Below are 57,671 nucleotides of genomic sequence, written 5' to 3'. Positions count from 1 at the left end.
CGCCGCCTCGCGCTCACCGTACACGGCATCCCCGCGCGCCAGCCCGATCTTAGGGAAGAGCGCCGCGGTCCGCGCGTCGGCGGACCGGAGGCTGCGATCCAGGGATTCTTGAAGGCCACGGGCCTTGCCTCGCTGAGCGAGGCAAAGATCCAGAGCGACAAGAAGGGCGATTTCTACATCGCGCTGATCGAGAAACCGGGCCGTGCGGCGATCGACGTGATCGCCGAGATCCTCCCGGTGATCATCCGCACCTTCCCCTGGCCCAAATCGATGCGCTGGGGCGCGCGCTCGGCCAGGTCAGGCTCGCTCAACTGGGTGCGTCCGTTGCATGCGATCACCGCGACCTTCGGGCTCGAGACCGAACAGCCTGACGTCGTGAATTTTTCCGTCGACGGCATCGAGACCGGCCAGACCACCTTCGGCCATCGCTTCCTGGCACCAGGGGCGATCAACGTGCGCCGCTTCGAGGATTACGAGGCAAAACTGCTCGACGCCAAGGTCGTGCTCGATCCGGAGCGTCGCAAGGATTCGATCCTGACCGACGCCAAGCAGCTCGCCTTTGCGCAAGGCTTCGAGCTGCTCGAAGACCAGAACCTGCTCGACGAGGTCGCGGGGCTCGTCGAATGGCCGGTCGTGCTGATGGGCTCGTTCGACCAGGAATTCTTGTCGATCCCGCCGGAAGTGATCCGCGCCACCATCCGCAACAACCAGAAGTGCTTCGTGATCAGCGATCCCAAAACGGGCAAGCTCGCCAGCAAGTTCATCCTGGTTGCGAATATCGAGGCGACCGACGGCGGCAAGGCGATCGTCTCCGGCAACGAGCGCGTGATCCGCGCGCGGCTGTCGGATGCGAAGTTCTTCTACGAGACCGACCTGAAGACGAAGCTCGAAGACCGGCTGCCGAAATTCGAGCAGATCGTGTTCCACGAGAAGCTCGGCACGCAAGGAGAGCGCATCAAGCGCATCGAGCGCCTGGCGGCGGAGATCGCGCCACTGGTCGGGGCGGATGTCGCCAAGGCCACGCGCGCCGCGCTTCTGGCGAAGGCGGATCTGCTGACGGAAGTCGTCGGCGAATTCCCGGAAGTGCAGGGCCTGATGGGCAAGTACTACGCGCTGGCCCAGGGCGAGGATGCCTCCGTCGCCGCGGCCTGCGAGGAGCACTACAAGCCGCAAGGGCCAGCGGATCGCGTGCCGACCGATCCGGTGAGCGTCGCCGTCGCGCTCGCCGACAAGATCGATACGCTCGTCGGCTTCTGGGCCATCGACGAGAAGCCGACGGGAAGCAAGGACCCCTATGCGCTGCGCCGCGCGGCGTTGGGTGTGATCCGGTTGCTTGTTGAGAACGGCATTCGGCTCAACCTCGCAAAGCTCTTTGACCAACACTACGATACGGTGCTTGAATCGATCGCGCAGCGTCTGCGCAGTGCCGGTGGAACATTTGGCATAGGAAAGGGAGCTATTGATCTTCTTCCCTTCTTCGCCGACCGCCTCAAAGTCCAGCTCCGTGAGCAGGGCGCGCGTCATGATCTCGTCGACGCCGTGTTCGCCCTCGGCGGCCAGGACGATCTCCTGATGATCGTGCGCCGCGTCGAGGCGCTCGGCAAATTCCTCGACAGTGACGACGGCAAGAACCTGCTCGCCGGCACGAAGCGCGCCGGCAACATCCTCAGCATCGAGGAGAAGAAGGACAAGCGCACGTTCGACGGCGCGCCCGATCCTGCGCTCTACAGCCTGGCTGAAGAGAAAGCGCTGGCGAAGGCGATCGGTGAGGTGAAGGCGGAAGCAAGCGCAGCCGTCGCGAAGGAGGATTTCGCCGCCGCCATGAGCGCAATGGCAAAGCTGCGTCCGCCGGTCGATGCCTTCTTCGACAAGGTCCGCGTCAACGACGAGGACCCGAAGGTGCGCGAGAATCGCTTGAAGCTCTTGAACGAAATCCGCAGCGCCACGCGTGCTGTCGCGGACTTCTCGAAGATCCAGGATTGATCGCTCTCGTGCCCCGGATGCTGCGCAGCGCGCCGCCCCTTTGCGGCGTGATGCGCTGCTGATCCGGGGCCCATGCCGCTGCGTCGCTCGGCTTCTGGGTCCCGGGTCTGCGCTTCGCTTGCCCGGGACACGAGAGTGCAAAAAAGCCCTGCCCGGCGGGGGGAGGACCGGGCAGGGCCTGATGTCCGTGAACTCTACGCGCGCCAAGCCTTGTTGTTGGCCTTGTGGGGCGCGCCGGACATCTAGTCGAGAACTTCGACGATGCGTCGCGAGCGCGGCTCGACCAGCACGGTCTCGCCGTTCACGACCGTGTAGCGATAGGTCGTCGGACCGAAGCGCTGCGGCACGTCGTAATAGGTGATGCCGGTTTCCGGCAGCACGGTGCCGACCACGATGCGGTCCGGCACGCTGAAGGCCGGCACGCGCTGCTCGACGACATAGTCGCGAAACGCCGGACGTTGTTCGACGGCGATGCCAGGGCTGCGCTCGGTCACGACGGGGGCGCGGCCGATCGTGACATCGGCTTGCGCCTGCGCTGCGACCGGCGCTCCGAGCGCGGCGCCAAGCGCTGCAAGAGCAAGAATTCTGTTCCGCATAGGCAACTCCTTCTCAAGATGGTTTTGCCGAAGATGGTCTTGCCGAAGGTGATTTCGACATGCGCCCAACGGCGCGGTCGGTTGCCAATGCTGCGGCGCGCGCAATGTTCCGGAAAATCGAGTGCCGCATCCGCGGCAATTTCAGGCAGTTTTCGTGAGTGGGGGAACTCAACCATGATCTCGTGCGTCTCTACTCGCGGAACCGGTCCCGGTATGATCCGGCCGCGATTCGCATCACCCCCAGGCCTCGAGAAAGATATTTCATGCACCTCACCGTCGCCCACCTCTCGCCGATCATGTCGCTGATCGCGGGCGTGCTCATCCTGATCATGCCGCGGCTCCTGAACCTGATCGTCGCGATCTTCCTGATCCTGAACGGCGCGATCGGGCTCGGCCTTTTGAAGTGGCTGCATCTCTAATCTTCCCATCAATCTTCCCATCCCCCATCCGTCCGACTTGCGCGAGCCCGCCCAAAATGGTGTAAGGCCCGCGATTTCCCGTTCCTCTCGCAGGTTGTGTGCAAGCTATGGCCAAAGCCGCCTCGAAGCCTAAGAAAATCCCAGCGAAATCAAAGCCCTCTGCCAAGGCGAAAGCCGCGCCGGCAGCCCGCAAGGCGCTGCCCAAAAGCGCGGTGAAGAGCGCCGTGAAGACGGCTGCGAAGCCCGCCCCCAAGCCTGTGAGCAAGCCGGTGGCGCCCAAGGTCGCTGCGAAGCCGGCGCCAGGCGCCGCCAAGGCGGGCAAGTGGGTCTACACCTTCGGCGACGGCAAGGCCGAGGGCAAATCCGAAATGCGCGATCTGCTCGGTGGCAAGGGCGCCAACCTCGCCGAGATGGCCAATCTCGGCCTCCCCGTGCCTCCCGGCTTCACCATCCCGACCTCGGTCTGCACCTATTTCTACGCCCACGAGAAGACCTATCCGAAGGAATTGAACGCGCAGGTCGAGAAGGCGCTCGACTATGTCGGCAAGCTGACCGGCAAGGCGTTCGGCGATGCCAAGAACCCGCTGCTCGTCTCGGTGCGCTCCGGCGCGCGCGCCTCGATGCCGGGCATGATGGACACCGTGCTCAATCTCGGCCTCAACGACGAGACCGTGGAAGCGCTGTCGGAATTGTCGGGCGACCGCCGCTTTGCCTATGACAGCTATCGCCGCTTCATCACCATGTATTCCGACGTGGTGCTCGGCTTCGAGCATCATCACTTCGAGGAAATCCTCGACACCTTCAAGGACAGCCAGGGCTATTCGCTCGACACCGACCTCACCGCCGAGGACTGGGTCGATCTGGTCGGCAAGTACAAGGATGCGGTGGCGCACGAGACCGGCAAGGAGTTTCCGCAGGATGCGCACGACCAGCTCTGGGGCGCGATCGGCGCCGTGTTCTCATCCTGGATGAACGCGCGCGCGGTGACCTACCGCAAGCTGCACGACATACCGGAATCCTGGGGCACCGCGGTCAACGTACAGGCCATGGTGTTCGGCAACATGGGCGAGACGTCGGCGACCGGCGTCGCCTTCACCCGCAATCCCTCCACCGGCGACAGCAAGCTCTACGGCGAGTTCCTGATCAACGCACAGGGCGAGGACGTGGTGGCGGGCATCCGCACGCCGCAGGACATCACCGAGGAAGCGCGGAAAGAGTCCGGCTCCGACAAGCCGTCGATGGAAACGGCGATGCCGGAGGCGTTCAAGGAGCTGACGCGCATCTACACGCAGCTCGAAAAGCACTACCGCGACATGCAGGACATGGAGTTCACCGTCGAGCGCGGCAAGCTCTGGATGCTCCAGACCCGTGGCGGCAAGCGCACCGCGAAGGCGGCGCTGCGCATCGCGGTCGAGCTCGCCAATGAGGGCCTGATCTCCAAGAAGGAAGCGGTGACGCGCATCGATCCGGCTTCGCTCGATCAGCTCCTGCATCCGACCATCGATCCCAACGCCAAGCGCGACGTGATCGCGACCGGGCTGCCGGCTTCGCCTGGTGCTGCCTCCGGCGAGATCGTGTTCTCCTCGGATGAAGCCGCCAAGCTCCAGGCCGACGGGCGCAAGGTCATCCTGGTCCGCATCGAGACCAGCCCCGAAGACATTCACGGCATGCACGCGGCCGAGGGCATTCTCACCACGCGCGGCGGCATGACCTCGCACGCGGCGGTGGTCGCGCGCGGCATGGGCAAGCCCTGCGTCTCCGGCTGCGGCACGATCCGCGTCGATTACGGCCGCGGCACCATGAGCATCGGCTCGCGCACCTTCAAGACCGGCGACGTCATCACCATCGACGGCTCGCTCGGCCAGGTGCTTGCCGGCCGCATGCCGATGATCGAGCCGGAGCTGTCCGGCGAGTTCGGCACGCTGATGAACTGGGCCGACCAGGTCCGCAAGATCGGCGTGCGCGTCAACGCTGATACGCCGGACGATGCGCGCACCGCGCTCAAGTTCGGCGCGGAAGGCATCGGCCTGTGCCGCACCGAGCACATGTTCTTCGAGGAGACGCGCATCCGCACGGTGCGCGAGATGATCCTCTCCGAGGACGAGCAGTCGCGCCGTGCGGCTCTGGCGAAGCTCCTGCCGATGCAGCGCGCCGACTTCGTCGAGCTGTTCGAGATCATGAAAGGACTGCCCGTCACGATCCGGCTTTTGGATCCTCCGCTCCATGAATTCCTGCCGCACACCCACGCCGAGGTCGAGGAAGTGGCGCGCGCCATGAACACCGACCCGCGCCGCCTGGCCGACCGCGCGCGCGAGCTCTCCGAGTTCAACCCGATGCTCGGATTCCGCGGCTGCCGCATCGCGATCGCGTATCCCGAGATCGCCGAGATGCAGGCGCGTGCGATCTTCGAGGCCGCAGTCGAGGCGCAGCGGCGCACCGGCAAGGCCGTTGGCCTGGAGGTGATGGTGCCGCTGATTGCGACCAAGGCCGAGCTCGACCTCGTCAAGGCACGCATCGATGCCACCGCCCAGGCGGTGATGCGCGCCACCAACACCAAGCTCGCCTATCAGGTCGGCACCATGATCGAGCTGCCGCGCGCCTGCCTGCTCGCGGCCGAGATCGCGCAGTCGGCCGAGTTCTTCTCCTTCGGCACCAACGACCTGACGCAGACCACCTACGGCATCAGCCGCGACGACGCGGCGAGCTTCCTCGGGCCTTACGTCGCGAAGGGCATCATGCAAATCGATCCCTTCATCGCGCTCGATCAGGAAGGCGTCGGCGAGCTCGTCAAGATCGGCGTCGCGCGCGGCCGCAAGACGCGCTCTTCGCTCAAGGTCGGCATCTGCGGCGAGCACGGCGGCGATCCCGCCTCGGTGGCGTTCTGCCACGCGATCGGCCTCGACTACGTCTCCTGCTCGCCCTATCGCGTGCCGATTGCACGCCTCGCGGCAGCCCAGGCCGCGCTCGGCAAGGCGATCGCAAGCCAAGCGTGAAATTGATCAAGATCTGAGAATGAGAGAGGCGGGGCCAAGGCTCCGCCTCTTTCGTTTTGATCTCCGCTCTATCCACACCGTCATTGCGAGCGCAGCGAAACAATCCAGTATCCTTCCGCGGAAAGACGCCGTATCGCTTCGTCGCTGCGCTCCTCGCAATGAACTTGTGGCAGGTGCGTCCCACACTCTCGTCGTCATCGCCCGACTTGACCGGGCGATCCAGTACTCCGAGACGGTCGTGCCTGAATCGATAAGCTGCGGCGTACCCCGGTCAAGCCGGGCGATGACAGTGGTTGTGTGGAAATACGTTGCGCAATAACGCGGTTCGTTGACGCACGTCCCGTAATGACACGCCGTCAAGAGTTCCTTCACCATATCCGTTGACGAGGTGTTCACCTTTTTGCGTGAGGTCGCATTTACCTACGCGTCCGGTCGCGCGGTGAAAACACCTGCGATCGCTTGAGTGTGGTGTGCGCGCAACGCCGATTAACTCCCCGGCAACCTAAATTAGATACCAACAAAAAGGATCGAATTGCACGGACGCACTGCGTTCGATCTTCTCTACCGTAAGCGTTGCGTGAGCGTATCGATGTTTGTGTTGCGTAACCATCCGAAGGGCGCGCGGTTCGCGTCCTTCGGCATCGGTCTCTGCATCTTCGCATTGATGCCGAGAGAGACCGGATATCAGGACATTGCTTCGCTGTTGGCGCGCCAACCCGGCATTGCCGAGCGCTGGCAGAGGCAGGTATTTTCCGCGGCGTCCTCGATCCAGCTCGCCACCTACAGCTTTGCCCGTCCGATCGGAACCTCGGCTCCGCAGAGCGCGAGCTATCGCCTCGCGAGGCTGGACGATCGCGACATCACGGGCAGCATCTCGCGCAATCCGGCGCTCCAGACGCCACCGCGCTATCAGGCCGCCGATTTTCCGCGCGTGGATCGCACACTGAAGGGCGACCGTCTCGCGACCGTTCCGCCCGCGCCGGCTGAGCCGGACGCGCCATCCGCAGCGCCCGCCGCACAGGATCCCGCGACATCGAACAGCTCGGTCTTTGGCGCCAAGACGGCCGCGTTGTCGCAGGCGATGTCGCCGGAGTCCGCGGCCGCGCTTGATCCCGAACTCGAGGAGGCGCTGCGCGCGCCGCCGCTGCCGCAATATTCCACCGCGCCCGCAAGCGACAGCGCGCTGTCGCTTGCGGCCCAGACGCTCAACGAGTTGAAGCGGGCCCCGGCCGCGCCAGCCCGCGATCCCTTCAGCGTCAAGACGTCGAACCTGTTCTTCGGAAGCTCGTCGCTCGGCGGCAGCCTCGAGAGCATGGAGAGCTGGCAGCCCGGCGCGGAACCGCTGATCGTGATGCCGGACCCCGACATGAAGGTGATGGCCTCGCTGCCGCCGCCATCGGAGGAGGTCGCAAGGGCCACCGAGAACGGCGAGAGCGTCGCGCCCAAGGGCGAGGTCAATGCCGACGATCAGCGCGTCAGGTCGCCGGCCGAACGCCTCGCCCTTGACGAGAAGTCGCGCGCCAAAGCAGAGAAATGCCTCGCCGAGGCCGTCTATTTCGAATCGCGGGGCGAAGCCGTGCGCGGCCAGATCGCGGTTGCCCAGGTGGTGATGAACCGCGTGTTCTCCGGCAAATATCCGGACACTGTGTGCGGCGTGGTCTATCAGAACAAGTATCGCCACTTCGCCTGCCAGTTCACCTTCGCCTGCGACAACAATCCCGACGTGATCCGCGAGCCCGACATGTGGGAGCGCGCCAGGAAGATCGCGAAAGCGATGCTCGACGGCCAGATCTGGCTGCCTGAGGTCGGCAAGTCGACGCACTACCATGCCTATTGGGTGCGGCCGTCCTGGGTCGCCGAGATGAAGAAGACCTACAAGTTCGGCGTCCACACCTTCTACCGGCCGCGCGCCTGGGGTGACGGCAGCGAGGTGCCGAGCTGGGGCACGCCGGCGCAGACCGCCGCGCTGTCAGCAGAGCTCGCGCAGGAAGCCAAGAGCTCAGCCGAGCTGGGTGCGACCGAGCGGCGGTAGCGCGCTCAGATCGGGATCAAATGCGGCCGCACTGAAGATGCGCTCCCTCTCCCGCTTGCGGGAGAGGGTTGGGGAGAGGGTGTCGCCATAATCGAGACTCCCAATATGGAGAAAGCCCCCACCCGGCGCTTCGCCATAGCCGAGGCTTCGCCTCGGCGTCCCTTAGGAGGACGGCCGCCAAAGGCGGCGGCCTATGCCTCCCCGGCTTGCGGGAGAGGTGCAGCGTGCCTAGGACTAAGATCAATCCAGAAGGCGTTTGCGCATCAAGCCTCGATGTCCAGCGCGCAGTCGAAATTCGGCGCCGAATGCGTCAGCGCGCCTGACGAGACGTAGTCGACGCCCGTCGCCGCGATCTGTGCAATCGACTCAAGCGTGACACCACCGGACGCTTCCAGCGCGACGCGGCCGGCCGCGAGCTTCACCGCTTCGCGCAACGTGGCGATATCCATGTTGTCGAGCAGCACGGCATCGGCAAGGCCGGTGTCCAGCACCTCGCGCAATTGCGCCAGCGTATCGACCTCGATCTCGATCTTCACGAGATGGCCGGCATGGCTGCGGGCGCGCTCCAGCACGGCGCGGATGCCGCCGGCGACCGCGATGTGGTTGTCCTTGATCAGGATCGCGTCATCCAAACCAAAACGATGGTTGAAACCGCCGCCGCAGCGCACGGCGTATTTCTCCAGCGCGCGCAGCCCCGGCGTGGTCTTTCGCGTACAGCAGATCCGCATCTTGCTGCCTTCGGTCTGGCGGACGTACTCGGCCGTCAGCGTCGCAATGCCGGAGAGCCGGCCGACGAAGTTCAGCGCGGTGCGCTCGGCCGTGAGAATGGCTCGAGCAGGGCCTGATATCGTCAGCACACGCTGTCCGGCCTTCACGCGCGCGCCGTCGCGGATGTGCGCCTGCAGCTCGATCGCATCGGAAAGCTTTTGCAGCGTCGCCAGCGCCAGCGGCAGGCCGGCGATCACGCCGGCTTGGCGTGCGACCAGGATCGCCTGGGCCGTGTTGGCCTCCGGGATCGTCGCGAGCGAGGTGATGTCGCCGGCGCGGCCAAGGTCCTCGTCGAGTGCGCGGTGCACGGCCTCGTCGATCGCGAGCGGCGACAGGAAGGCGTCGGGATGGAGCAGGGAAGCTGGGGTCATGACAAGACTCTCCGTCAGGCGATCATGGCTTGCGCCGTCCGGCGCGCAGGCTGTTCGATCAGCGCTTCGACGACCTCGCGCGCCGCAGCGAGCGTCGTCATGGTCCGCTCTGCGAAGGCAGGCACCTCGGCCGGATGGTCGGAGCGGAAATGCGCGCCGCGGCTCTCGTGCCGCGTGAATGCGGATGCGGCGACGAGCAAAGCCGTGGTCGCCATGTCGCGAAGAGCGACGCTGCCGGCATCGCGTTCCAGCGTCGCAAAATGGCGCACCGCCTCTGCAAGTCCGTCGTGGTCGCGGATCACGCCGACCTTCGCGCTCATCATGGCGCGCAATCTCGTCTCTGCACGCGTGTCGATCAAGGCGTTCCGTGGCGTCACGAGCGCCTCCGGCAGCCGGGCCGGCGAGGGGATTGCGCGACCGGCGATGTCGTCTGCAATGCGCGCGGCATAAACGACAGCCTCCAGCAGCGAGTTCGATGCGAGCCGGTTGGCGCCATGCGCGCCGGTCGAGGACACCTCGCCGCCGGCCCAGAGCCCTTCGATGGACGTGCGGCCGCGTTCGTCCACCGCGATGCCGCCCATGTGGTAGTGCGCGGCGGGCGCGATCGGGATCGGCTGCGTCGCCGGATCGAGGCCGGCCGCGATGCAGCTCGCATGGACCGTCGGGAATTTCTCGGCGAAATGGGACCCTAGCGCTTCCCGCGCATCGAGGAACGCGCCGCGGCCGGCCGCGATCTCCGCGAACACGCCGCGTGCGACGATGTCGCGCGGTTCGAGTTCAGCGAGCGGATGACGTGCCGCCATGAAGCGTTCGCCGTCGCCGTTGATCAGAACTGCGCCTTCGCCGCGCAGCGCTTCGGTCGCGAGCGGCGCCGGATCGCGGCCGACCATGATTGCAGTCGGATGGAACTGCACGAATTCGGGATCGGCGATGACGGCGCCGGCCCGTGCCGCGATCGCGAGACCCGATCCGTTCGCCTCGGGCGGGTTGGTCGTGACAGCGTAGAGATGACCGATGCCACCGGTTGCCAGCACCACCGCGCGGGAGGCGATGATGATGGGACGTGCCGTCGCATTGCCGACGTCGCGGAGCTGCAATCCGGTGACGGCGCCGTCCTCGGTCAGCAGCGCCTCGGCGACAAGGCCTTCGATCAGGCGGATCGACGGCGCGCGCCGCACGGCCTCGCTGAGCGCCGCGATGATCGCCGCGCCCGCCATGTCACCGCGCACATGCACGATGCGCCGCGCCGAATGCGCAGCTTCCCGCCCCACCGCGAGCCGGCCTTCGAGATCGCGGTCGAAGGGCACGCCGTAGCTGAGGAGATCGTGAATGCGCGGCGCTGCCTCGCGTGCAATCCCGAGTGCGACTGCTTCATCGACGAGACCGGCGCCGACCGCGACGGTGTCGGCGGCATGTGCTTCGGGGCTGTCGCCTTCGCCGACGGCCGCCGCGATGCCGCCTTGCGCCCAGGCCGATGATGCGCCCCGTCCGAGCGGCGCTGCCGAGATCAGCGTCACGGGTCGCGGCGCCAGCTTGAGCGCGCAGAACAGCCCGGCGAGGCCGCCGCCGACGATGACGACGTCGTCGGTGGTGCGGGTGAGGTCGTGGATGGTGGTTGGCATGGCTTTTTCCTCTCACTCAGCCGTCGTCCCCATGAAGGCGGGGACCTACCCCAGGCCGAAGTTGTTTTGCGAAGCCGTGTGACGTCTTTCTTCGCGACCACATCTGCCTGTGATTATGGGTCCCGGGCACTTCGCGCGCTCCGGGACGGCAGTTGCATTTTGTTGCCGCTCTCAATTCTTCAGATTGATCATCCGCTCGACCGAGCGCCGCGCGCGCTCGGCGATGGCGGGATCGATCGTCACCTCCTCACTGAGCGTCAGCAGGCTGTCCAAAATGTTCGACAGCGTGATGCGCTTCATGTGTGGGCAGAGATTGCAGGGGCGCAGCATCTCGACCTCGGGCAGTTCGGCGCGCACATTGTCGGCCATCGAGCATTCGGTGATCATCACGAGTCGCTTCGGCCGCCTCTCGCGCACCCAGTTGATCATGTGCGCGGTCGAGCCCGTGAAGTCGGCTTCCGCGAGGACGTCCGGGGGGCATTCCGGATGCGCGATGATCTGCACGGACGGATCGGCTTCGCGAAAGCTGCGCAGCTCTTCGCCGGTGAAGCGCTCATGCACCTCGCAGGCGCCTTTCCAGGCGATGATCTTCACATCGGTCTTCGAGGCAACGTATTTCGCGAGGTACTGGTCGGGCAGGAAGATCACGCTCGGCGCGCGCAGGCTTTCGACCACCTGCACCGCGTTCGACGAGGTGCAGCAGATGTCGACCTCGGCCTTCACTTCGGCGGAGGTGTTGACATAGGCGACGACGGGCACGCCCGGAAACTTTTCGCGCAGCAAGCGCACGTCCGCACCCGTGATGCTGGCGGCGAGCGAACAGCCGGCGCGGGAATCCGGGATCAGCACCGTCTTGTCCGGATTGAGCAGCTTCGACGTCTCCGCCATGAAGTGCACGCCACATTGCACGATGACATCGGCTTTCACCTTGGTCGCCTCGACCGCGAGCTGGAGCGAGTCGCCACCGATATCGGCGACGCAGTGAAAAATCTCCGGTGCCTGGTAGTTGTGCGCGAGGATCACCGCGCCCCGCGCCTGCTTCAGCTCGTTGATCGCCTTGATGGCCGGCGCCATCAGCGGCCACTCGATCGACGGGATCACATGGCGGACGCGCTCGTAGAGATGCGCCGTGGCCTGCTCGACCTCCGGTGTCCATTCCAGCAAAGGGCGCGGCAATGCGGGGCCGTGATTGCCGACGGGCTTGCGTAAGGCGGGAGCGGGGTGGCCCTGCGGCCGCTTGGCGAAATCGTCGGGACCGTAAATTCCAGAGATCGGCATCGAAGCCTCCCGTTCTTATATACTCAATTTGAGTATATCTAGGCCGTTAGAAATCCGGCCTTCCAGGCTGGTTGGGTTTGTTCAGGTTGATATGCTCAACATGAGTAAATCAAACATAGCATGCGAGGGCGCAGGCCGCCAGACCCATCCGGACACATTTCTGTGCGCTCACCCCCGTGCGCTCACCCCGCGCGAGATTTGCAGGGCTGCAATGCCCGGTATACCTCTTGGGGTTTTCATGCAGATGCATTAAATGCTTGCGGCGCGGCGACCTATCCCGGACCGCCGGCGGCAGAAAAGGGAAATTGCATGTCGGCAAGTGTGGGCGACGTCGGTCCGGTTTCGCATTCTTCCTCCTGGCGCACGCCAGCGATCATCATTCTCTGCGGCTGCGCCATCGGCATGCTGGGCTTCGGCCCGCGCTCGAGCCTCGGCTTCTTCGTCCAGCCGATGAGCCACGAATTTTCCTGGGGCCGCGACGTCTTCGGCCTCGCGATCGCCGTGCAGAATCTGTTGTGGGGCCTGGGCCAGCCGTTCGCCGGCGCGGTCGCCGATCGCTTCGGCCTGTTTCGCGTGATGTGCGTCGGCGCGGTGCTTTATGCCGGCGGACTGCTGTTGATGCGCTATTCCTCGACGCCGCTCTCGCTCAACATCGGCGCCGGCGTCATGGTCGGCTTCGGGCTTGCCGGCTGCTCGTTCAATCTCCTACTGTCGGCCTTCAGCAAGCTTCTGCCGGCCGAGAAGCGCGGGCTTGCGCTTGGCGCCGGCACTGCGGCCGGCTCCTTCGGGCAATTCCTGTTCGCGCCCGTCGGCGTCGCTCTGATCGATAATTTCGGCTGGCAGCAGGCGCTCACGGTGTTCGCGGGCCTGATGCTGCTGATCGTCCCGCTCTCGCTGGCGCTGTCGACGCCGCCGGTTGCGAGCTCGACCAGCACGCCGGCCGCCGACGAGCAACCCTTCACCAGGGCGCTCGCCGAGGCTTTCGGCCATCGCTCCTATGTGCTGCTCGTGCTTGGCTTCTTCACCTGCGGCTTTCAGCTCGCCTTCATCACCGTGCACCTGCCGGCGTTCCTCGTCGATCGCGGCATCTCCACGCAGGTCGGCGGCTGGGTGATTGCCGCAATCGGGCTCTTCAACATGGTGGGCTCGCTGAGCGTCGGGTGGCTGCAAAGCTATCTGCCCAAGCGCTACATTCTCTCGACGATCTATTTCATCCGTGCGCTCGCAACGCTCGCCTTCATCTCGTTCCCGATCACGCCGTTCTCGGCGATCGCCTTCGGCGCGGTGTCGGGCCTGATGTGGCTCTCGACCGTACCGCCCACCTCGGCGCTGGTGGCGCTGATGTTCGGCACGCGCTGGCTCGCAACCCTCTATGGCTTTGCATTCGTCAGCCATCAGGTCGGCGGCTTCCTCGGCGTCTGGCTCGGCGGCATCGTGTTCGAGCGTTTCGGTTCCTATACGCCGATCTGGTGGCTCTCGATCCTGTTCGGCGTACTCTCGGCCCTGATCAATCTCCCGATCGTGGAGAAACCCGTCGCACGACTAGTGCCGGCGATTTGAAGTTCCTGCAGAGCAAGCGGCACATTCGTTCGGGAACTTCAAATCGAAAACCGGCACTAGAATCATATGTTTGCTGGCGCTCCTCTTGATTCCGAAGTTCGCATGTGAAGGCGCGGCTCGTGGTTTGCGAACTTCGGAATTGGAGCGCCAGTTGCACAGCCTGCGTGATCGGCTAAACATCCCCTGAAACAAGTCAGGGAGTTTTGCCGTGGCAACGTTCAAGGCGATCCGGATCGACAAGGCGGACAAGGGCACCACCGCCGCATTGACGCAGTTCGACGAAGCCGAGCTGATGGACGGCGACGTCACCGTGCGGGTCGAATGGTCGACGCTGAACTACAAGGATGGCCTGGCGCTCACCGGCAAGGCGCCGGTGGTGCGCCGCTTCCCGATGATCGCCGGCATCGATTTCGCCGGCACCGTCGAGCAGTCCTCGCATCCGCAATGGAAGGCAGGCGACAAGGTCGTCTGCACCGGTTGGGGCATGGGCGAGACGCATCTCGGCGCCTATGCCGAGAAGGCGCGGGTGAAGGGCGACTGGCTGGTCGCGCTGCCGCAGGGGCTGTCGGGGCGTGACGCCATGGCGATCGGCACCGCCGGCTTCACCGCGATGCTTGCGGTGCTGGCGCTGGAGAAGCAGGGCATCTCGCCGAAGCGCGGCCCCGTGGTGGTGACGGGCGCGGCCGGTGGCGTCGGCTCGGTTGCGACCGCCGTGCTGTCGAAGCTCGGCTACCACGTCATCGCTTCCACCGGTCGCGCGGCGGAAGCCAGCTATCTCAGGGAATTGGGAGCGGCCGAGGTGATCGACCGCAACGAGCTGTCCGCGCCGGCAAAACCGCTCGCCAAGGAGCGCTGGGCCGGCGGTATCGACAGCGTCGGCTCGACCACGCTCGCCAATCTCTTGTCGATGACGAAGTATGGCGGAGCGATTGCAGCCTGCGGTCTTGCCGCCGGCATGGATCTGCCGTCCTCGGTCGCGCCGTTTATTTTGCGCGGGGTGTGCCTTCTCGGCATCGATTCGGTGATGTGCCCCCTGGAGCCGCGAAGGGCCGCCTGGCAGCGCCTGGCTTCCGATCTGGATCGGATGAAACTAGCTGAAATCACTAAGGAAATTCCGCTTGACCAAATCACCGAATGGGGGCCGAAGATCCTCGCGGGCGAGGTCCGCGGCCGCATCGTGGTAAAAATTCTCTAACGGCGTTCAGACTTTACCAACCAACCTGCTTCAATGTCGCCACGGTTAGTATGGTAAGCAGCGGGTAAAGAGATCAGGCTTGCCCGCTACTGGGGTCGTCGGAGTAAGAGCATGCTTGCGCGTATTGTATTGGGGGCTGTCACGGCGGCGGCAACGGTCGCGCCGGCCATTGCAGGAAGTATGAACGCGGACGAGGCGCGCCGGTTCGTGGCGGGCAAGGTGTTCGCCTTCACCTGTTTCGACGGGACCCGCGGTGCAGGCCGCATCCTCGACGATCTCGGTGCCGCAGGCGCTGTACAGTTCTCGGGTGCCGGCCCCGTTCGCCACATCCGTCTGCCCGGCAACACGCTTCAGATCCGCGGCCAGAACGTCTGCGCCTCGATCAAGGGCATTCCGTTCGAGCCCTGCTTCAACCTGGAAAAGACCGATGATCGCAGCTTCCGCGGCTCGGTCTCGGGCATGGGCTTCGCCTATTGCGATTTCCACCATCAGGGCGGCAACCAGATGCTGATGGCGCGCGCTGTGGCGCGGCCGCGCTCGCTGCATGCGCCGCGCACGACCGGCTCGGTCAGCGCATCCGCGACCGAAGTTGCCGCGCGTGTCGAGACACCGCGCGTCGAAGCCGGCCGCATCGAGCCGGTGAAGTCGGAAGCAAGGCCCGAAGCACCGAAGAATGAAGGCCCGCTCGAATTGCGCCGCTCGACGGATTGAGCCTTGCCTGCCCGGCGCACATGCTTTCCGCGAGGTGCTGTCGGCCGCGAAATCGCTTGCTTCCGGCAGCACGCGCCTCAAGGTCCAGGTCGCGAGCTTCCTGGAGTCGGTTCGCGCGGCCTGATCCTCACGCGCTCGTCTGCGTCACGGCTGGCGGCGCCTGCCGGCGGAACAGGATCCGCTGATAGAGCCAGCCGATCGCGACCAGCACGATGCCGAGCCCCATGAACGACAGCGCGCGCCACACGCCCGATAGCGTCGACATGTCGATGACGAAGGCTTTGAGGATCGTCAGCGCGATCACGACGGCGGAGGCGAGCCGCGCGCGCTCCGAATTGACCAAGAGGCCAACGCCGAGCAGCACCACGCCGAAGCCGAGCCAGCCGATCGAATAGGTGTACTGTTCGGCGCCAGTCGTCGCGCCGTAGAGCAGGACCGGCCCGTGATAGAAGCGGCGGATCTCCAGCGTCACGTAGGCGAGAGCGAACACCAGCGCGCCGCCGGCGATCGTGTTGGCATAGGCCGTGGAACGATGCCCCGCCACCGCATAGGACAGCAGCAGCATGAGCACCGCCGGCAGCGCGTAGCCGAGCAGCAGCAGGTTGAACACAACACCGCCGACATCGATGCTGCTGAGCAGATAGGGGTTCTCCAGGATCAGGAGGCCGAACACGCTGATGAGCCCGGCGATCACCGTGAGCACGATCGCGCCGAGATTGTGCACGATACTGCCGCTGCGCAGCCGCAGCCGTTCGAGGCCGATCGCCATGGCGAGCGTTACGCAGACCTGTAGCGCGAATTCGAGCAGCGATGGCGGCGACGTCATGTTGCCGCCGGTCGCGAAGTGACGGATCTCCATGAAGGCGAGCAGCGCGGTGAACAGGATCGCGGCGGCTTCCACCATCCGCAGCGGAGCATCGTCGCCGCGGCGATGCAGGAAGCGGCTCGCCGCCCAGAACGACAGCGCCGGCACACCGTAGCCCCAGAGCAGCCAATTGAAGATTGGCGTGGTGCCGACGGCATCGCCGACGATGCGCGGGTCGTAGACGATGCGCGCGGTGACGATGCCAGCCAGGATCGCAGCGAGCCAGCGCAGGAAGGCGATCGGCCGCTGGATGGAGATCCAGGCCGTGCCGAGCGACATCAGCGCCAGCGCGATCGTGAGCCAGCCCTTTTCCAGCGCGAAGGTCAGCGCCAGCGCCAGCGCGCCGAGCGTGCCGGTGGCGAACAGGGCAATCGAGATCGCAAGGCCGGGTCGGTTCTCGCGTCGGGAGAGCGCTTCGGTCGCTGCGGCAAAGGCGGCGGCGAGCAGCACGGCGAGGATCGCGAACGGGATCGAGCGGTCGAGATGCGCGATACGGGCGTAGAGCGCGACCAGAAGCGCAATCGGCGTGAAAGTTGCCGCCGCTGACCACACGACCGGGATAATCGCAGAAGTCGAGCGTCCCTGCGCGAGGAAGCCCGCGCCGCCAAAGCCCGCGGCGAAGATCGCGGCCATCAAAAGGTGCAGCGTCACCGAGCTGTCGGTCGCGGTCGGTCCGATGCCGGGCAACGGACCGCCGGGCAGCACCAGCATATCGGGATTGGCGCGCACGGCCCATTCGGCGAACACCATGAAGACGAGCGCTGCCGCAGCGCCAAGCGCGCCGGTCGCCGCGGGCGCGCGCCAGGCGACGAACAATGTTCCGGCAATGAGGAGGGTGAACGTGATCAGCGTGAGGTCGGCATGCGCGCTCGACAGCACGATCAGCATCGCTCCGAACAGATAGGCGGCGAGCGAGCCGGAGGACACCGGCTCGATCTGGCCGTCGTCGATGGTCGGGCCGAACATGAAGCCGCAGACCACCAGCAGTGCCGCGAGCACGAAGCCCGCGATCACATGGAAGGCGTGGGCCGCGGCGAGCTGTGCCCCGAGGTCGAGGCCCGGGAAGGTCCACAGCAGCGCGAAGATGATAGTGGTCACCGCAAGCCAGCGCCACAGCCGGATGCGCGCGAGGCCAAAGCTCGCCGCGCTGACGATCGCCAGGTAAATGTAGAGCGCCCAATAGTCCGGCTTGTCGGAGGAGACCAGGATCGGCGTGACGAACGCGCCGACGACGCCGAGGCCGGCGAGCGCCGGCCCGTGCAGCAGCGCCGCCGCGAGCGTGCCGAGCGCAACAAGGCCGAGCAGCACGAAGGCGGTCGCAGGCGCGAGGAAATCGTAGAGCGCGTAGGCCGCATAGACGGTCGCAAACGCCACCGCCGTACCAGCGGCGGTGAGGATCGCAGGGATGTTGGCGATCGGCAGCGCCTGGATGTCGGCGATGCTCTCCTTGCGCCGCGTCCATTCACCGGCGCCGAGCAGTGCCAACGCGAACAGGCCGCCAAGGAAGACACGCACGCCGGGGCCGAGCAGGCCGGCCTCGATCGAATAGCGCACCATGAAGAAGCCGCCGAGCGCGAGCGCCAGACCGCCGATCCACACCACCCAGCGCGTGCCGAGCCGCTCCTCGAGACCGGGCCCTGCGGTCGGCAACAAAGGCGGCGGCGCAGCGTCCGCGTCGATTGGTGGCGGTGCAGCCTGATCGGCGACGAGCGGCGGCGTCAGCTCGGCGTCGGGCGCGGGCGGCTCGGCCGCGCTCGGTGTCGCAGCCGCATGCGTTTGCTCCATCTCCTGCTGCGGTGTCAGTGGCGGTGGCTGGACGGGGCGTGCCGCGTGCAGATTGGCTTCCAGCGAGCTCAGCCGCCGGCGCAGGTCGGTCGCCTGGTTGGAGGCCTTCAATGCAATGAGGAAGGCGGCGATCGCGATCATCACCGCGAAGACGTCGAACGGGGCGTCGAACATAAGGCCTCCAGGCGACTGGCCGTGCCAGCCCGTCGCGCAAATCATCATTGTTTGAGCATGATCCTGGTCGGAAAACCGGTAACCACTTTTCCGGGATCATGCTCCTACCGCCGGGAGCGGACGCGCAAGCCGGGCGCCGGCCGCTCCTGGAGCACTTCGCGGCGGAAGCGATAGAGAGCTGCCGGCCGCCCACCGGTCTGTGTCGACATCACCCCGGTTGGTTCGACCAGGGCCTCGCTCTCCACCAGACGACGGAAGTTCTGTTTGTGCAGATGCCGGCCGGAGATTGCCTCCACCGTATGCTGCAATTCCGTGAGTGTGAACTCGGCGGGCAAAAGTTCAAAGATGACAGGACGATACTTCAGCTTTGCGCGCAGCCTTGCAATCCCGGTGGCAAGAATCCGGCGGTGATCGAACCGCATCGAGAGGCCAAGCGCAGGAAGCGCCTTGCGCGCTAATGCCGCAGGACGGCCGTCGCGGCGCGCCTCATCGATCAGCCCGGCCTCGTACAGCAGCTCGTAGCGGTCGAGCACGCGCTCCTCGTCCCAGGCCGCGTCTTCGAGGCCGAAATTGAGCCGCACGCGATCCTTGCGTGGCAGCGCACGGATCGTCTCCGGCGTCTCCTCGTCGGCCCACTGGGTCAGTGCCGGAATGATGTCGCGGGCGATGATCTCAGGCCTTTGCTCACGCCAGTCCTCCCAGGGGAAGAAGCGATACCACGGCTCGAACGTCGCGCCGGCCGCCCGCACGCCGTTGTCCGCGGCGCGCGTCAGCGCGAGATAGCCGATCGAGACCATGTGGGCGCCGGTATCGGCGGCCTCCGCATGGCGGCCGCGATCGCCAAACGTGTAGAGCTGCTCGACATAGCCGAGCCGCAAGCCAGCCTGCTCCTCGACCCAGGCACGCAGGCCGATCTCGAAGGTGCGGTGCGTCAGCGCATCGAAGGGGCCGAAGGGCAGGCCGGCCAGGCCATCGCTGCCGCGCGCGGTGAGGATCAGCGGCTCGTGGGCCTCGATCGCGACGATCGCGGCAGTCAGGCCGATCTCGATCGGCGTCAGCAGCTTGTCGCTCATCCGGCTTGCGAGGGGATCATGAGTACAGGTTGTCGTTTGGTTGAAGCCTATCCACGGGCTCGCTGTACCTCTCCCGCTTGCGGGGGAGGGCGGATCGCATCGAAGGATGCGATCCGGGTGGGGGCTCTCGCCCCACGGGGAGTGCGTCGATTGTGGATACACCCCCACCCCGACCCTCCCCCGCAAGCGGGAGAGGGAGCGCACCTGTGATGGGGCGCGTTGCCGTCATTCGAGCTCGATCACGAACGGACGGCTCTCCACCATCATCGCACCGGGGCCCATCTCATCGAGCGCGCGCAACATGCGGCCATCGCGGCGGAGCGCGCGATCGGCGAGCTCGACGATGCGGCGGTTAGGCGAGGCGATCGGAGAGGCAGCGCGGATCTTCTGCGCGATCTCGATCTCGTCGCGATGCGGATTGAGCAAGCATGCCGCGGCAAAGGCGCTCGCGGTGGAGCGGCTGATGCCGGCATAGCAATGCACGACCAGCGGCGCGCTGCGATCCCAGCCGCGGACGAAGTTCAGCACCTGCTCGATATGTCCTTCCGAGGGCGCGACGAAGCCGTCCAGCTCCTCGGTGATGTCATCCATCGAGACCTTCAGATGGTTGGCCGGCAGCACTGACACCGGCCGCACCACCTGCTCGACATTGGCCATCACGGTCAGCACATGGCTGGCGCCGGTGAGACGAACGGTTTCGGAAAGCGCGGCGAGGGAGCAGACGTGGATCATGGTGGTCCTTTTCGCCGGTGATTATAGCGAGCGCTTGTAGGGCGGGCAAAGCGAAGCGTGCCCACCACTTTCGTTGCAATCGCGAAAAGATGGTGGACACGGCGCAAAATCGCCTCTGCCCACCCTACAGGACATTACGAAAACACCGCACTGAACCGCTCCAGAAACCGCTTCTCGGCCCTGGCGGCCGTCCATGGCGTCAGGTAGTCGCGCAGCACGGTTTCGGGCAGGCCGGGGTCGCGGCCGAACAGGCGCCTGGCCTCACTGTCACTGAAGCCGGCGAGCTCGGTGGCTTCCAGAAATGCCGCGCCGCGGTCGGCGGCCTTGATGGCCAGCGTGATCTCGTCGGGCAGCACCGCCGGCAATCCGAAGCGGATGTGGATGGCGCCGAGCAGGCGCTTCTCCACCGCCTTGTAGTGACCGTCGAGCACCGCCTTGAACGGCGAGATCATGTCGCCGATGACGTATTCCGGCGCATCGTGCAGCAGGGCGGCGAGCCGAACTCGCTGATCGACGCGCGGGCTTTCATGGCGCATCACGGTTTCGACCAGCAGTGTGTGCTGGGCGACGGAGAAGATGTGCGCACCCGTGGTCTGACCGTTCCAGCGCGCGACGCGCGCCAGCCCGTGCGCGATGTCGGCGATCTCGACGTCAAGCGGCGAGGGGTCGAGCAGATCGAGCCGGCGGCCGGACAGCATGCGCTGCCAGGCGCGGGACTGCAAATCGTTTGCGGCGCGCTTTCCGGCCATCATTTGACTTTGGGGCGCGGCTTGCGCTGCGTCTTGCCGCAGGTCGCGTGACAATGGCAGTCGACGAGATGGTCGTTGACCATGCCGGTCGCCTGCATGAAGGCGTAGACGATGGTGGGGCCGACGAATTTGAAGCCGCGCAAGGACAGCTCCTTGGAGATCTGCACAGACAGCGGCGTCGAAGCAGGCACGCTCGCGGTGGTCTTGAACTTGTTGACGAGAGGCCTGCCGTCGACGAAGTCCCAGAGCAGCTTCGAAAAGCCGGGGCCCTTCTCCATGATCTCCAGATAGGATTTTGCGCTCGCAATCGTGCCCTCGATCTTGGCGCGGTTGCGCACGATGCCGGCATCGTTCATCAGCGCGTGGACCTTCTTGGCGTTGTAGCGCGCGATCTTCTCCGGCTGGAAGTCGTCGAAGGCTTTGCGGAAATTGTCGCGCTTGCGCAAAATCGTGATCCAGGAGAGGCCGGCCTGGAAACCGTCGAGAATCAGCTTCTCATAGAGCGCGCGGTCGTCATATTCCGGCACGCCCCATTCGGTGTCGTGATAGGCGACATACAGCGGGTCTTCGCCGGGCCAGGGGCAGCGCGTCAGGCCGTCGGCATGCAGGCGAGGGGCGCGGCTCATGCGACGGGCTGCTTCGCTGGAATGCGGACCACGTCGGGCTCAGCGAGCCTTACATCGAGCCCGCCGGCGGTCAGCGTCTGTCCGGCATTGAGCGCGTCGGCGACGCGATCGATGCGGACCAGCGCAATGCCCTTGCCATGTGCCGTCGAGCCGATGGTGCCCACCGGCTTGTCGCCGGCGAGGATGGTGGCCCCGGCTTCGGGCGAGGGGCCGTCGAGCAGCACCTTGACGCTGCGCGTGCGCGCGGTGCCGCGATGCTGCATGCGCGAGACCACCTCCTGGCCGACATAGCAGCCCTTGTCGAAATCGACGCCGGAGAGGCGATCCATGTTGGTCTCGTGCGGGAACGCATCGCCATACATGAAATCGAGACCGCCGCGCGGCACGCCGAGCGCGATGCGATGCGCCTCGTATTCGGACGCATCGACGAGCTCAGCGCCGATCAGTGCGGCAAGCTTCTCCTTGAGTTCCGCGGGGATCAGGATGCGCAACCCGAGCCGCTCATCGCGCGGGTCGGCGAAGGCGAGGTCCGGCTGGGCGGCAGGCGTGCCGTCCCAGCCTGCGAGCACGCCGAGGTCGTCGGAGAGATTTTCCACGGTGACCTTGGCGCGCAGCTTGTAGAACTTCAGCTTGGTGGCGAGGGTTTCCGCGAGCGCCTTCGGGCAGTCGATCAGGAAGCCGCCGCCATGGCCGGCGGGCGCCTCGGTGATCAGGAAATCCACGATGATCTTGCCCTGCGGCGTCAACAGCGCGCCGAATCGGCCGAGCCCGGGCTTGAGCCTGCCGATATCCGTGGTGAAGAGGCCGTTGAGGAAGCCCTGCGCATCCTCGCCTGCGACCTTGACCACGCCCCGATCGGGGAGAAACGCTGCCTTCATTGCGAAAATCTCTTGCGACATGTCGGCTTCGAACGTAAGCCCGCCCTGCTTAAACGACAAGGCCTCGAGCCCTGCGCCTGAGGGTTGGGAGAGACTGACAGCCATGACCCAGCGTTTTGACGTGATCCTGAAATCCGGCACGGTGGTCAATCAGGACGGCGAGGGCGTCCGCGACATCGGCATTGTGACCGGCCGCATCGCGGAGATCGGCTCGCTCGCGCAAGGCGCGGCGGCGGAGGTGATCGACTGCAAGGGCCTGCATGTCCTGCCCGGCGTCATGGACACGCAGGTGCATTTCCGCGAGCCCGGTCTGACGCACAAGGAAGATCTCGAAACCGGCTCGCGCAGCGCGGTGATGGGTGGCGTCACCGCCGTGTTCGAGATGCCGAACACCTCGCCGCTTACGGTGACCGAGGCGGATTTCACCGACAAGGTGAAACGCGGCCATCACCGCATGCATTGCGATTTCGCCTTCTTCATCGGCGGCACGCGCGAGAACGTGCAGGATCTGCCGCATCTGGAGCGCGCGCCGGGCTGCGCCGGCGTCAAGGTGTTCATCGGCTCTTCGACCGGCGCGCTGCTGGTGGAGGACGACGACAGCCTGCGCCGCATCTTCCAGGTGATCCGCCGCCGCGCCTCGTTCCACGCGGAGGACGAATATCGCCTCAACGAGCGCAAGTCGTTGCGCATCGAGGGGGATGCGCGCTCGCACGCCGTTTGGCGCGACGAGACCGCGGCGTTGATGGCGACGCAGCGCCTGGTGAAGCTCGCGCGTGAGACGGGCAAGCGCATCCACGTGCTGCACATCTCGACCAAGGAAGAGATCGAGTTCCTGCGCGACCACAAGGATGTCGCCTCCTGCGAGGCGACGCCGCATCATCTCACCATGGCCGCGCCCGAATGCTATCAGCGGCTCGGCACGCTCGCGCAGATGAATCCGCCGGTGCGCTCGGCCGATCATCGCGCCGGAATCTGGCGCGGCATCGAGCAGGGCATCGTCGACATCCTCGGCTCCGACCACGCGCCGCATACGCTGGAGGAGAAGGCGAAAGTCTATCCCGCCTCGCCCTCGGGCATGACCGGCGTGCAGACACTGGTGCCGTTGATGCTAGACCACGTCAATGCGGGCCGGCTGTCGCTCGCCCGTTTCGTCGATCTCACCAGCGCCGGCCCAGCGCGCCTCTTCAACATCGCCTGCAAGGGCCGCATCGCCGCGGGCTATGACGCCGATTTCACCATCGTGGACCTCAAGCGCAGCGAGACCATCACCAATGAATGGATCGCCTCCAAAGCCGGCTGGACGCCCTATGATGGCGTGCGCGTCACGGGCTGGCCCGTGGGCACGTTCGTGCGCGGCAAGCGCGTAATGTGGCAGGGCGAGCTCGTGGCCCCGTCGCAGGGCGAGCCGGTGCGGTTTCTGGAGACGCTGAAGCAGTAGGAATGGCAACTTGAGGTGTGGGCGCTCGTCATTGCGAGCGCAGAATACCTCCGGATCGGCAATCTGGATTGCTTCGTCGCTCAGTCCCCGCAATGACGGTGTGACGATATCCGTGCTTCCTCGTAACAGGGAGAAAGCTTCGATGACCCAGCCGACATCGCTCATCTCCACCGAACAGCTCGCGGTCTTGCTCGGCCAGCCGTCCTTGCGCCTCTACGACTGCACGACCTATCTCGAGCCCGCGCCGCAAGATAGCCGCGATCCCTATCTCGTCGTCTCCGGTCGAAAAACCTTTGAAGCCGGCCATATTCCCGGCGCGGATTTTCTCGACCTGCAAGGCGAGTTCTCCGACCCATCCACGCATCTGCGCTTCATGATGCCGGCAGCTGCGCAGCTCGAGAGCGCTTTCGGCCGCCACGGCCTGGATGCCTCGAAGACGATCGTGCTCTACAGCATCGGCAGCATGATGTGGGCGACGCGGTTCTGGTGGATGCTGCGCTCGCTCGGTGTCGATGCGCGCGTGCTGGACGGTGGCTTGGACAAGTGGAAGGCCGAAGCGCGGACGCTCGAGCAGGGGCCGCCGAGCCGTTATCCGGCGACGAGATTCAAGGCCGCGCCGCGCCAAGGCTTCTTCATCGACAAATCCGCCGTGCTGGCACGCATCAACGATCCCTCGACGGCAATCGTCAACGCGCTCGGGCCACAGTTTCATCGCGGCCTGGAACCCAGCCGCTATGGCCGCCCCGGCCGCATTCCTGGCAGCGTGAACGTGCCGGCGGCAACCCTGGTCATTGCCGCCGACAAGACACTGACAGCGCTCGCTGATGCCGAAGCGAAGTTCGCCGCTCAGGGCGTTACGCGCGACAAGAACGTCATTTGCTATTGCGGTGGCGGCATCTCCGCGACCATCGATCTCTTCCTGCTGGCGCAGCTCGGTTATGACAAGCTGACGCTCTATGACGGTTCCATGGGCGAATGGGCCGGGGATTCCGAGCTGCCAATCGAGACGGGCTGAGAGTAGATTGGCGGGAACCTTTTCGGCGGGCCTGCATCCAATGTCCGAAAAGAGCTGGAGATGAGCCCGTGACCGCCATCCGCCGCACTGCAATATCGGAAGTCGCCGGGGTGGCCGAGGCCGAACTGGTCGAGCGCGCCCGGGCCCGCGACGAGGCCGCGCTGCGCGCGATCATGCAGGCCAACAATCGCAGGCTCTATCGGCTGGCGCGCGGCATCCTGCGCAACGACAGCGAGGCCGAGGACGTGGTGCAGGAGACCTATGTGCGAGCGTTCACGCATCTGGACGGCTTTCGCGGTGAGTCCGGCCTGGCGACCTGGCTGTCGCGCATCGCCATCAACGAGGCGCTCGGCCGGATGAGAAGCCGCAAGGTGCAAGTCGAGATCGGCGCGCTGCCGGAGGCAACGCTCGAAGCCCAGATCATCCAGTTTCCCGTGTCCTCCGGCGCAGGCGATCCGGAAAAATTCATGGCCCAACGTGAGATCCAGCGCGTCGTCGAGCACGCGGTCGATGAACTTCCCGACGTGTTTCGCATGGTCTTCATCGCGCGCGTGATGGAGGGCATGAACGTCGAGGAAACCGCGGAACTGCTCGGCATCAAGCCTGAAACCGTGAAGACGCGGCTGCACCGCGCTCGTGCAATGCTGCGGGAGAATGTCGAGAAGAAGATCGGGCCGGTGGTGATGGATGCGTTTCCGTTCGCCGGCCAGCGCTGCGAGCGTCTGACTGAAGTCGTGCTGAAGCGGCTCGGCGTCGGCGCATAATTCTTGGGAACCTTTGTCAAAATTCTTCATCCAACTCCTGTGCAGGTCATACGCCGGATGGTTCCGGCACCACAGGAGTGTCAAATCATGTTCGTCCGATGGAGTGTGGCGATCGCTGCAGTCGCCCTTTTATCCAGCCCTGCGCTGGCGCAGGGCGCAAAGCCCACTGATCCGCAGATCGCCCATATCGCCTACACCGCGGGCGTGATCGACATCAACGCCGCCAAGCAGGCTCTGAAGAAAGCCAAGAACAAGGACGTGAAGGCGTTCGCGCAGGACATGGTGCGCGACCATGAGGCGGTCAACAAGCAGGCGCTCGCGCTGGTGAAGAAGCTGAAGGTAACGCCCGAAGACAACGACACCAGCCGAACGCTCATGAAACAGGCGAACGACAAGCTCGCCGAGCTTTCGAAGCTCAACGGCGCCGCCTTCGACAAGGCCTATGTCGACAACGAGGTCGCCTACCACAAGTCAGTCGACAGCGCGCTGGAGACCCAGCTCATTCCCTCCGCAGAAAATGCGGAGCTGAAGGGCCTGTTGCAGACAGGTCTGAAGATTTTCCAGGGCCATGAGCAGCATGCCGAGCACGTCGCGGCCGAGCTGAAATAGACGGGAGAGGATGATGCCGGGGCGACTGCTGGCGATGACCGCGATCATGTTCGCGTCGATGCTCGTCCCGGCGCGCGCCGCGACCGTGCAAATATCGATGGAGAATCTCGAGATCTCGCCGGCTGACGTCTCGGCCAAGATCGGCGACACCATCGAGTGGGTCAACAAGGACGTCGTCGCCCACACCGCGACGGCGAGGAATGGCGACTTCGACGTGAACCTGCCGGCGAAGAAATCGGCGACCTTCGTGCTGAAGAAGCCAGGAACGGTGGAGTATTACTGCCGTTATCATCCCAACATGAAGGCAACACTGAAGATCGAACCGTGACGAGGCGGCAGGGGAGGACACCCAAGGAGGAATGTCATGAACCCCAGATCGACTGCGGAAATTGCCGGGCATCCGATTCATCCGATGCTGATACCGTTTCCGATTGCGTGCTTCGTTTTGGTCCTGCTCAGCGACATTGCGTTTTGGCGCACCTCGCACGATTTCTGGGCGACTGCCTCGCTCTGGCTGCTCGGCATCGGCCTCATCATGGCCGCGCTCGCAGCCGTCGCCGGACTCATCGACGTGCTGTCGGACAGCCAGATCTACAACCTCAACGACGCCTGGCTGCACGCCGGCGGCAACGTGATCGCCGTCGTGCTCGAGCTGATCAACTGGTACTGGCGCTACCAGGATGGCGCAGTTGTTCCGACCGGCCTCATCCTGTCGCTTGTGGTCGTGCTCATCCTGCTCTTCACGGGATGGAAGGGCTGGGACATGGTCTATCGGCACAAGGTCGGCGTCGTGGATTGAGGCGCGGGGCGGCCGGGAGAAGTTCCGATCATATCGGGAAAACTCCGGTGCGTTTCGCGGACTATTGCTTATCCCGTGACGCGCGCTTTCGTGCGATCATCGGCGCAGCCATCGCGACCTGTCGTGAGGTCACTCATCCGCAGACTTCGCCCCGCCTCCCCGGCGGGGTGATTTTTGGCTACTGCTTCGCGAGCCCGACTGAGAACTCGCCGTTGCGGATGCGGGCGGGAAAGCCCTCGACGAATTTCGCCACCGCATCCTCCCCATAGGTGCCGACGAGCTCGGCGAGCGCCGCAAACAGGCTCGCCTGCGCGAGACAATCGCCGTCGACACCGTCATGGCGCGCTTCCGCCCAGGCCTCGTTGAGATAGCTGAGCGCAGCCTGCTTCTGCTCGTGGTCAGGCAGCGGCGCGCGGGCGGGGGCGTAGGACACGGGAATGCTCATGAAGCTCGGAACAGGCTGGTGGCGCGATCCACGGCGATGCGCTGCGTGAGAGGTGTAGCACGCAGATTAACCTCGCCTAGGCCACATCTTTAGGAAAGGTTAACGGAGGTGAACAATGTGGATGAGTTGTTCCAGCGACACGCCAGGTGCTGCTGACCCTCATCCTGAGAGCTTGCCAATCTTTCTCGTTTTGCGTGGTCATCGAAGGATGTGGCAGTTCCTCGTCGTGGCAACGCGTGGGCTGGGCGGCTGTGGCGAGGTTGGGGGATGTCGATGAACGCTCCTCTATGCGCTAGCGAGGCGGTTGCCTTGCAGGATGTTGTTGGCGAGGGCGTACCAGAGCACGACGGCGCGGACCTTTTCGAAGCCGCGCACGGTCAATTGGCGCAGGTCCCAGTTGCGCCAGCGGGCATGTATGCACTCGCAAATCGACCGGGGCTTGTATCGGGCCTTGCCCTCTTCGCTCGCCATGCGCGCACGCCAGGCCAACACCCCCGGGCCGTCGCCGCGTCGCGGTAGATGGGGATCGGTGCCGTGCTTGGATTGAGTGGGCGGGCAAAAGATATCGATGCCCTCGGCGTGCGCCCACTCGATGTCCTCGGCACTGCCAAAGCCGCCATCGACGAGATGGTCCTTGGGCAACCCGCCAGGACGCGCGCGCTGCCGCTCCAGCATGGGCCGCATCAGGCCGCGGTCGGACCCGGTGTTGCAGACCTTGATGTCAACGACGATCGGCTGGCCGGCGGCACTCGTCACCTGCACGTTGTAGGCGGGGCGGAAGCCGCCGTCGGCCATCTTCATGACCCGTGCGTCGGCGTCCGTCGTGGAGGCCCGCGGCTCTTTCGGCTTCTTGCCGTTGCCGCGCTTTTCTTCGCGCTCCTTGCGCTGCTGCTTGATTTCGGCGAGCGCCGTCTGCGCCGCTTTGACGCGCGCTCTGCGCTCACGCGCGGCGCGCTCCTTGGCGGCCTTCATGCGCTGATTGCTAGCATCCGAACGAGCGTCAACCTCGCGTTTGAGGTCTTCCACCACCGCCTCAGCCAAGGCCAGGTGCCGATCGAGCGTCGCCTCCCGCCGGAACGAAGCGGCCCCGGCGCTGGCCCGGACCCGAACACCGTCCTGCGCCAGCGTTTCCAGATTGACGAGGCCGACCTTCGCCAGCACCGCCAAATGCTCGCAAAGCAGCCGGTCGAGCAGGTCGGCGCAACCGACCCGGAAGTCCGCCAGCGTGTGATGGTTCACCGACACCCCGCCACACAGCCAACGATAGGCGTCATGGCTCTCGCAAAGCCGCTCCAACGCGCGCGCGCTGCCGACGCCCTCGCTGGTGGCATAGAGCCACAGCGCCAGCAAAAGCCGCGGCGATGTCGCGGGGTGACCAGGCCGATCGCCCCGCGCTTTGATCCGGTTCTCCAGCTCACTCAGGTCGAGTTCCTCGACATAGGACCAGATCAGGCGCACCGGATGGTCTTCCCCGATCAGGCTCTCGATATCCACTGCTCGCAACTCGATTTGATCGCGTTGGGGCTCACGAAGTCGCGGCGCTGCGAGCGGCGCCGCACCGGCTTGCGGCTTTGCCTGCTCCGGCAGATCCCCAAACAATTCATCAGCGGCCATCATCCCTCCTGCGAATCCATCACCGCAAGAGAATCACACAGCACCAGCTTTCGGCTATACCGCTTGCGAGCAGTCAAAAAGATTCACAGCCTCTGAGGAGCCTGCGAAACAGGCGTCTCGAAGCATGAAGGCCGCGCTGCCGAAACGGGGGCCTGCATGGTTCGAGACGGCGCTGACGCGCCTCCTCACCATGAGGTTTGAGAATTCGGGATGCGGGACAACTCAGTTGGCGCCGCGACGTCAGTTCGCGCCGCGATGTCAGTTCACGCCGCGACGTCAGTTCGCGTAACGCGCCGTGAGATCGCGGGAGATTTTGGAGCCTTCCTCGATGTAGCGGCGGATCGCGACCGTCGCGGCCGGCGTACAGCTCCGGTAGGTCTGCTGGAAACCGTTATAGCCGCGGTTGAAGCCGGCGATCATACGGGTGCGGCGCTCGCCCGAGGGGGTTTCGGCGTCGATCAGAGCCTGCATCTCGTTGCGCCATTTGTTGCCTTCGTTGGCCCCGCAGATGCCGCGCAGATAATGCAGGCCGCCGAGGATCTCGGCCAGCCGCTGCAAATCGCCGTCGAACGGCGCAGCCACGTCCTGGGCCCGGGCTGGCAGGACGGCGCAGGCAAGAATCAGGGCCAAAACGGCCGGAAATCGCTTTGACATCGGCGGGTGTATGCCCCTTAAGGGCGGCAGACGCAAGGCAGCCCAGGCCGCCGTCAAGGCCCGATCAGGCGCTTTGCCGACTGGATGAGGTCGTCCAGCCCCCCGGTGAGCTTGAGCTCGCCGAGGCCGCCCAGCGCGTCGGGAGCGAGCCAGCGGAAATCGTCCAGCTCCTCGTTCAGGACCGGTTCCCCGGCCGTCCAGCGCGCGGCAAAGGACATGATGAGATAGTGGCCGGCGACCCCCGACGACGGCAGCACCTCGCGCCAGCCGGCGAGACCCACGATCTCGATTGCGAGCCCGGTTTCCTCGTCGACCTCGCGCGTCAGCGCCTGGTGCAGCGATTCGCCGAATTCGACCCGGCCGCCCGGTAGCGAATAGAAGCCCTTGGCGGGCGAGCGGGCGCGGCGGACCAAGAGCACCTTGCCGTCACGGAAGATCGCGGCGCTGACCGCGAGCTGGGGATGGCTCGGCTGCACGACTGGGGCCATGGCACCTCCTTCACCTCTCCCTGGTGGGAAGAGGTCGATTTGCGCAGCAAATCAGGTGAGGGGGCTTAGTGAGCGCGAGGGACCGTAACCCCTCACCCGGCGCTCCGCCATAGCCGAAGCTTCGCTTCGACGTTCCAAAGAACGGCCGCCGAAGGCGGCCTATGCCTCTCCCTATGGGAGAGGTGGGGTGCGCATACCGTAAGCTTCGATCGAATCGCATCGCCTCAATTCGACATGATGGTATCGACGTCGGCTTCCGCGCCGCCATTGATGATGCCGCCGCAGGCCGCGATCAGCGGCTTGACCCAGAGGGTGGCCTGCTCGGCAAGCTTGACGCGCGTCGCATCCTTTTCGACCTCGCGCATGGCCGAGCCGACCGCGGTCAGGATCGAAGTCATGGTGTCGGTGATGTGGTCGAACTGGGCGCGCACGTTGGGGGCGGCCTTCTCATAGGCCTCGATCGCGAGATCGCGCGCCTTGAAGTTCGAGGCCGTGAAATGCTCGGCATAGGATAGCGGCGTCCACGTCAGGAAGTCTTCGGCGCATTCCGGCATGTCCGGCACCATTTCGAGCAGCATGACGGCTTCATTGAAATGGTTCAGGTAGTCGGTGGCAAGCCCGGTCCGCGGGTTGATGTTGGCCGCGCGCAACCGCTCAGCCCAGGCCGCCGCCTCGGGGCCCGTCACTGCATGTGTCCGCGCGGGTTCGGAGACCATTGAGCTCATCGGCCGCAGTGTTAACGTTGGGAGTTAAAAGGTGCTGAACGGACCACATATAGGCTCTCAAGGATGTGCGGACGCTTCGTCATAACCTCGGCTCCGGCGGCTTTGCGGCAACTCTTTGGCTATCTCGAGCAGCCGAATTTCCCGCCGCGATACAATGTCGCGCCGACACAACCGATTGCGGTGGTGCTGGTCGACAAGGACGCGCGGCATTTCCAGCTCATGCGCTGGGGGCTGCTGCCGACCTGGGTGAAGGATCCCCGTGGTTTTACGTTGTTGATCAACGCGCGCTCGGAAACGGTGCTGGAAAAGCCTGCCTTCAAAAACGCGATTCGCAGGCGCCGCGGCCTGATTCCGGCCGATGGCTATTACGAATGGAAGGCGGAGGGCGGCGGCAAGCAGCCCTATTTCATCCACCGCGCCGACGGGCAGCCGCTTGGCTTTGCCGCGGTGTTCGAGACCTGGGTCGGGCCGAACGGCGAGGAGCTCGACACGGTCGCGATCGTCACGGCGGCGGCGAGCGAGGATCTCGCCGCGCTGCATGACCGCGTGCCGGTGACGATTTCGCCTGACGATTTCGAACGTTGGCTCGACTGCCGTGGCGACGAGGTCGACGCGATCCTGCCGCTGATGGCGGCCCCGCGCATCGGCGAATTTGCCTGGCATCCCGTCTCGACCCGCGTCAACCGCGTGGCCAATGACGACGCGCAGCTCTTGCTGCCGATCAGCGCCGGGGAAATGGAAGCGGAAGCACTGAGGCCGAAGAAATCGGCGCGGAAGGTTGCGACTGCGCCGGCCGATGATGGGCAGGGGTCGTTGTTTTGATTGTCGATGCTGTAGGGTGGCGCAACGCGCCGTGCCCACCATCTATCCGGTTACGCAATGCGCGATTGGTGGACACGCTGCGCTTTGCCCTGAGTGCGGCATTTGTGGCACCGCCTCACACAATCTCCCGCGCCCGTAACGCCGCGATCTCCGCTGCGTCAAAACCCAGCTCGCCCAGCACCGCATCCGTATCCGCGCCCAGCTCCGGCGCCATGTGGTCGAGCCTGCCGCCGCCGTGCGCGAGTTTGAAACCGCTGCCGGCGAAGCGCAGGCGGCCGTAGGGCGTGTCGAGCTCCTGGATCGCGCCGCGCGCAACGATCTGCGGATGATCGATGATCTCCTCGATCGTCCAGATGCTGGCGCAGGGCGCGCCGGCGTCCTCCAGGATCGTCTCCCACTCGCGCGGGCTCCTCGTTGCCAGCGCCTCCTCGATGATCGCACGCAACGCCTTCTCGTTCTCGTTGCGGGCGAACCAGTCGGCAAAACGCGGATCGCTCAGCGTGTCCGCGCGGCCGAGCGCCGTCATCAGCGTGCGGTATTGCTTCTCGTTGTTGACCGCGAGCAGGATGTAGTTGTCACCGCATTTGAACAGGTTCGCGGTGGTCTTGCGGCTGACGGCCTGGTTGCCCGAGAGCTGCTGGCGATGGCCGGCGACAGACCAGTCCGCGATCTGGCCCGACAGGAACGCCAGCGTCGCCTCCAGCATGGAGACGTCGACGAGCTGCCCCTTGCCGGTGCGGTCGCGTTGATAGAGCGCGCTGGAGACGGCGAACGCCGCGGTTGCGCCCGAGAGCACGTCGCACACCGCAAAGCCCGCGCGCGTCGGCCCGGTCGAAGGGTGCCCGGTGATCGCCATGATGCCGGAAAGCGCCTGCATCTTGCCGTCATAGCCGGGACGCAGGCGATCGGGGCCGGTCTGGCCGAAGCCGGACACGGCGCAATAGATCAGCTTTGGATTGATCGCGGACAGCGCCTCATAGCCGATGCCGAGCTTGTCCATCACGCCCGGGCGAAAGTTCTCCATGACGACGTCGACCTGGGCTGCGAGTTTCTTCACGATGGCGATCGCGTCCGGCTTTTGCAGATCGAGCGTCAGGCTGCGCTTGTTGCCGTTGATGGCCTGGAACGCCGGCGCGAGCCCGCGCTCCGCCCATTCGCGGCTGAGCGGCGTGCGGCGCATGTCCTCGCCCTCGCGCCGCTCGACTTTGATGACGTCGGCGCCCAGCAGCGCGAGCTGGTAGCTCGCATAGGGGCCGGCGAGCACTTGCGTGAAGTCGAGGATCTTGACGTCTTCGAACGGCCTCGTCACGGCGCGCTTCTCCCGTCAGGCCGCGCGGTTGCCGCGCGCGATCTCCTTCTGCCTGTCGAACTCGACGCGTCGCCGCGCGAGCTCTTCGGGCGAAAGCTGCGCGACATTGTTGTAGTCGAGCTTCCAGGAAGCGTCCTCGCTCCAGCGCAGTGGCGATTGCATCGTGGTGCGCGCGCCGCTCGCCGATTCCAAAAGCCTCAAGGCGAGCTCCAGCGTCTGCGATTGCGAGGCGACGTCGTGCGGCTTGCCGGCGGAATTGCCGAGCGGGAAATCGGAGAACAAGAAGCGCGGCACGGCCGCGTGCTCGACGATGTCCTTGGCGCAGCCCATGACCACGGTCGGAATGCCGCCTGCCTCGAGGTGCCGCGCGACCAGCGCGGTGGTCTGGTGGCAGACCGGGCAGTTCGGCACCAGGACCGCGACATCGACCTTGTCGGCGAGGCAACGCGCCAGAATCTCCGGTGCGTCGGTGTCGATGGTGACGCGATGGCTGCGGTTGGTCGGCGCGCCGAAGAAGCGCGGGCTCACCTCGCCGATGCGGCTCGCGGCCGAGGCCTTCAGGAGCTGCGGCAGTGGAAACCAGGTGCCGCTGTCGGTCGCGCTCGTGTGCTTGCGGTCGTAGCCGATGTGCGAGATGCGAAGATCGTGTGCCTGCGAGGTGTCGCCGTCATAGACCTTGTAGAACTTTGCGCTGCCATTATACGCCGCGCCCGGCCCCTGATCGCCCTTGGTCGGATCGTAAGGCGCGGCCGTGGTGATGATGGTCACGCGCGATTGCGCCAGTGGCTTCTTCAGCGGCTGGAACGGTGCGTCGACATAGTGTGCCCAGCGGTAGGGCGTGGTGTAGCCGATGGCCGCGTAGTAATCGCGGGTCCGCTGCATATAGGGAACGGGAGCGTCGTAATCGGGCGCAAAGCCGAATTCCTCGTCGCGCGGAGCTGACATGGGGCGCATCTCCTCTCGTTATCGTTGCGGACAGAGTAGAGATAGTCGGCGGGCAGCTCAACGGGGGGGTAGGGGAGCGCAGGTCAGAATTGCAAGTTGAAGATGGCGCGGCGCCCGACGGTGCCACTTACCCTCCCCTGGAGGGGGAGGTCGGCTCACATGAGCGCAGCGAAATGTGAGCCGGGGCGAGGTGACAGTGCTTCCGCATCGAACTCTGCCCGAGCGGAGAGATACCCCACCCCGTTCGCGCTGCGCGCGATCGACCCTCCCCCTCCAGGGGAGGGTAAGCACGTGTCACCGAAACACATGCAGCGCCGCGTATTGCAGCAGCATGATGGTCTTCGCATCCACGATGCGCCCATCCGCGATCATCGCGAGCGCCTCGTCGATCGACAGCTCCAGCACCTCGATCTCCTCGCCTTCGTCGGCGAGACCGCCGCCGTCGCTGATCCGCATCTCCGGCTCGTATTCCGCGACGAAGAAGTGCAGCTTCTCCGTTACCGCGCTAGGGGTCATGAAGGCCTCGAACACCTTGTGGACGTCGTGCAGGCGATAGCCGATCTCCTCCTCGGCCTCGGCTCGGATGCGCGCTTCGGGATCGGCGTCGTCAAGCATGCCGGCGGCGGCTTCGATCAAGAGGTCGTCATAGCCGTTGACGAACGCCGGATAGCGAAATTGTCGCACCAGCACGACGGTGCGCCGCTTGCGATGATAGGGCAGCAGCGCCGCACCGTTGCCGCGGTCATAGACCTCGCGGGTTTGCGTCTGCCATTGCCCATCGTTGCGGCGCCACTCGAAGGTCGTCGCTTTCAGAATATACTTCTTGTCCGAGAGCAGGCGGACATCCTTGACGCGGACGCGGTCGGAAACGGACATGCAGGCCTCTAGGGAGTCGCGGCCCGGCCGTCGAGCCATTTGGCGAACATCACCGACGTCGACTCTTCGAAGCCGAGCGAAGTGTAGAACGCGCCGGCCTGCTTGTTCTCGCGGCGGATCAGGAGCTGGAGTTTTGCGATGCCGGCCTGGCGCAGCCAGTCTTCGACGGCGGCCATGATGATGCGGCCATAGCCGCGCTTGCGGCAATCGGGATCGACCGCGACGTAGTAGATCCAGCCGCGATGGCCGTCATGGCCGACCATCGCGCTGGCCACGATCGCGTCGCCGTCCCGCCCGATCAGCACGGTCGAATTTGCCTCTCGCCGCGCCAGCGCGATGTCGGCATGCGGATCGTTCCAGGGCCGCGTCAGGCCGCAGCGCTGCCATAGCGCGACGAGGGTTTCGACATCGGCATCCGCGATTTGAGCGATCGCGAGCGGGGAAGGGGAGACTGATACGTTCACAGCACTTTTCCGGGGTTCATGATTCCTAGGGGATCGAGCATCGCCTTGACCTGCCGCATCAGCTCGATCGCGGTCTTGTCCTTGACGTCGGGCAGTTCGTCGCGCTTGAGCACGCCGATGCCGTGCTCGGCCGAGATCGAGCCGCCCATGCGCAGCACGATCTCGAACACGACCGCGTTGACGTCGTGCCAGCGGGCGAGGAAGTCGGCGGCGTCAGCGCCGACCGGCTGGCTGACATTGTAATGCAGATTGCCGTCGCCCAGGTGGCCGAACGGCACCGGCCGCGCGCCGGGGATCAGCTTGACCACGGCGGCATCGGCTTCCGCGATGAAATCAGGCACGGCGGCGACGGGTACGGAGATGTCGTGCTTGATCGAGCCACCCTCCGGCTTCTGCGCCGCCGACATCTCGTCGCGCAGTTTCCAGAAGCCGGCGCGCTGGGCCAGATTCGCGGCGATCACGGCGTCGTCGACGATCTCCTCCTCCATGGCGCGCGTCAGGATCGATTCCAGCGTGGCGCGTGCATCCTCGCGCGGTGAGGACAATTCCATCAGCACGTACCAGGGGTGCTTCTGCTCCAGCGGATCGCGTACGTCGATACCGTGGCGGATCGAGAAATCGACCGCCATCTCCGCCAGGAGCTCAAAGCTCGTCAGTGCGGTCGAGGCTTCGCCTTGCGCGATGGTGAGCAACTTCAGCGCCTCGGCGGGCGACTTCAGCCCGACGAACGCGGTCTCGATCGCCCGCGGCTTCGGAAACAGTTTCAAGGTAGCCGCCGTGATGATGCCGAGCGTGCCTTCGGCGCCGATGAAGAGATTGCGCAAATCGTAGCCGGTGTTGTCCTTCTTCAGCTTCGACAGCACGTTGAGCACGCGCCCGTCGGCGAGCACGACCTCGAGCCCCAATGCCATCTCGCGCGCGACGCCGTAGGCGAGCGCGGAGGTGCCGCCGGCATTGGTCGAGAGATTGCCGCCGATGGTGCAACTTCCCTCTGCTCCCAGGGAGAGCGGAAACAGCCGGTCGACCTCGGCCGCCTTCTGCTGCGCGATTTGCAGCACCACGCCGGCCTCGCAGGTCATGGTGTTCGAGGCGGTGTCGACCTCGCGGATCTTGTCGAGCCGGCGCAGCGACACCACCACCTCGCCGTTATGCGGGGTCTGGCCGCCGACGAGACCGGTGTTGCCGCCCTGCGGCACCAGCGCGATGCGATGTTCGGACGCGAGCTTGCAGATCGCGGAGACCTCCGCAGTTGTCGCAGGCCGCAGCACCAGCGGCGAGCGGCCGTGGAACAGGTTGCGCTCCTCGGTGAGGTAAGGCTCGATGTCGGCCGGATCGGTCACGGCATATTTGGCGCCGACGATGGCGCGGAATTTTTCGATCAGCTCGGGCGCAAGCGGAGCGATGGCAGGCTTCGTCACGTTCATCTCTTCTTCTTTCCTCACCGCTTCCATTCTAGCGCGCATGATCTGGTCGGAAAACCGCTACACACTTCGCGCTAACGCGGGCCTGCGGGTTGGGATCATCGCTATCGCGCCACCGCTGCGCGCCGCAGCCGGTCGTTGATTGCCTCTCCCAGCCCGTCCTCGGGGATCGGCATCACCGCGATCCCGCGTGGGCTCTTCGCATCGAGGGCGCGAAGATAGCCGAACAGGTTGGCGGCGGCCTCATCGAGATCGCCGCTCGCCGACAAGTTCATGACGGCGACGGCCTTGCTCACGCCGGGTAGCACGGCCGGTCCGAAGGCGAGCAGCGCCTCGTCGGGCGCGACATCGCGCGCATCGAGCCGCACGGCGGCGCGCGGCGCGTAATGCGAGGCGAGCATGCCGGGCGCGAGTGGCTGCGAGCTGTCGCTCGCGGCATCTTCCGGAGGGCGCGCCAGCGGCGCGCCGAGCACGGCCTCGATTCTCTCGCGGGATAGCCCGCCGGGGCGAAGCAGCATCGGCGCCTCGAAGCAGCCGAGAATCGTCGATTCGACGCCCACCTCAACCGGGCCACCATCGACGATGAGGTCGATCCGCCCCGCAAGATCGCTGTCCACATGCGCCGCCAGCGTCGGCGAGACGTGGCCCGAAATGTTCGCCGACGGCGCCACCACCGCCCCGCCAAAGGCGCGCAGGATCGCCTGTGCCACCGGGTGGGCGGGAATCCGGATCGCGACCGTATCGAGCCCGGCGGTCGCAAGCTCGGCGACCGGGCAGTCGTCCGTCTTCGGCACCACCAGCGTCAGCGGCCCCGGCCAGAATGCTTCCGCGAGCTTGGTTGCCCGCGAATCGAACCGGCCGATGCGCCGGGCAGCAGCAAGATCGGCGACATGGGCGATCAGCGGATTGAAGGCCGGCCGCCCCTTGGCGGCGTAGAGATGGGCGATCGCCGTCGCGTTCGTGGCGTCCGCGCCGAGCCCGTAAACCGTCTCGGTCGGGAACGCGACCAGCAGGCCCGCTGCAAGCGCCCGCGCGGCGGCATCGGCAGCGGCCGGTCCGGCCGGCAGAATCTCGGTGGTCAGGCCCGTTTTCACTGGGACAAAATTCCTCAAATCGGCCGCTTGCGGTGCGCCAAACCCGACGCTATAAGCCGCCTTCTTGTCGGAGTGTGGCTCAGCCCGGTAGAGCACTGCGTTCGGGACGCAGGGGTCGCAGGTTCGAATCCTGCCACTCCGACCATTATTTCAAGTACTTATAGTTTCTATGTTTTTCGTGCGCAATGAAATGCGCAATGATTTAAGGCACGGCAGCCATGCCCGTCGATCTCAAGGCTGACGCCAAGGACGTCGACGACCAGATAAAGCAGATCCGCGACGATCTTGCGCCGCTGGAAGCCGGGAAACTGACGATTGGGGAGCGCGAGGGAAACGGACCCTGGCGGGATGTTACGCAGGACATGATCGAGCATCACAAGTCCTCCCTCCGGACCTACGAGCTTATTTTGGCTGACCTCCGGGCGCGGATGGCGCGCGGGGAATAGAGTTTAGCTCAGCGCCTGCCTCCAAACGCCTCCGCAGCCTTTTCCTGGAAATCCGGATGGTGATGGCCGTAGTTGGCCTCTAGCTGCTCCACGGTCATTCCAAGCCAGCCTGCGGCTTCCCACAAATCGACTCCCGCTTGCATGAGCCAGGTCGCCGCGGTGTGCCGCAAGGAGTGGCGAACTACGTCATCTCCCAGCCCCGCATCCTCCAGAATGCCCTCCCAAGCTGATCTGATCTTGCCCGCGAGGGGCTGGCCATCGTGCATACGGTTCACGACGAAGCGTATCTGCTCACCATCCTTCAGGAGGCCCGCCGCTCGCAACTCCAAAGAGCGCGCATGGTCGATCTTGCGCCAACGGATCAGGTGAGGCCGCAGCCGGCTGGCAATCTTTGCAGGCGGGCGTCGCTTCTTGGTTGACCGCTCCAAGGCTCCTTTGCCCTGGTACACCATCGCATCCAAGTTCATCCAAGGATGGGTCGTTGACGGTAGCCACTGTGTGCGGCGGATCGTCTCTTCCCGGCGGGCGCTGTAGAGACCAACTAGGGTGAAGCGGGCAGCCGGGTAGCGGCGACGGATGATCCACCGCTCACGTCTCAAAAGCTTGCCGTCTTCCCTGCGTTTCCAGCTCGCGCGCTCATTGTCCCACACGTAGCCTATCGCCGCTCCAAGCAAGCGAGCGGCTTCATTGCGCGTCAGCCATCGGTGACGCCCCTCCGCCTTCGGAGGCAGGGTGATCTTTGGCACCACGCTAAGTGTATGCTCCGCGTGATAGGCGTTCACCGCAGCCCGTAAATCCTCAAGTCGGCGCCGCGCGGTCTGGTCCGAGACCGTGCCGTTGCGGGGCTGGATGTCGGCTCTCCTATTGTTGTCGTTCGGCGTGCCCGTGGACCAGTCTACAAAATCGCGGCAAAGCTGAGCCTTAAGTTCGCTGACCGTCTTGTCGCCAAAGAAGTTGTTGAGATCTAGCAGGCGAATGAGCAGCAAGTCGTGCTGTGCCCAGGCCCGCTGGTCGCTCTTATCTTTCGGACGCTTTGAAATCTCGTAAGCGGTGAGGACGTCAGCTATGGCGAGGACGCTGGGGTCGGTGGCGCCGATTGTGCTGGTATGCCGCTCGCCGATGTAGTTTTCGAGCGCCTTCGCAGCGCCGTCAATGTCGTCGCGGCCGCAGCCTGTGCGGATTTGCCGGCCGCGGTCGAGGATGATCCAGGTTTCATCATCCTCTCGGAACCAGAGGCGTGGGGGCTTGGCTTTACGGCCCGGCATGATGGCTTGACCAATTTGCGGATGGCGCGAGGTGTGGTCAAATCTTTGCCCGCCACTTTGGCGATTTCAAGAGTCCCGGTCGCTGCCGCCCTGCGTAACGATGACAAGGTCAGCGGACCGTGCGGAAAGAACACCGCGGCGGCTTCGACGAGGGTCATTACTTCGTCCTCGCTCCATTGAGCGGGATCAGGGCGTACTTTCGCGCGGACGAGTTTGTCGATCTTACGCTTCGGCATATCTTGAACGCGGTACATGTGAGTGCGCGAGGCCCTTCGGATCGGCCACCAGTCCAAGGTGTATGCGAAAGCTGCTCTTCGAGAAGCGCGCCTCTCACTAGATGCGGCGATTGGCGGTTTCAGAGTGCAAATCGGACGCTTCGAGACTCTTAATCAGCGGGTCCCAGGTTCGAGCCCTGGTGCGCCCACCAAAATCAGAAACCAATCAATGGTTTGTAAGATCGCTCAGCAGAGGCTGCTCCACTGTGTCCGTTAATGGGATGGTCTGGCCGTGCTCCTGCCCCGCCAGCAAGCGAAGCTGGGAAGGGGCGTCAAAGACAAGGAGCACGCCATGTCTCAGACAGCCAATACCGCGATCGCCGTGATCGGCATCGATATCGGCAAGAACTCGTTCCACGTCGTGGGCCACGATGCGCGCGGCGCCATCGTGCTGCGGCAAAAGTGGTCGCGTGGCCAAGTGGAAGCGCGGCTCGCCAATATACCGCCTTGCCTGGTCGGCATGGAAGCCTGCGTCGGCGCCCATCACCTGAGCCGCAAACTCACCTCGCTTGGTCACGATGCCAGGTTGATGCCGGCCAAATATGTCCGCCCCTATAGCAAGGGACAGAAGAACGACTTCAATGATGCCGAAGCGATTGCCGAAGCCGTGCAGCGCCCGACGATGACGTTCGTGGCGACCAAGACCGCGGAGCAACTGGATCTGCAGGCGCTGCATCGGGTGCGCGAGCGGCTGGTGTCGCAACGCACCGGCATTATCAACCAGATTCGCGCCTTTATGCTGGACCGCGGGATCGCCGTGCGCCAGGGGATCGGCTTCCTGCGTACGGAACTACCCACCGTCCTTGCGACGCGCACCGATGCCCTGTCGCCACGCCTGCTGCGTATCATCGAGGAGTTGGCAGGCGACTGGCGCCGGCTGGATCAGCGCATCGATGGCCTATCCGGCGAGATCGAAGCACTGGCCCGTCAAGATCAGGCATGTTCGCGTCTAATGACGGTGCCTGGCATCGGGCCGATCATTTCGAGCGCCATGGTGGCCGCGATCGGCACGGGAGACGTCTTCTCCAAAGGCCGTGACTTCGGCGCCTGGCTCGGACTGGTGCCCAAGCAGATCTCGACGGGAGACCGCACGATCCTCGGCAAAATCTCGAGGCGCGGCAATCGCTACCTGCGCGTTCTGTTCGTGCAGGCGGCATGGGTTGTGCTGGTCAGGATAAAGAACTGGGAACGTTACGGGCTCAAATCCTGGATCGAAGCCGCCAAGAGAGGCGGTTGCACCACAACGTGCTGGCGATCGCGCTTGCCAACAAGCTCGCCCGGATCGCCTGGGCGGTGCTGGCCAAAGGACGCGCCTTCGAGCTGACGAGGACCGACGATGCAGGCGTCCGACCCGCTTGATCCTCGCGCCGTGCTCGGCGCGGTCAAGGCGCAGCCTGGCAACGCCGGAGCCAGCCGCAAGCCAAGCGCGACGGCCGGCCCTGACCGCCCCTTGCGCGCGACGCGATCGACGTTCTGCGGGCCGGGACGAAGGAACGGCCCTTGGCTCGAACAAAGGAACTGCGCGATAGAAGGAGCAAGCGATGACGTAACCCTATCAACAGCTTCCAGCTGCAGTCTGCGAGAGGATGAGACGAAATGGAGGTTCGGTCTTCCCGGCGCGTGCGAACACTGGTGACCCAAATGGTCCAATCGAGGCCTGTCCGTTAATGAGAACGCACGCGCGCTGATATCCATGATGGCCCGGAGCAAATGCTCCAATCCAAGGCCGGATACATTGATGCAAGACCGCTCACCGCCAGCTCGGCGAAACCACTTGCAACGCACGGCCGGACCATACATGGGGTCACACTTGGGTCACGCAGAAGAGGCCGAACTTCCTTTTTGTGCCTCTAAGCGGACCAAGCATTCGAATCCTTGAGTGGCGCCCATCCGCCACTTTTTGGACCTGCCAAAGGCCTCGAAAAACAACGCCTCCGGCCTGCCCGAGTGTGCAAGTGTCGAAGCGTGTATCCCGCAATGTAGTCCGCAAAGTAGTCCAACAGAAAAGTGCATCCGAGCGCCCCGCGCGCCGGCCCAGAGGGCCTGGGCGGGCGCCAACCTATCTAGTGCGTCGGCTTTCCACGTATTTCTTCCAGATTCGGCCCCCCTCAAACCTTGCAGCCAGTCTGCCGTCATGCGCTCCTATTCGGGTGCGACTTGGGGTGCTTCCGCATCGCGAGGCGCAGAGGCGGGCCTCTTGGCTGGGCGCGCTGGCCCAAACCGGCTTCAGCCAGTGGAGATGCGGGGTGAATACTCACACCGGGGAAGAGCTTCCGTGCAGCGACGTCGGATTTCCGAAGGGCGACAGCCCTGAGGAATTCCTCGCGAACATGCTCGCCTTCCTCGAAACCGCAGCGGCCAACATCGCCAATCCCCCTCCGTGGCCGGATTTTTCGCCTGACGTGCTGCGCGATATCGCCTCGATCCAAGAGGCGGTGCTGATCGAAAAGGAGGTCAACAAAGGTGAAGCGGGAAATCCGACCGTCGTGGCCCGCGCCGATCTGTTGCGCCAAGACGTCTGGAATCGCTGGCGAGCCGGCGCGGGCCTGGCGCCTGGTGGTGAGCCGTTGTCGGACGTGCTCGGCAAGCTCACCGAAGTCGCCGACCGGCAACTTGCGATTCTGGAACGGACCTCGGCGGCGCCGACTGATCGCTCCGCCACCTCGCGCGACCTCAGGCCGGCGAAGCCGCCGCATCAATCACCTGAACAGCCGCCGGCTGTCGTTCCGACCAGTATCGACACATCGTTGGCGCCGAAATTCGGCGAGCTGGAAGATGAATATTTCGAGCTTCGAAGGGCTGGCGGAGCATCTGAGAGCGCCATCAGCACTGGCCGGATGCGTGCGGCGACCTTCAAAGCGCTTGTCGGAGATCGCCCGATCGATTGCTATTTGCCAATTGATCTCCAGAATTTCGTCAATGAGCTTTCAGTATGTCCCGCTTGAACTTTCGCGAGAAGGCGAAAATTCCGAAGAGCTGCGACAGATGGGGATCCATGCGGCGATCGCAAAGAATAAGGCCGAGAGTTGCTACGAGCCACTTGCGCTCAAAACCATCCAAGACGGATACGTGCAGACGGTTCGAGCTATCATCAATAATGCGGTGGGATTGCATCGCCTTCGTAACCCGTTCGAAGGCTATAGGGTGCGATGGCCGGGCAACGCCAAACCCTCAGTCAAGCGCGAGGCGCTCGACTACGAAAAGGTCGACAAGGTCTTCAGACTGGGTGTCGAGAGCGGCTATTTGGACGACGCGATGTTGGGCCCCTTGTGCCTTCTCTCCTCGGGTCGGATCGGAATCCTCCCCTTTATCCGAGGCAGCGATTTTGATCGCAAACATGGAGTCGATATCGTTCGCGTGAACGGCATCGTCTACGACAAAGAGAAGGGCATGTACAAGCGGGTCGGATACAAGACCGAGGGAAGTCTCCGCTTCTTCGTCCTACATAACTTTTTCCGGCGCATCGGCTTTGTCGATTGGGCGACCGAGCAGGGAGATAACTTTATCTTCCGCTTGCTCGCATCCACATCCGATCCCGGCGATGTGGCATCGAAGCGCGTGAACCGGCTCCTGAAGAAGGCCGGCGCTATCGGCATGAACATCGAGGTGGCCCATTCCCTTCGGCACGGTGCCAAGGACATGTTCATTGAGGAGGATCTCGACGACGAGGCCACGAGGCTGCAGATGGGCCATGAGGCAAACGATGTTCACGGCAATTACGGCCAGCAGTCCGCGCTGCGCCGCAAGCAGTGCCAGGAGCTGGCCCATTTCGAGCTGCCGAAGGAGATCGATTGGGCCATGTTCCAACGCTTAGATTTTGAAACCATGGCATCAAGACCTCGTAAGGTCGGAAGGCCAAAACTGTAAGATTGGTGATTTCTGAGAACTCCACTCTAACGCCTGAACTAGCTCATTTCGCGCTGCATGCACTCAACCTAAAGGTCTAATCGAGAAAGACACAGGCCGATGACTGTTCATCCGCCCCGTTCAATTGGAGAGCGCTTCTCCCGCGTCTTCGCTTAAACACGCCTACAACCGCTCTCCATAGTTCAACAAAAAGGTTCTCGCGCGGCGTCTCCGCGAACGAGCGACGAATTTCGCGCCACGTCTCGCGCGGCATACGAATGCCTCCGTCGAGAGACCATCCTCTACCTGGCGTCGGTCGATTATCAGCGAAGAGCGGGTGCAGGAATTCGAGCGCATAGCCCGGCACCCAGACAAAATCACGCCATCCGGCGTGCAGATATGGATTGCTCCACCGATAGATTTTGACGACGTCGTGAAAATCGACGGCAAACTGGATTTTTGGAAGATTAGGTGTGATCGCCTCGATCAATTGACCGAGGTCGATAGGCCTTATGCCATTCGTTCTTGTATCGTAGTAGCCATAGATGCCGAAGGCGGAGCGGAGCCGGTTTTCGACGGCGGTTCGAAGAACAGCAACAGGTGTAAACGGCGCCCGATCATCATGAGCGAGCCCAGAGAACCGTCCATAGATGATCTGTTCGGCGCCTGCCAATATCTCAAACGGATGCTCCTGCGTTCGTCGCCAGCCGCCGTAGGCACCCGTTAGATTCAGGAGGCATTGACCGGCTTGCTCGAACAGTATGATGCCGTGACCCAAGAGCGAGATCAGCCCACCGTGGAGATTGTAAATCGCGACGTTTCCAGCGAACGGATTCGGCTCCGCCATGAAACGCGCGACGGCCTTGATGTACTTCTTTGCCTCGCTGTCCAGCATGCTTAGGTGCGCTTGATAGAAGCTCGGCTTTAAAGGCATTTTTTCGCGATCGGCGGGCGTGGTCTGCAAGCCCATTCTGATTGCTTCCGCCGGTTGGAGCGGGCGGGCATTTTTCTGACCAAGAATTCCCGCGAATTCCTTCCATAGCCATGGCAAAGCATCTTGTTCTGCCCATTGCGCCAAGTCGGCGAGGTTCTGCCGGTTAGCATTTCGCCAACGATTCAGCGCACCTTTGTAGTCATCTTCATTCATTGCTGGTTGCTCGCGCGAAAGCTCACGGCATTTGATGTCAAAAATGACCGACGAAGTCCGGAATCATTCTCAATTTTGTCGCATCCGGAGCGGGTGCGCCTTACAAATTCGCGCTGGCCGCGATACGTTGGCTACCTCAAAGCGGGACCCTCTTCGATGGCCAAGGAAGACATTCAGCTTTTCGTTAAAGCGCAGAAGGCAGGCTACAACACAAAGTGTCTCCATGGTGCACTGGATTGCGACGAGAAGCCCATCCGCGCCCACTCTATACAGAATGCCCGCGTTCTCGATCTCATAAGATGATTCTTCGTTCCTTCTCCGCCGCCGCATTCTATGGCCTTTCGACGTTGGCGGCCGTCGCTTGTCCAAACGATCAGTACGAAGACCCGGTGACCCACGCCTGCCTGCCGAAGTCGAACATTCAGAACGATCTCGTTAAGGGGCTGACGGACATCACACACGGTCGCGCGCCTGGACCAGCGATCCTCGGAACCGTCGGAGGACGTAGGGTCTGCATCCCTTGGTGCTGATCCGCTCGGAAGGCGGCGAGTCCGTGTTCACGGACTCGCTCGCTTTCGATTTTGTCCGACCAATGGGCTAGAGACCTAGTCGGCAGGGCAGATCTTGCGAAGTACCAACGAACTGACGGTTTCGCTACGCTCGGACCCGTAGAGGAGGTCATCGTTCACTTGCAATGACTTGCTGAGCGGCAGCGGCCAGCTGCGGAGTTGCTCCGGCGACCACCGACCTTCTGCACGCAGTGTCCACGAGTCCTTGCAAGGACTCGTGTGATGATCTCCCTCTGGAGTCAATCCAGGCTTCGGCGGCACGTGGCGACCGAGGAGACCAAGGACATGCTTGATCTCGCCAAGCACATCGTCAATCAGAAGGCGGGTCATTTCGAGCCGGACAAATTCGAAGACCAGTACGAGAGTGCGCTCATTGATCTGATCAACCAGAAGCGCGCCGGCAAACCAATCACCGCGAAAGCGCGTCCCCGCGGCGAGAACGTAGTGGACCTGATGGACGCGCTGCGAAAGAGCATCGGAAAGAGCATCGGAAGAGAGGGCGCGTCCGCGACAGAGGCACCTAAGAAATCAGGAAAAAAGCCGCGCAAGGCGGCGGCCGGGCAGAAGGAAATGCTGATGCCGATCGCAGGCAAGAAGCCGGCGAAAGAGACCGCGACGAAGAAGACGGCGGCCAAGCCGCAGCGGAAGTCGGCTTAGGTGTCGTGAAGCACCCGGTGACGCCGGACGGCCACTATTTCGTCGTCCGCGGCAGGCTCTAACGAATGGCAAATCCCATCTCGACGAGGTCACGCGAGATCATCTCATCGGCCGTTTAATGGCGGCCCCGGCGGGGCGGTGCGCGCGCCAGGAAAGCGGCCGACCGCGGGGCCGAAGTAACGGTGCATAGGACTGTGGTCGAGGCCAAGCAGGCGCTCGGCGAGCGCCGTTACAATGCCATCGCCTCTTGTCCGATCGCATGAACGAAGTAGTGGCCTTGCTCGGGATGAAGACACCTGGTTCCCTCTGAGGCCGGTGGACGCGGTGTCGGAGGCAGCGCAGAATCGGACGTCAGATGAGAGCCGGCCGGTTCCTTTCGAGAGGCGTTGCGCAGCTGATGAGGCGGTATGGCTGCTTCAGACAATCGCCACAAAGTTCACCGACACGCTCCCCACAGTCAGTTCTCACCAAGGCCGCTATGTCTCAGTATTCCCTCGATGTATTGCGTCAACGCTATGTCGTCGAGAAAAGACCGCTCGAGGCCAGCGTGGAGCAGATCTTGCGGGCCGACACCCGCGCGGGAGTCCGTGCCATCCTGGCTTCGATCGATAGGCGCCGCTTCGAAAATAGGTCCGAAGGGCAGCGCCTCCGCAAGATGCTGCGCTTCGAGACCTCTCTCTGGGAGAACGGCCATCATGCCGTGGCAGGCGTGGACGAGGCCGGAATGAGCCCTCTCGCTGGGCCGGTCTCCGCTGGCGCCGTGATTCTCAAGCCCGGCACGCGGATCATCGGAATTGATGATTCGAAAAAGCTCGACGCTGCAGCCCGCGAAGAACTCGCGAAGGAGATCAAGGAAAAGGCCGAGAGTTGGTGTGTGGCGTTCGTCGACGTCGAGGAGATCGATGCGATCAACATCTATTGGGCAGGCATCCAGGCTATGCAGCGTGCGGTCAGGGGACTCGGCTTAACGCCGCAGCACTTGCTGATCGATGCGAAGCGGTTGAAGGAAGTCGACATCCCTCAGCAGGCCATCATCAAAGGCGACGCCAAGTCCGCCAGCATCGCCGCCGCCTCCATTCTCGCGAAAGTCGAGCGTGACGCGGTCATGCGGGCGCTCGATGTGCGTTACCCAGGGTACGGATTCGCGGAGCACAAAGGCTACCCGGTGCCGGCTCATTATGAGGCGCTCGCTAGGCTTGGTGCATGCGCAGCCCACCGCAGGTCCTTCGGACCTGTACGCAAGGCTCTCGGGTTGCCGCCGCTGCCGCCATGACCCTCTGCATCCGAGCGCGAAGCCGGTTGAACTACATCAGGTTGTACGCTGCGTCTTAGCGTTGTTTTCGCGACCAAGTCCTTTCGCGAACGACATCCTTGGCCTTCTTGTCGGACCGCAGGCCGAGATAGACCGGCTGGCGCAGCTCGCCCTTGCTGGTCCACTCCGCGAATTTCACTTCGGCGACCAACGAAGGGCGCACCCAGGTCGTGACTCGCTCATCCTTTATCTTGGCAGGGAAGGGCGACTTGGCTGTCTTGAGCTTCATGAGCTTGCTGTGAAGCTGTTCGAGAACCTGGTGGCTGAAGCCGGTGCCGACGTGGCCGATGTACCGCCATGCATCTTCTTCGCGGACCGCCAGCACGAGCGCGCCGAAGAAGGGCCGGGTTCGCCGCGGTGCCGTGAAGCCGGCGATCACCACCTCCTGCCGTTGTGCGGTCTTCACCTTCAGCCAATCGGCGGTCCGGCGCCCGGACGCGTACGGGCTGTCGGCGCGCTTGGCCATAATGCCTTCGAGATGTCTCCGCTCGGCTTCTGCGAAGAACTTCGTCCCCTTAGCCTTACGATGGTTGCTGAACGCGATCAGCTTGTGGCGCGGCAAGATAGCCTTGAGCCGCTTCTTGCGCTCGAGGAGCGGTAGCGCACGCAGGTCCTCGCCGTTCGCGAACATAAGGTCGAACGCGCAGTACAAAAGCTTAGCCTCGTGGCGGAGCGCGTTCTGAAGCAGCTGGAAATGCGAGACGCCGTCCTTTCCGATCGCGACGAGCTCGCCGTCGATCACGGCGTCGCCATTCGCGCCCTCCAGCGCTTTGGCGACCTCGACATAGCTGTGGCTGATGATCTTCCCGTTGCGGCTGTAGAGCGCGACCCGACCGTGCCGGATTTCCACGACCATGCGGAAACCATCGTACTTATCCTCGAAAACCCAGCCGGGGTCGTCGAACGGCGCGTCGGTGAGCGTAGCGAGCATTGGCTGTAGGCGTTTGGGCAGGGTCGACGTCCGGCTCATTCAAGGGCCAATCCTTCAGTGCGTGTTGCGTAATGCACGGACGGCACCTTATCGCTCGAGGTGGCGAGGGCCGGTTCGATGAAGCTGGGGAAAAGCGCCTTGATACAGATAGCCGTCGGCCTTTTACGCTGAAACGGCACTGAAGAACTCCACGCTACGGTCGATTCAAATTGGCACAGTTCGAATCGTTCCGGAACCTGCGAATCCTTGTCGCGTTTGCTTCGATGTCACAACAGGAGGCACCGATGGCGGTAGCGAAGAAGAGCAAGACGGCGCGCGGACGAAAACAGGACCGGGCTCGGGTGGCTGGCGGGCAGCACTACGAAGTGCAGTACGAGGCGAAGAAGACGCAAAAGTCGGCATCGGCCGTGAAAAAGGCAGTCAAAAAGGTCGGCAATTCGCGCAAGCGTGTGGAGAAACGGCTGGGCCGCTGAGTCGAAGACGGGTCGGCGTCGGGGCCTAGCGCCGAGGGGGGCATTCTGGGCAGATATCACCGATCGAGTCCAGCACGTCGCGAACCGCCGCCACCGCTGCTTCACGGGATACGCCTTCCGGCAGGTCTCGACGGGCGATATCGAAGGCCCGCTCTCGGGCATGCGGATCGGCGCGGTCCTGCATCCAACCGTGCTCCTCGCACTCGCGGATGGCGCCGGCTTCCTTCACCACGTTGATCGCCCAACCGCGCAGGGTGCGGATCGCCGGCCGTCTCGGCTTGGTCATCAGCATTGAAAGGTTCTCCCACGCTGAGACGAATCGTTTAGTCCGGCAGACGTTCCCGATCCCTAACACACGACTGGGATTCCGGCTCGTGGGATCTCGTGGTCCTTTAAAGGCCGAATTTACAGCCGGCCAGGTGGTGGGGTAGGAGAGAACGAACTGAAGAAACCGTTTTCCGATACTTCAGACGTCTTATCCGTTTTGCGCGTGCGGCTGTCGGCCACCGCGCTCTGGTAAACCGAGCCGCGGAGCGTCTCGGCCCTGCGGCTTCGCGTACGAGCAGGTCACGCCCTCGCGGGGGCAGAAATAAAAAACCGGACCTTTATGCAGCACCTGCACAAAGGTCCGGCCTTATCTTAGCGTGCCGCGATACCGAACGGCTGCAAAGGACGCTTCATATCCTTTGGAAGGTCTCGCTTTTCATCCGGGTTGCGACCCGGAGGCGGCAATAGATCAGTAGCCGATCCGACTACTTCTTTTTCTTTGAAGTCTTCTTTGCCACCTTCTTGGTAGCTGCCTTCGTGGTCTTCTTTGCCTTCTTCGCTTTCTTGGCCATGTCGTCCTCTGTAAGAATTGGCTCTCAGTGAACATGCCCACGCCGTGCATCGACATGCGCACGAGTGAGACGATATCACAAAAGCAAAATTGATACCAAGGAGACGTGAATCCGCATTGAGTCGCTCGCCGGAGGCACTCGCCCTCGGGCCCGCCGTCATTGCATGCTTGCGGTGCCTCTTTCGCGGTGCCCCGCGAGTCTTCGCTTTCGCTCCGCCCACAGGCCTCTCTTCCATAATCGTGAGACGCCTGTGAAAATGCGGGGCGGTTCTCGTATCATTGCCTGCATCACGTTCGCTTAGGCTTTGCGCGTGCGGCCAGAGCCGCGCCGGGCTCTCGTGTTGGGGTGGACGGCCCCTTCCGCCACACTGCGTGGCGAGAAGAGTTCGTCGCTGACCTCAAACGAAGGAGCCGTCCGTGGAAACGATTGTTCGCATCGGTTTGGATACGTCGAAGAGTGTGTTTCAGCTGCATGGCGTTGACGAGACGGAGCAGCCGATTCTACGGCGTAAGTTGAGGCGTGGGCAGGTTTTGGATTTCTTTAGTCGTTTGCCGCCTGCACTTGTCGCGCTGGAGGCTTGCGGGGCATCGCACTATTGGGCGCGGGAACTGCAATCGCTCGGTCACGAGGTTGCGATGATTCCGCCGCAATATGTCAAACCGTACGTGCAGCGCGGGAAATCCGACGCTGCGGACGCCGAGGCAATTTGCGAGGCGGCAAGTCGGCCGAAACTGCGCAAGAACTTTGTGCCTATCAAGAGTCCCGAGCAGCAGGGCGCGCAGATGTTGGCGCGTGTGCGCAACCAGTTCATCGGCAGGCGGACCCAGCTCGCCAATTCGATCCGTGGCTATGCCGCGGAATTCGGCTTTACCGCGCCCAAGGGGCTTTCGCGGCTTCAACAATTGCTCATCGACATTCAGGCCGACGTAACAGTCCCGGACTTGGCGAAGGAGTTGGTGGACGCTTTGGCAGCAGAACTGGAGCGCGTCGATGGCCAGATCGCCAAGCTCGACAAGAAGCTCATGCAGCTCCACCGGAGTAACGAGATGAGCCGACGGCTGGCGGCCATCCCGGGCGTCGGTCCGATCGGTGCGACGCTGCTGTCAATCAAGGTCGTCGATGCACGCGGGTTCAAGTCGGCAAGAAACTTTGCCGCCTGGCTCGGCCTGACCCCAAAGAATCATTCGACGGCCGGAAAGAATAGGCTCGGCGTGATTACACGCGCGGGTGACGGCATGTTGCGAACCGTTTTGGTGGCTGGCGCAACGGCTGTGATCGCAGATATGCGCCGACGGGAAACTCGCTCCTGGCCCTGGCTGAAAGACATCATCGCCCGCAAGCCGCCGAAGCTGGTGGCCATAGCGTTGGCAAACAAGCTGGCGCGGATTGCCTGGAAACTGATGGTCAGCGGTGAGCGGTATCGACCTGCAAGCAGCGTCATGCCGACGCCGACATTGACCTGAACGAAATGCACAGCTTGGCGCCAGACCGGCAGGTTTGACGCTGAGGGCGGAACTTGCAGGACAGGAAGAGGTGGTACGTTCGGCGCGAGCCGGTCAGTGAAATGCTCCGCTCGGTTTACCGGCAGAAAATGCCGCTCTCGTGTTTGGATCTCACTGTCCGCGAAGCCCATCTTGGCCGGTGGTCGCAAGACCCGAAAACAGGCCGGACATATGAGCGCAAGCGATCCGAGCATGCTGCCAGAGCCAATCCTTGCAAGTCGGGGGCCGTCCACATATGAACCGAGCCGCGCAGCGTCTCGGCCTTCCGGCTTCGATCCCTCGCGCAAGAGCTTTGGTGCTCCTCGCCGGGGGCACTCGGGAAAGGGGCTCGCCTGCGGCGATCGCTATCACTGCCCCGTTCCCGGGTGCCGCTATTGAACCGGTCTCGTCGCTGCACTCGGACCCGCGTGCCCCTTCGGGTCGCTATGCTCACGCTCTCCGGGTGCCATTTTGCGTTGCGGCGATGCGCCCCCGGCGCCCTGATCGGGCCTGCGGCCCAGTTAGATAGCGCAGGGGCTGAGAGTAAGAGTGCAGGTTGGGTTTTTCCGGGACGGGTTACAAGCTGCGAGAGAGGCTCGCGGTGCCCGTCGCGGAGACCCGCGATGTCAAACCCTAATGCTTGCGCGCGCGCCGGCCAGGACCGCGCGAACCTTTATACCGAAATCGCCGACAAGATCATTGCCGAGCTCGAGGCCGGCCGCGTGCCCTGGGTTCAGCCCTGGGGTACGGCCGCGGCAAAAGCGCCACTGGCCATGCCGAAAAACGCATCGACTAACCGGCAATACAGTGGCGTGAACATCCTCATCCTATGGGGAGCCGTGATCGAACGGGGATTTGGCGGTCAAAGTTGGCTCACCTTCCGTCAGGCGCTCTCGCTTGGCGGCCACGTTCGCAAGGGAGAGCGCGGGACCACCGTCGTCTACGCGGATCGTTTCGTGCCGAATGACGAAAAGCGACGCGCCGCTGAGACCGGCGAAGACGCGCAGGCAATTCCATTCCTCAAACGATTTACCGTTTTCAACACCGATCAGTGTGAGGAACTGCCCGATGTTATCGCGGCCGCTGCGCCGCCCCCGCCGGCGGGCCTCATCGAACCCACGGTCGACGCCCTGATCAGAGCCAGCGGAATTCCGTTTCGGATCGGTGGAGATCGCGCATTCTATGCCACAGCCGAAGACTATGTTCAGGTCCCGCCGCCGCAGGCCTATTTCGAACCCATCAACTGGCACCGCACCGCGTTGCATGAACTTGGTCATGCGACCGGGCATCCCTCGCGTCTCAACCGCGACCAGAGCGGATCCTACGGTACGAAGAAGTATGCCTTCGAAGAACTGGTCGCTGAGTTGAGCTCCGCGTTCAGCTGCGCGTCGCTCGGGATCGTCCCGACCGTGCGCCATGCCGACTATATCGGCTCCTGGCTTGAAGTCCTGCGCGAAGACAATCGGGCCATCGTGCGGGCCGCCTCGCAGGCGAGCAAGTCCGCGGACTACTTGCTCGGCTTCGTTCCCGAGACCATTGAGCCCGCGTCGCTGGATTCGGTTGTCGCCGATCATGAGGCGGCGTGATGCTTGGCCTCGTGACCGCGCGAGAGTGAGAGGAGGGGGAGGCTGTTCGCGACGGGTTGGAAGCCGAGAGAGAGTCTTTCGGCCGCCCGTCGTGGAGAGCCAAAATGACGAAAACTGTACAAAAGATCACGCTGTCGCCTTCCCGGGACATTCCCTTCAACAAGCTCGTACTCAGCCAGTCGAACGTTCGCCGCGTTAAGGCCGGTGTCTCGATCGAGCAGCTCGCCGAGAGCATCGCGCAGCGTACGCTTCTGCAAAGTCTGAGTGTCCGGGCCGTCGTTGATGCAGATGGCAACGAGACCGGCATGTTCGAGGTGCCGGCGGGCGGCAGGCGCTATCGCGCTCTGGAACTCCTGGTGAAACAGAAGCGGATGTCCAAGACCCAGGCGGTGCCGTGCGTCGTTCGCGAAGGGGGCATCGCTGAGGACGATTCGGTGGCGGAGAACGACGAGCGGGTGGGGCTGCATCCGCTCGATCAGTTTCGGGCGTTCCAAACGCTGCGCGACCTCGGCATGAGCGAGGAAGACATTGCCGCGCGCCATTTCGTTAACCCCGCGATCGTCAAGCAGCGCCTGCGCCTCGCGTCGGTCTCGCCGAAGTTGCATGACGTCTATGCCGAGGACGGCATGACGCTTGAGCAGCTCATGGCGTTCTCGGTCACTGCGGATCACGCCCGCCAGGAGCAAGTCTGGGAGAACGTCCGCCGCTCCGGATATGACGAGCCATACCAGATCCGCCGCATGCTCACCGAGAACACCGTGCGCGGGTCCGATCGCCGAGCCCAGTTTGTGGGCCTCGATGCTTATCAGCACGCGGGTGGCGGCGTTCTGCGCGATCTATTCGAGCACGACGACGGAGGTTGGTTGCAGGACGTCGTGTTGCTCGACCGCCTCGTAACCGAAAAGCTCAAGGCCGAAGCTGAGACGATTGCTGCCGAAGGCTGGAAGTGGATCTCAGTCGCCGTAGAGTTCTCCTACGGCCACGCTCAAGGCCTACGAGAAATCGAAGGCAAACCTGTCGATCTCTCGCCTGAGGAACAGGCCACCATCGATGCCCTGAGCGCCGAGCAGGCCAAGCTTGAATCCGATTACCAGGATGCCGACGAATTGCCCGAAGATGTCGATCAGCGTCTCGGCGAAATCGAGTCGGCGCTGGCGGCGTTCGAAGATCGGCCGATGCTCTACGATCCGACGGAGATTGCCCGAGCTGGTGTCTTCATCAGCATCGATTCCGAAGGACGCCTTTTGGTCGACCGGGGTTACGTCCGTCCAGAGGACGAGGCGCCAGCAACTGATGGCGGGCAGGGCGCCGATGCGTCGTCGACCGAAGGTCAGGAAGAGAGCCCTTCCGTCCAGCGCACGGTGATCGCGGTTGCGGGTAGTGCTCTTGATGCCGAAGAGGACGATGAGGACGCCGCCAGGCCTCTGCCGGATCGGTTGATCACCGAGTTGACAGCGCATCGCACACTGGCATTGCGGGATGCGTTGGCAGAAAATCCCGCGATCGCGTTTCAGGCGGTGCTGCACAACTTCGTGCTGACGGCCTTTTACCGGTTCGCATCGTCCGGGAGCTGTCTCGAGATTGGTCTTCGCACACCGACCTTTCCCGCTCAAGCTCCGGGGCTGAGGGAAAGCGTCTCCGCCAAAGCTGTCGAGACGCGGCATGAGGCCTGGAGGGCACGGCTGCCGAAGAGCGAGAACGATCTCTGGGATGCGCTGACGGCTCTCGATGGTGGTGCACAGGCGTCGCTGTTCGCCCATTGTGCATCATTTGCGGTCAACGCCGTCTATGAGCCGGCCAACCGCTACAATCAGGGCCGTCTCTCCGCCCACGGTGTCCGCACGCGTCTGGACCAAGCTGATGTGCTGGCGCGCGCGGTCGCGCTCGACATGGTTCAAGCTGGCTGGCGACCGACCGTCGATAACTATCTCGGCCGGGTCACCAAGCCGCGCATTCTGGAGGCGGTGCGGGAAGCCAGGGGCGAGTCGTCGGCACAACTGATCGACCACTTGAAGAAGGCCGACATGGCCAAGGAGGCCGAGCGTCTTCTGGATGGCTCGGGCTGGTTGCCGGAGCCACTGCGTCTCGTCGATCCCGCTGCGGTGCCAGTGGGGCAGGAGGACGAAGCGGGCCCGCTGCCCGAATTCCTCGCTGACGAGGAGGATCAGGAGAACGTCGGCGACGAGGATGCACAACAGCTGGACGCGGCTGAGTGACGTCATGGTGCGGGGTGGCTCCGGCTGTCCTGCGTTGGTCGGGGACCGGTGCACAGCGCCGGTCCCTATTTTTCTGTCGAGGTCTGAGAGGGAGAGGCTGGCCGGGAAGGGTTTGAATCGCCGTGGTCCTAAAGGAGAGCGCCCGGCGGTTCGACCCGTTCCTGCTCTCCGAAAGAAATCTTGCCATGACCGAATCTCTCGCTGGCGGCGCTGCCGCCGCGCCGTTCTCGATGCGTGCCGCTGCCACTCTCACCTCTGCTGCCCTCAAGGCCGCCCGACAGATATTGACCGATCTGGAGCGCGGCCGTTGCATCGATGCCGCCGTCCTGCGTGGTGCCATGGAGGCTGCCTTCGGTGCCTCGGACGCGTCCGGCGCCTGGAACTGGAAGACCGCCTATGACGTCTGCGAGGCGGAAACCGTTCTATTCCTTCGCAAGTTCGGCCCGGCAATGCGCGCCAAGGCTGGCACGACTGCCGCGATGCTGCCAATGCTCGCGAAAATCGCGAGCTGTCTGCCAACCCATACGCGGCGTTCCGAGGACAGCCAGGCGTTCCAGCAATTCTCGACGCCGATCCCCCTTGGACTCGCCGTATGCACCGCAGCCGGTATTATGCCTGCCGACCGCGTTCTGGAGCCTTCCGCGGGAACTGGCTTGCTTGCCATCCTTGCCGAGCTCGCCGGCGGCTCTTTGATGTTGAACGAGTTGGCCGAAGGCCGCGCGGCACTGCTCGATCATTTGTTTGCCAACGTTGAGGTCACGCGGTTCGACGCCGCGCAGATCGATGATCACCTCGATGCGAGCGTCGTACCGAGCGTCGTGCTGATGAACCCGCCGTTCTCCGCGGTGGCGAATGTCGATCGACGGATGGCGGATGCCGCCTTCCGGCACATCGCTTCAGCGCTCGCGCGTCTCTGCGCCGGTGGGCGCCTCGTCGCCATCGTCGGCGCGGGCCTTGCGCCGGAAAACCCAACGTGGCTAGAGGCCTTTGTTCGCCTCCAGGAGAGCGCGCGGGTCGTGTTTTCTGCCGCGATCGACGGTGCCGTGTACGCCAAGCACGGCACTCAGTCGGACACGAGGCTGCTCGCAATCGACAAGTTGCCCGCTGCCGATCCGAAGGCATTTCCGGCTTCGCCAGGCATGGCGGGCGATGTCGCCACCTTGCTTGACTGGGTAAGCCAGCATGTGCCTCTGAGGCTGCCAGTCGCCGCGCCGGTCGTAGCCGACGTCATTAGGCGCCCCGCAATGCCCCGATCGGCGGGCGCTTCGGCATCATGTCTGTCGTCCCCTTCGGAAACCCGACCTGCAAATGGCGTCGAACTTACGTACGAGACTGTCGAATGGTCACCGCCGGAAGGCGCCCGACTCACCGATGCGCTTTATGAGGAATACGGATTGCAGTCGATCCGTATACCCGGATCGTGCGTACATCCGACCAAGCTCGTGCAGTCTGCCGCGATGGCGTCTGTTGCGCCGCCGAAGCCGTCCTACCGGCCGCACCTGCCTTGGGCAGTGGTGGCAAATGGAGTTCTGTCGGACGCCCAGATCGAGAGCGTCATTTATGCTGGCGAAGCACATTCCGAATTCCTGGCAGGCTCTTGGACGGTTGACGCGACGTTTGATGTCGTGGCCGCCGCTCGCGATGACGCAGTGAATGCCGTCCGCTTTCGCCGCGGCTGGTTCTTGGGTGACGGCACTGGCGCGGGCAAGGGGCGACAGGTCGCTGGCATCCTGCTCGACAACTGGCTCAAGGGGCGCAGCCGTGCGGTCTGGATCAGCAAGTCCGACAAGCTGATCGAGGACGCGCAGCGCGACTGGTCCGCGCTCGGCATGGAGCGGCTGCTCGTGACGCCTCTGTCCCGGTTTCGCCAGGGCACGCCGATCCGGCTTTCGGAAGGCATCCTTTTTGCCACCTACGCCACGCTACGCACCGACGAACGTGGCGAAAAGCTTTCGCGCGTCAGGCAGATCGTCGAATGGTTGGGCTCGGACTTCGACGGAGTGATCGTCTTCGACGAGAGCCACGCCATGCAGAATGCGGTGGGAGGTAAGGGCGAGCGCGGCGACCAGGCGGCCTCTCACCAGGGGCGCGCGGGCCTGAGGCTCCAGCACGCCTTGCCCGATGCTCGCGTGGTTTATGTGTCGGCGACGGGTGCCACCACGGTCCACAACCTCGCTTATGCCCAACGCCTAGGCCTGTGGGGCGGTGCCGACTTCCCGTTCGTCACACGTGCCGAGTTCGTCGAGGCGATCGAGGAGGGGGGCGTCGCGGCCATGGAGGTGTTGGCGCGCGACCTCAAGGCGCTCGGTCTCTACGCTGCCCGCTCATTGTCCTATGAGGGCGTCGCGTACGAGCTCGTTGAACACCAGCTTACGCCGGAGCAGGTTCGCATCTATGACGCCTATGCCGATGCGTTCAGCATCATCCATAACAATCTCGACGCGGCGATGCGGGCCGCCAACATCACCGGCGAAACCGGAACGCTGAACGGGCAAGCAAAATCCGCCGCCCGCTCGGCCTTCGAGAGCGCAAAGCAGCGCTTCTTCGGTCACCTCCTGACCTCGATGAAGACGCCGTCGCTCGTCCGATCGATCGAGAGCGATCTTGAGGCTGGACACGCCGCGGTCATCCAGATCGTGTCGACGGGAGAAGCGCTGATGGAGCGCCGGCTCGCCGATATCCCGACCGAAGATTGGAGCGACGTCCAGGTCGACATCACCCCGCGCGAGTATGTGC

48 protein-coding genes, 1 tRNA gene and 2 pseudogenes (2 of these 51 cut by a window edge) are annotated in these 57,671 nt (G+C 64.0%); 26 read left to right on the top strand and 25 right to left on the bottom strand.

Annotated elements, in window-relative coordinates; all coding sequences use genetic code 11:
* Window positions 1–1,983 carry the 3' portion of a glycine--tRNA ligase subunit beta gene (gene glyS / locus QA640_RS33440; protein WP_283037062.1) on the top strand. The gene continues 147 nt to the left of window position 1, outside the view, so only the last 1,983 of its 2,130 coding nucleotides appear in the window; its start codon lies beyond the left edge, outside the window; it ends in the stop codon at window positions 1,981–1,983.
* 242 nt (window positions 1,984–2,225) lie between these two features.
* Here glyS and QA640_RS33435 read toward each other — a convergent pair whose 3' ends face one another.
* Window positions 2,226–2,579: a DUF1236 domain-containing protein gene (locus QA640_RS33435; protein WP_283037061.1), complete on the bottom strand. Its 354-nt coding sequence runs from the start codon at window positions 2,577–2,579 to the stop codon at window positions 2,226–2,228.
* Window positions 2,580–2,842: 263 nt separating this feature from the next.
* Between QA640_RS33435 and QA640_RS33430 the strand changes: the two genes are divergently transcribed.
* From QA640_RS33430 to QA640_RS33420, 3 genes are all read left to right on the top strand, one after another.
* A complete protein-coding gene (locus QA640_RS33430; RefSeq protein ID WP_283037060.1) occupies window positions 2,843–2,998 on the top strand; it encodes a DUF3096 domain-containing protein in 156 nt (51 codons plus the stop codon).
* 107 nt (window positions 2,999–3,105) lie between these two features.
* On the top strand, window positions 3,106–5,991 hold the full coding sequence (gene ppdK, locus QA640_RS33425; RefSeq protein ID WP_283037059.1) for a pyruvate, phosphate dikinase: 2,886 nt from the start codon (window positions 3,106–3,108) through the stop codon (window positions 5,989–5,991).
* 589 nt (window positions 5,992–6,580) lie between these two features.
* Window positions 6,581–8,023 (top strand): cell wall hydrolase, encoded by a 1,443-nt coding sequence (locus QA640_RS33420; RefSeq protein WP_283037058.1) that lies wholly within the window; start codon window positions 6,581–6,583, stop codon window positions 8,021–8,023.
* Between the two features lie 263 nt (window positions 8,024–8,286).
* On the opposite strand, the gene nadC is transcribed toward QA640_RS33420, so the two are convergent.
* The 3 genes from nadC to nadA form a co-directional block, all read right to left on the bottom strand.
* The gene (gene nadC / locus QA640_RS33415; RefSeq protein WP_283037057.1) at window positions 8,287–9,162 is read right to left on the bottom strand and encodes a carboxylating nicotinate-nucleotide diphosphorylase; all 876 of its coding nucleotides are present in this window, start codon (window positions 9,160–9,162) and stop codon (window positions 8,287–8,289) included.
* A 14-nt stretch (window positions 9,163–9,176) separates the two neighbouring features.
* Entirely contained in the window at window positions 9,177–10,784 is a 1,608-nt protein-coding gene (locus tag QA640_RS33410; protein WP_283037056.1) for an L-aspartate oxidase, read from the bottom strand.
* 171 nt (window positions 10,785–10,955) lie between these two features.
* Complete coding sequence (gene nadA, locus QA640_RS33405; protein WP_283037055.1) at window positions 10,956–12,062, bottom strand: quinolinate synthase NadA; 1,107 nt, start codon at window positions 12,060–12,062, stop codon at window positions 10,956–10,958.
* Between the two features lie 309 nt (window positions 12,063–12,371).
* Here nadA and QA640_RS33400 point away from each other — a divergent pair, with 309 nt between their 5' ends.
* The 3 genes from QA640_RS33400 to QA640_RS33390 all read left to right on the top strand — a co-directional run bounded on the left by QA640_RS33400 (window position 12,372) and on the right by QA640_RS33390 (window position 15,528).
* Window positions 12,372–13,622, top strand: a complete 1,251-nt coding sequence (locus QA640_RS33400) for an MFS transporter (RefSeq protein ID WP_283037054.1) — start codon at window positions 12,372–12,374, stop codon at window positions 13,620–13,622.
* A gap of 208 nt (window positions 13,623–13,830) precedes the next feature.
* Window positions 13,831–14,817, top strand: a complete 987-nt coding sequence (locus tag QA640_RS33395) for an MDR family oxidoreductase (RefSeq protein WP_283037053.1) — start codon at window positions 13,831–13,833, stop codon at window positions 14,815–14,817.
* Between the two features lie 111 nt (window positions 14,818–14,928).
* Window positions 14,929–15,528 carry a hypothetical protein gene (locus QA640_RS33390; RefSeq protein WP_283037052.1) on the top strand — a complete coding sequence of 200 codons (600 nt, stop codon included), beginning with the start codon at window positions 14,929–14,931 and terminating at the stop codon, window positions 15,526–15,528.
* Between the two features lie 127 nt (window positions 15,529–15,655).
* Here QA640_RS33390 and QA640_RS33385 read toward each other — a convergent pair whose 3' ends face one another.
* From QA640_RS33385 to QA640_RS33360, 6 genes are all read right to left on the bottom strand, one after another.
* Window positions 15,656–18,352 (bottom strand): DUF2339 domain-containing protein, encoded by a 2,697-nt coding sequence (locus tag QA640_RS33385; protein ID WP_283037051.1) that lies wholly within the window; start codon window positions 18,350–18,352, stop codon window positions 15,656–15,658.
* Window positions 18,353–18,456: 104 nt separating this feature from the next.
* On the bottom strand, window positions 18,457–19,425 hold the full coding sequence (locus QA640_RS33380; RefSeq protein ID WP_283037050.1) for an NAD regulator: 969 nt from the start codon (window positions 19,423–19,425) through the stop codon (window positions 18,457–18,459).
* A 225-nt stretch (window positions 19,426–19,650) separates the two neighbouring features.
* On the bottom strand, window positions 19,651–20,157 hold the full coding sequence (locus tag QA640_RS33375) for a protein-tyrosine phosphatase family protein (RefSeq protein ID WP_283037049.1): 507 nt from the start codon (window positions 20,155–20,157) through the stop codon (window positions 19,651–19,653).
* A gap of 134 nt (window positions 20,158–20,291) precedes the next feature.
* The gene (locus QA640_RS33370; RefSeq protein ID WP_283042963.1) at window positions 20,292–20,906 is read right to left on the bottom strand and encodes an HD family hydrolase; all 615 of its coding nucleotides are present in this window, start codon (window positions 20,904–20,906) and stop codon (window positions 20,292–20,294) included.
* Window positions 20,906–21,532 carry a DNA-3-methyladenine glycosylase I gene (locus QA640_RS33365; protein WP_283037048.1) on the bottom strand — a complete coding sequence of 209 codons (627 nt, stop codon included), beginning with the start codon at window positions 21,530–21,532 and terminating at the stop codon, window positions 20,906–20,908. The genes QA640_RS33370 and QA640_RS33365 overlap by 1 nt, the downstream gene beginning before the upstream one ends.
* A complete protein-coding gene (locus tag QA640_RS33360; protein ID WP_283042962.1) occupies window positions 21,529–22,410 on the bottom strand; it encodes a folate-binding protein YgfZ in 882 nt (293 codons plus the stop codon). Before QA640_RS33360 ends, QA640_RS33365 begins: the two co-directional genes overlap by 4 nt.
* Window positions 22,411–22,513: 103 nt before the next feature.
* Here QA640_RS33360 and QA640_RS33355 point away from each other — a divergent pair, with 103 nt between their 5' ends.
* The 6 genes from QA640_RS33355 (at window position 22,514) to QA640_RS33330 (ending at window position 27,035) form a co-directional block, all read left to right on the top strand.
* A complete protein-coding gene (locus tag QA640_RS33355; protein WP_283037047.1) occupies window positions 22,514–23,848 on the top strand; it encodes a dihydroorotase in 1,335 nt (444 codons plus the stop codon).
* A gap of 142 nt (window positions 23,849–23,990) precedes the next feature.
* Complete coding sequence (locus tag QA640_RS33350; protein WP_283037046.1) at window positions 23,991–24,863, top strand: sulfurtransferase; 873 nt, start codon at window positions 23,991–23,993, stop codon at window positions 24,861–24,863.
* A gap of 77 nt (window positions 24,864–24,940) precedes the next feature.
* Window positions 24,941–25,627, top strand: a complete 687-nt coding sequence (locus tag QA640_RS33345) for an RNA polymerase sigma factor (RefSeq protein WP_283042961.1) — start codon at window positions 24,941–24,943, stop codon at window positions 25,625–25,627.
* An 87-nt stretch (window positions 25,628–25,714) separates the two neighbouring features.
* Window positions 25,715–26,236 carry a DUF4142 domain-containing protein gene (locus tag QA640_RS33340; protein ID WP_283037045.1) on the top strand — a complete coding sequence of 174 codons (522 nt, stop codon included), beginning with the start codon at window positions 25,715–25,717 and terminating at the stop codon, window positions 26,234–26,236.
* A gap of 10 nt (window positions 26,237–26,246) precedes the next feature.
* On the top strand, window positions 26,247–26,564 hold the full coding sequence (locus QA640_RS33335; protein WP_283037044.1) for a cupredoxin domain-containing protein: 318 nt from the start codon (window positions 26,247–26,249) through the stop codon (window positions 26,562–26,564).
* A gap of 36 nt (window positions 26,565–26,600) precedes the next feature.
* The gene (locus QA640_RS33330) at window positions 26,601–27,035 is read left to right on the top strand and encodes a DUF2231 domain-containing protein (protein WP_283037043.1); all 435 of its coding nucleotides are present in this window, start codon (window positions 26,601–26,603) and stop codon (window positions 27,033–27,035) included.
* Window positions 27,036–27,213: 178 nt separating this feature from the next.
* Here QA640_RS33330 and QA640_RS33325 read toward each other — a convergent pair whose 3' ends face one another.
* From QA640_RS33325 to QA640_RS33305, 5 genes are all read right to left on the bottom strand, one after another.
* Window positions 27,214–27,480, bottom strand: a complete 267-nt coding sequence (locus QA640_RS33325) for a hypothetical protein (RefSeq protein WP_027524319.1) — start codon at window positions 27,478–27,480, stop codon at window positions 27,214–27,216.
* A 285-nt stretch (window positions 27,481–27,765) separates the two neighbouring features.
* Window positions 27,766–29,097 (bottom strand): IS1182 family transposase, encoded by a 1,332-nt coding sequence (locus QA640_RS33320; protein ID WP_283037042.1) that lies wholly within the window; start codon window positions 29,095–29,097, stop codon window positions 27,766–27,768.
* Window positions 29,098–29,370: 273 nt separating this feature from the next.
* Window positions 29,371–29,748 (bottom strand): TIGR02301 family protein, encoded by a 378-nt coding sequence (locus QA640_RS33315; protein WP_283042960.1) that lies wholly within the window; start codon window positions 29,746–29,748, stop codon window positions 29,371–29,373.
* Window positions 29,749–29,801: 53 nt separating this feature from the next.
* Window positions 29,802–30,236, bottom strand: a complete 435-nt coding sequence (locus tag QA640_RS33310) for an NUDIX hydrolase (RefSeq protein ID WP_283037041.1) — start codon at window positions 30,234–30,236, stop codon at window positions 29,802–29,804.
* 224 nt (window positions 30,237–30,460) lie between these two features.
* Window positions 30,461–30,961 (bottom strand): hypothetical protein, encoded by a 501-nt coding sequence (locus QA640_RS33305; RefSeq protein WP_283037040.1) that lies wholly within the window; start codon window positions 30,959–30,961, stop codon window positions 30,461–30,463.
* A gap of 63 nt (window positions 30,962–31,024) precedes the next feature.
* On the opposite strand from QA640_RS33305, the gene QA640_RS33300 reads away from it, so the two are divergent.
* A complete protein-coding gene (locus tag QA640_RS33300) occupies window positions 31,025–31,783 on the top strand; it encodes an SOS response-associated peptidase (protein ID WP_283037039.1) in 759 nt (252 codons plus the stop codon).
* A gap of 115 nt (window positions 31,784–31,898) precedes the next feature.
* Here the strand turns inward: QA640_RS33300 and QA640_RS33295 are convergent, their stop codons facing one another.
* The 6 genes from QA640_RS33295 to QA640_RS33270 form a co-directional block, all read right to left on the bottom strand.
* On the bottom strand, window positions 31,899–33,092 hold the full coding sequence (locus QA640_RS33295; protein ID WP_283037038.1) for a CoA transferase: 1,194 nt from the start codon (window positions 33,090–33,092) through the stop codon (window positions 31,899–31,901).
* Between the two features lie 15 nt (window positions 33,093–33,107).
* The gene (locus QA640_RS33290) at window positions 33,108–34,037 is read right to left on the bottom strand and encodes a glycine reductase (protein WP_283037037.1); all 930 of its coding nucleotides are present in this window, start codon (window positions 34,035–34,037) and stop codon (window positions 33,108–33,110) included.
* Window positions 34,038–34,331: 294 nt separating this feature from the next.
* Entirely contained in the window at window positions 34,332–34,913 is a 582-nt protein-coding gene (locus QA640_RS33285) for an NUDIX domain-containing protein (RefSeq protein WP_283037036.1), read from the bottom strand.
* Window positions 34,914–34,921: 8 nt separating this feature from the next.
* A complete protein-coding gene (locus tag QA640_RS33280) occupies window positions 34,922–35,377 on the bottom strand; it encodes a GNAT family acetyltransferase (protein ID WP_283037035.1) in 456 nt (151 codons plus the stop codon).
* The gene (locus tag QA640_RS33275) at window positions 35,374–36,801 is read right to left on the bottom strand and encodes an FAD-binding oxidoreductase (protein WP_283037034.1); all 1,428 of its coding nucleotides are present in this window, start codon (window positions 36,799–36,801) and stop codon (window positions 35,374–35,376) included. The genes QA640_RS33280 and QA640_RS33275 overlap by 4 nt, the downstream gene beginning before the upstream one ends.
* A gap of 101 nt (window positions 36,802–36,902) precedes the next feature.
* A complete protein-coding gene (locus QA640_RS33270) occupies window positions 36,903–37,892 on the bottom strand; it encodes an L-threonylcarbamoyladenylate synthase (protein WP_283037033.1) in 990 nt (329 codons plus the stop codon).
* A gap of 68 nt (window positions 37,893–37,960) precedes the next feature.
* On the opposite strand from QA640_RS33270, the gene QA640_RS33265 reads away from it, so the two are divergent.
* Window positions 37,961–38,037: transfer RNA gene (locus QA640_RS33265), tRNA-Pro, on the top strand.
* Window positions 38,038–38,110: 73 nt separating this feature from the next.
* Window positions 38,111–38,338 carry a hypothetical protein gene (locus tag QA640_RS33260; RefSeq protein ID WP_283037032.1) on the top strand — a complete coding sequence of 76 codons (228 nt, stop codon included), beginning with the start codon at window positions 38,111–38,113 and terminating at the stop codon, window positions 38,336–38,338.
* Window positions 38,339–38,346: 8 nt separating this feature from the next.
* Here the strand turns inward: QA640_RS33260 and QA640_RS33255 are convergent, their stop codons facing one another.
* Entirely contained in the window at window positions 38,347–39,603 is a 1,257-nt protein-coding gene (locus QA640_RS33255) for a tyrosine-type recombinase/integrase (RefSeq protein ID WP_283037031.1), read from the bottom strand.
* A 567-nt stretch (window positions 39,604–40,170) separates the two neighbouring features.
* Here QA640_RS33255 and QA640_RS33250 point away from each other — a divergent pair.
* The 3 genes and pseudogenes from QA640_RS33250 (at window position 40,171) to QA640_RS33240 (ending at window position 43,745) form a co-directional block, all read left to right on the top strand.
* Window positions 40,171–41,237, top strand: a pseudogene (locus QA640_RS33250) (IS110 family transposase).
* A gap of 887 nt (window positions 41,238–42,124) precedes the next feature.
* Window positions 42,125–42,823, top strand: coding sequence for a hypothetical protein (locus tag QA640_RS33245; protein WP_283037030.1), 699 nt, complete (start codon window positions 42,125–42,127; stop codon window positions 42,821–42,823).
* Window positions 42,798–43,745 carry a hypothetical protein gene (locus tag QA640_RS33240; RefSeq protein ID WP_283037029.1) on the top strand — a complete coding sequence of 316 codons (948 nt, stop codon included), beginning with the start codon at window positions 42,798–42,800 and terminating at the stop codon, window positions 43,743–43,745. The genes QA640_RS33245 and QA640_RS33240 overlap by 26 nt, the downstream gene beginning before the upstream one ends.
* Window positions 43,746–43,821: 76 nt before the next feature.
* On the opposite strand, the gene QA640_RS33235 is transcribed toward QA640_RS33240, so the two are convergent.
* Window positions 43,822–44,871 (bottom strand): hypothetical protein, encoded by a 1,050-nt coding sequence (locus tag QA640_RS33235; RefSeq protein WP_283037028.1) that lies wholly within the window; start codon window positions 44,869–44,871, stop codon window positions 43,822–43,824.
* Between the two features lie 845 nt (window positions 44,872–45,716).
* On the opposite strand from QA640_RS33235, the pseudogene QA640_RS33230 reads away from it, so the two are divergent.
* Window positions 45,717–46,097 (top strand): annotated as a pseudogene (locus QA640_RS33230) (Ku protein); the annotation flags it as partial.
* A 478-nt stretch (window positions 46,098–46,575) separates the two neighbouring features.
* Entirely contained in the window at window positions 46,576–47,370 is a 795-nt protein-coding gene (locus QA640_RS33225) for a ribonuclease HII (protein ID WP_283042959.1), read from the top strand.
* Between the two features lie 55 nt (window positions 47,371–47,425).
* Here QA640_RS33225 and ligD read toward each other — a convergent pair whose 3' ends face one another.
* The gene (ligD, locus tag QA640_RS33220) at window positions 47,426–48,379 is read right to left on the bottom strand and encodes a non-homologous end-joining DNA ligase (protein ID WP_283037027.1); all 954 of its coding nucleotides are present in this window, start codon (window positions 48,377–48,379) and stop codon (window positions 47,426–47,428) included.
* A 245-nt stretch (window positions 48,380–48,624) separates the two neighbouring features.
* Between ligD and QA640_RS33215 the strand changes: the two genes are divergently transcribed.
* Entirely contained in the window at window positions 48,625–48,813 is a 189-nt protein-coding gene (locus QA640_RS33215; protein WP_283037026.1) for a DUF3606 domain-containing protein, read from the top strand.
* Between the two features lie 25 nt (window positions 48,814–48,838).
* On the opposite strand, the gene QA640_RS33210 is transcribed toward QA640_RS33215, so the two are convergent.
* Window positions 48,839–49,105 carry a hypothetical protein gene (locus QA640_RS33210; RefSeq protein WP_283037025.1) on the bottom strand — a complete coding sequence of 89 codons (267 nt, stop codon included), beginning with the start codon at window positions 49,103–49,105 and terminating at the stop codon, window positions 48,839–48,841.
* 963 nt (window positions 49,106–50,068) lie between these two features.
* Between QA640_RS33210 and QA640_RS33205 the strand changes: the two genes are divergently transcribed.
* From QA640_RS33205 to QA640_RS33190, 4 genes are all read left to right on the top strand, one after another.
* Window positions 50,069–51,115, top strand: a complete 1,047-nt coding sequence (locus tag QA640_RS33205) for an IS110 family transposase (protein ID WP_283037024.1) — start codon at window positions 50,069–50,071, stop codon at window positions 51,113–51,115.
* A gap of 641 nt (window positions 51,116–51,756) precedes the next feature.
* The gene (locus QA640_RS33200) at window positions 51,757–52,719 is read left to right on the top strand and encodes a zincin-like metallopeptidase domain-containing protein (protein WP_283042958.1); all 963 of its coding nucleotides are present in this window, start codon (window positions 51,757–51,759) and stop codon (window positions 52,717–52,719) included.
* Between the two features lie 104 nt (window positions 52,720–52,823).
* Complete coding sequence (locus tag QA640_RS33195) at window positions 52,824–54,935, top strand: ParB/RepB/Spo0J family partition protein (protein ID WP_283037023.1); 2,112 nt, start codon at window positions 52,824–52,826, stop codon at window positions 54,933–54,935.
* A gap of 185 nt (window positions 54,936–55,120) precedes the next feature.
* On the top strand, window positions 55,121–57,671 hold the 5' portion of the coding sequence (locus QA640_RS33190; RefSeq protein ID WP_283037022.1) for a strawberry notch-like NTP hydrolase domain-containing protein. The gene runs 1,772 nt beyond the window's last position; only the first 2,551 of its 4,323 coding nucleotides appear in the window; it begins with the start codon at window positions 55,121–55,123; its stop codon lies beyond the right edge, outside the window.

This window comes from Bradyrhizobium sp. CB82, assembly GCF_029714405.1.
GTDB lineage: Bacteria > Pseudomonadota > Alphaproteobacteria > Rhizobiales > Xanthobacteraceae > Bradyrhizobium.
This window is presented reverse-complemented; position numbering and strand designations above follow the sequence as displayed.

Bases quoted from the DNA above. Each gene is read 5' to 3' on its own strand.
- QA640_RS33435 (WP_283037061.1), bottom strand. From the start codon at position 2,579: ATGCGGAACAGAATTCTTGCTCTTGCAGCGCTTGGCGCCGCGCTCGGA.
- QA640_RS33310 (WP_283037041.1), bottom strand. From the start codon at position 30,236: ATGGCCCCAGTCGTGCAGCCGAGCCATCCCCAGCTCGCGGTCAGCGCC.
- QA640_RS33330 (WP_283037043.1), top strand. From the start codon at position 26,601: ATGAACCCCAGATCGACTGCGGAAATTGCCGGGCATCCGATTCATCCG.
- QA640_RS33305 (WP_283037040.1), bottom strand. From the start codon at position 30,961: ATGAGCTCAATGGTCTCCGAACCCGCGCGGACACATGCAGTGACGGGC.
- QA640_RS33285 (WP_283037036.1), bottom strand. From the start codon at position 34,913: ATGTCCGTTTCCGACCGCGTCCGCGTCAAGGATGTCCGCCTGCTCTCG.
- QA640_RS33430 (WP_283037060.1), top strand. From the start codon at position 2,843: ATGCACCTCACCGTCGCCCACCTCTCGCCGATCATGTCGCTGATCGCG.
- QA640_RS33200 (WP_283042958.1), top strand. From the start codon at position 51,757: ATGTCAAACCCTAATGCTTGCGCGCGCGCCGGCCAGGACCGCGCGAAC.
- QA640_RS33410 (WP_283037056.1), bottom strand. From the start codon at position 10,784: ATGCCAACCACCATCCACGACCTCACCCGCACCACCGACGACGTCGTC.
- QA640_RS33235 (WP_283037028.1), bottom strand. From the start codon at position 44,871: ATGAATGAAGATGACTACAAAGGTGCGCTGAATCGTTGGCGAAATGCT.
- QA640_RS33255 (WP_283037031.1), bottom strand. From the start codon at position 39,603: ATGCCGGGCCGTAAAGCCAAGCCCCCACGCCTCTGGTTCCGAGAGGAT.
- QA640_RS33215 (WP_283037026.1), top strand. From the start codon at position 48,625: ATGGCGGTAGCGAAGAAGAGCAAGACGGCGCGCGGACGAAAACAGGAC.
- QA640_RS33360 (WP_283042962.1), bottom strand. From the start codon at position 22,410: ATGAAGGCAGCGTTTCTCCCCGATCGGGGCGTGGTCAAGGTCGCAGGC.
- QA640_RS33275 (WP_283037034.1), bottom strand. From the start codon at position 36,801: ATGAACGTGACGAAGCCTGCCATCGCTCCGCTTGCGCCCGAGCTGATC.
- QA640_RS33195 (WP_283037023.1), top strand. From the start codon at position 52,824: ATGACGAAAACTGTACAAAAGATCACGCTGTCGCCTTCCCGGGACATT.
- QA640_RS33340 (WP_283037045.1), top strand. From the start codon at position 25,715: ATGTTCGTCCGATGGAGTGTGGCGATCGCTGCAGTCGCCCTTTTATCC.
- QA640_RS33325 (WP_027524319.1), bottom strand. From the start codon at position 27,480: ATGAGCATTCCCGTGTCCTACGCCCCCGCCCGCGCGCCGCTGCCTGAC.
- QA640_RS33240 (WP_283037029.1), top strand. From the start codon at position 42,798: ATGAGCTTTCAGTATGTCCCGCTTGAACTTTCGCGAGAAGGCGAAAAT.
- QA640_RS33315 (WP_283042960.1), bottom strand. From the start codon at position 29,748: ATGTCAAAGCGATTTCCGGCCGTTTTGGCCCTGATTCTTGCCTGCGCC.
- QA640_RS33290 (WP_283037037.1), bottom strand. From the start codon at position 34,037: ATGTCAGCTCCGCGCGACGAGGAATTCGGCTTTGCGCCCGATTACGAC.
- QA640_RS33400 (WP_283037054.1), top strand. From the start codon at position 12,372: ATGTCGGCAAGTGTGGGCGACGTCGGTCCGGTTTCGCATTCTTCCTCC.
- QA640_RS33385 (WP_283037051.1), bottom strand. From the start codon at position 18,352: ATGTTCGACGCCCCGTTCGACGTCTTCGCGGTGATGATCGCGATCGCC.
- QA640_RS33380 (WP_283037050.1), bottom strand. From the start codon at position 19,425: ATGAGCGACAAGCTGCTGACGCCGATCGAGATCGGCCTGACTGCCGCG.
- ppdK (WP_283037059.1), top strand. From the start codon at position 3,106: ATGGCCAAAGCCGCCTCGAAGCCTAAGAAAATCCCAGCGAAATCAAAG.
- QA640_RS33320 (WP_283037042.1), bottom strand. From the start codon at position 29,097: ATGATGGCCGCTGATGAATTGTTTGGGGATCTGCCGGAGCAGGCAAAG.
- QA640_RS33375 (WP_283037049.1), bottom strand. From the start codon at position 20,157: ATGATCCACGTCTGCTCCCTCGCCGCGCTTTCCGAAACCGTTCGTCTC.
- nadC (WP_283037057.1), bottom strand. From the start codon at position 9,162: ATGACCCCAGCTTCCCTGCTCCATCCCGACGCCTTCCTGTCGCCGCTC.
- QA640_RS33370 (WP_283042963.1), bottom strand. From the start codon at position 20,906: ATGGCCGGAAAGCGCGCCGCAAACGATTTGCAGTCCCGCGCCTGGCAG.
- nadA (WP_283037055.1), bottom strand. From the start codon at position 12,062: ATGCCGATCTCTGGAATTTACGGTCCCGACGATTTCGCCAAGCGGCCG.
- QA640_RS33355 (WP_283037047.1), top strand. From the start codon at position 22,514: ATGACCCAGCGTTTTGACGTGATCCTGAAATCCGGCACGGTGGTCAAT.
- QA640_RS33390 (WP_283037052.1), top strand. From the start codon at position 14,929: ATGCTTGCGCGTATTGTATTGGGGGCTGTCACGGCGGCGGCAACGGTC.
- QA640_RS33365 (WP_283037048.1), bottom strand. From the start codon at position 21,532: ATGAGCCGCGCCCCTCGCCTGCATGCCGACGGCCTGACGCGCTGCCCC.
- QA640_RS33225 (WP_283042959.1), top strand. From the start codon at position 46,576: ATGTCTCAGTATTCCCTCGATGTATTGCGTCAACGCTATGTCGTCGAG.
- QA640_RS33335 (WP_283037044.1), top strand. From the start codon at position 26,247: ATGATGCCGGGGCGACTGCTGGCGATGACCGCGATCATGTTCGCGTCG.
- ligD (WP_283037027.1), bottom strand. From the start codon at position 48,379: ATGAGCCGGACGTCGACCCTGCCCAAACGCCTACAGCCAATGCTCGCT.
- QA640_RS33210 (WP_283037025.1), bottom strand. From the start codon at position 49,105: ATGCTGATGACCAAGCCGAGACGGCCGGCGATCCGCACCCTGCGCGGT.
- QA640_RS33420 (WP_283037058.1), top strand. From the start codon at position 6,581: ATGTTTGTGTTGCGTAACCATCCGAAGGGCGCGCGGTTCGCGTCCTTC.
- QA640_RS33350 (WP_283037046.1), top strand. From the start codon at position 23,991: ATGACCCAGCCGACATCGCTCATCTCCACCGAACAGCTCGCGGTCTTG.
- QA640_RS33300 (WP_283037039.1), top strand. From the start codon at position 31,025: ATGTGCGGACGCTTCGTCATAACCTCGGCTCCGGCGGCTTTGCGGCAA.
- QA640_RS33260 (WP_283037032.1), top strand. From the start codon at position 38,111: ATGCCCGTCGATCTCAAGGCTGACGCCAAGGACGTCGACGACCAGATA.